This is a genomic window from Ruegeria sp. AO1 (genome assembly GCF_056535985.1).
Genome location: NZ_JBQFJC010000001.1, coordinates 1,243,807 through 1,300,286, shown reverse-complemented (window position 1 = coordinate 1,300,286; position 56,480 = coordinate 1,243,807). Strand labels below are relative to the sequence as shown.

Sequence of the window (56,480 nt, the reverse complement as noted above, 5' to 3'; positions counted from 1 at the left end):
CAGAAAAGGCCATCCCCCCGGCAGCGCGCGCACAGCCGCCGCAAAGGCATCAAGACGTTGAAAAATCTTACCATCTACGATCACAAGGTTGGTCTCATAATCCACAACGGGCAGATTCAGCGCCTTGTACATCCTTTGACCAAGCAGAGACTGCGCTGTTGCAAACTCAAACCGCCGGTCTTTGTCGCGTTTCAGCATGAACCGGAAAAAGCCTGAGCACAGCACGCATTCTCCGTCAAAGACGATCAGATTACGCCCTTTGAACAGATCGGTTGTGTAAGTTTCTGCCATGGCGCCTCTACCTACCCAAGCTTGCACAAACAGCGTGACATAGGGCCACTAGGCGGACAATGCGACAAGAAGGAAGGTGTGCCGGGGAACCCGGTGACCGGTTGGTAAGACCTGCGGTGGCTCTGACCTCATCCCCAACAAGGTACTGACCCGGCAACGAAAAGGATATAGGCAGGAAAGATTGACCAAGCTTGTTGCCAGCTGCCAAATCCATTCGAATTTCTGACAGAAAAGCAGTATGCTGGAACGGCCCCGGTCCGGAGAAAGGAAGGCTTCGCTGCGATGAATGTGGATATTGACCGCCTTCACTTTCTGCGCGAGGCGCTCGACGCGCGATTGGAAAAACGGAACACCTTGGCGGTGCTGGATCGCAGCGGACTTGGCCCGCGGGATCTGCCGGAGGATGCGACCTCTTTTTGCGCCCACAAAGAGGCGCTGTTTGTCCGCTATGCCTGCGATGCTCTGAACGATATCACTTTTGCGGCAAGTGTCGGGCTTGGCGTCACGTCCTCATCGACCTTGACGGCCTACATCAGCAAATACTCACGAGACCTGGAGCAGGTGATTGAAAACACGTCTCATTTCCACGACATGATCGACCCTGCTATCGCCTTCAGCCTGCGGGTTTCGGGGAATTTCGCCGCGTTAGAGGCCCGGTGGAAAGACGCCAGCTTTGCTCGCTATCACCGCCGGACCGAGTTCTTGATGTTTGCCGCCGTCGCCCGAATGCGCAACCTGACACAGACCGATTTCCACCCTATTGAAATACGGTTTCAGCATGAGGTTGGGGATCATATCCATGCCTTCCAGCAACTGGCAGGTTTTCCGGTTGTCTTCGGCTCTGAAAGCCTCGAAATCGTCTTGTCCCCGTCCTCGCTGAACCTGCCCGTCCCGACCTACGACCCCAGCCTGCGCGCCCATCTACTAGAATACGGGGAACGCGTTCTGGCAGAGCGTCGCGTGCCGAAGCAATTGACCCGCGCCAAGGTCGAAGGGTTGATCACCCGCTCACTACCGGGCAAAATCCTCAGCGCGGATGACGTCGCGGCAAAACTCGGCATGAGCGCCCGCACCTTTGCCCGCCGGTTACAAAGCGAAGGCACCAGCTACCGCGACATCACCGAGGATTTGCGCTGCGATCTGGCACAAACCTTTATCACCAATGGAATGAACCTGTCCGAGATCGCTTATTCTCTGGGATACGCCGATCAATCCGCGTTTTCGACGGCGTTCAAGCGTTGGACAGGTCAACCGCCGAGCGCCTTCAAAACGCGGGTCAAACATCCGCTGACGCTTGGAAACCGGGGGTCATCAGCATAGACACCTCGCCCCGGCCCGCCCCATGAGTGGACCAGACAGATATAGAAACTGACACGCCGCAACACATGTGAAGTCGCGCCAATGTGTTTGGCGACTTTGCCAATGTGAACCGTGAAACGAAAAAAGGCGCCTCCGTCCGGGGCGCCTTTGATCTTATTGATCCAGGAAGGACCGTAACTTCCGCGATCTGCTTGGGTGTTTCAGCTTCCGCAGGGCTTTCGCCTCGATCTGACGGATACGTTCGCGGGTCACGCTGAACTGCTGACCGACCTCTTCCAGAGTGTGGTCGGTGTTCATGCCAATGCCGAACCGCATCCGAAGAACCCGCTCCTCACGCGGGGTGAGTGAGGCCAGAACCCGTGTCGTGGTTTCCTTGAGGTTTTCCTGAATGGCGCTGTCCAGCGGCAGCACTGCATTCTTGTCCTCGATAAAATCACCCAGCTGGCTGTCTTCCTCGTCACCGATTGGCGTCTCAAGGCTGATCGGCTCCTTGGCGATTTTCATCACCTTACGCACTTTCTCAAGCGGCATTTGTAGCTTTTCGGCCAATTCTTCCGGCGTCGGCTCGCGGCCGATTTCGTGCAACATCTGACGACCGGTCCGAACCAGCTTGTTGATCGTCTCGATCATGTGGACCGGAATACGGATCGTCCGCGCCTGATCCGCGATCGAGCGTGTGATCGCCTGACGGATCCACCATGTCGCATAGGTCGAGAACTTATAGCCGCGGCGGTATTCAAACTTGTCCACCGCCTTCATCAGACCGATGTTACCTTCTTGAATAAGATCAAGGAATTGCAGGCCACGGTTCGTGTACTTTTTGGCGATCGAGATCACCAAACGCAGGTTGGCTTCGACCATTTCCTTCTTGGCCTGACGGGCTTCTTTCTCGCCCTTCTGAACCTGTTGCACGATGCGGCGGAATTCGCTGATATCCAGACCGACATATTGACCGACCTGAGCCATATCGCTGCGCAGTTCCTCAACCTTGTCGGTCGAGCGTTCGATGAACATCTGCCAGCCCCGGCCCGGCTTTTCAGCCATATCCGTCAGCCAGTTCGGGTCCAATTCGCGACCACGATAGGCCTCGATGAACTCCCGACGGTTGATGCGGGCCTGGTCGGCCAGTTTCACCATCGAGCTGTCCAGAGACATGACGCGGCGGTTGATGCCATAGAGCTGGTCGATCAGCGCCTCAATCCGGTTGTTGTGCAGGTGAAGACCGTTCACCAGTTCAACAATCTCAGCGCGCAGCTTCTGATAGGTCTCTTCGTCTTTTTCACTGAACGAGCCATCTTCGTTCAAAGTGGCCGAAATCCGGCTGTCCTGCATCTCGGACAGCATCGAGAAATCGGTCGAGATCCGTTCAAGCGTGGTTAGAACCTGATCCTTGAGGGCGGCTTCCATCGCGGCCAGCGACATGTTGGCCTGATCGTCCTCATCATCATCATCGTCATTGCTCAGCGGATTGCCATCGGCATCCAACTCGGGGCCGGTGTCTTTGGCGGGTTTGGCCGATTGCACGGCCGAGGTATCGACGACCGGCTCTTGCACGTCACCATCTTCGTCCATCTGGTTGCCAAAGGTGGTTTCCAGATCAATGACGTCGCGCAGAAGAATGTCTTCAGACAGAAGTTCGTCATGCCAGATGGTGATCGCCTGGAAGGTCAGAGGGCTTTCGCACAGACCCGCAATCATCGTGTTCCGGCCCGCTTCGATCCGCTTGGCGATGGCGATCTCGCCCTCGCGGCTCAGCAGTTCGACCGAACCCATCTCACGCAGATACATGCGTACGGGGTCGTCGGTACGGTCCAGCTTTTCGGTTGCGGCACCGGCCAGAGCCACCTCACGGTTGTTGTCCGTGGTGGTTAGTTCGGTGGAACCTTTGTTTTCTTCTTCCTCGGCCTCTTCATCTTCGATGATGTTGATGCCCATTTCGGACAGCATCGACATAACGTCTTCGATCTGTTCCGAGCTGACCTGATCAGGCGGCAGAACCTGATTGAGCTGGTCGTAAGTGATGTAACCTTTCTCGCGGGCCTCGGCGATCATCTTCTTGACCTGGGCCTGGCTCATGTCCAGCGAGATTTCCTGTTCCTGCTCGTCTGACTTGCGATCTTCTGACGTGTCTTTGGCGGCCATTCAATGCTCCTGCAGGGATGGGTGATTCGTTTGATCCGAATCATTAGCGCGTGAAACTGATTCGGCCACCCGTTTACCTGTTTTTCTTTTCCAGTGCTTTACGAAAACATCACTTCAGCGACGTTTCCGTTCGAAATTGATCCCGGACATGATTGCCTTGAACGCATCCTTTTCGTCGCGATTGATTCGCGCGCCATTGTCGGCAATGTCGAAAACGGCCCTGTCCTCATTCTGACTGCGGCTTGTGCGGTTACGCTCTTCGGCGGCTTGCGCCAGCCGATATGTCAACGCCTCATCGGCCAGATCAGACAGTTCCTCTGCGGCTTCGGCAATCTCAGCATCCAACCCCCGGAGCGCTTTGATTTTCGCGAGTTCCTCGGCCAGTGTCATCTCGGCCTTTTCAACGTCGCCTGGTTTGAACACACAGGGGATCACTGCGACATGGCGAAGGCTCAGCAGTTTTTCAAGGGGTTCGGCACCCAAAGTTTCAACGATATGGTCCCGCAGGTTTTCGGGATCATCAATCGCATGGCGCAGAATGGCATGACGCAGAGCAGCATGATCAGGATCGTGGCAATCCATTTCTTCCAGTTGCGCCTCAAACTGGACCACGACCTGTGGGTTCAGAATCGCAATGGCCAGAATCGCGGCTTCACGCAGATGGATGTCCGCATTGTCCGAAGACGCCAGGAACGAAGCCCGCGCACCCGCCGTCGCAGGCTGTTTCTGCGGCTGCCACTTCCCTTTTGGTTGCCAAGCACGGTTTTGTGACTGTCTCTGCGGCCGAAACAATTGCCAGCGCAGATCTTTGATCTCTTGCCCGTAATGGGACCGGATCGAGGGGTCACGGATCAGCTTGATCTTGTCGCGCAGCACCTTGTCGAGCGCGGCTTTGCGTTCAGGGCTGTCAAAAACCTTGCCCTCGGTCTCGCGCTGCCACAGCAGCTTCACCATCGGGATGGCCCCGTCCAGCAAGGCCTGAACAGCCCCTGCCCCGTCGGCCCGCAGCAAATCGTCCGGGTCTTTTCCTTCGGGCATCAGAGCAAACCTCAGGGACTTGCCAGCCTCAAGTAGCGGCAAGGCCAGATCGACCGCCCGCATCGCCGCGCGCAGGCCCGCGGTGTCGCCGTCCAACGCAATGATCGGCTCATTCGAAATCCGCCAGAGCAACTGCAACTGATGTTCGGTAATCGCCGTTCCAAGCGGAGCAACCGACGCGCCGAACCCAGCCTCGGCCAGCGCGATCACGTCCATGTAGCCCTCGGCCACGATCAGCGGCTGCCCCTTCCCGGCCGCCTGCCGCGCAGGCCCGTGGTTATAGAGGCTGCGGCCCTTATCGAACAACTCGGTTTCGGGTGAGTTCAGATACTTGGCATTGTCATTCGGGTCCATCGCCCGGCCGCCGAATGCGATACACTGACCGCGCGGATCACGGATCGGGAACATGATACGGTTGCGGAACGTGTCATATGGTTTTTTGCCCTTGTTCGACGGCTTGGCCAGACCCGCCCCGAGGATCAGATCTTCGGCTACGTTCTTTCCAGTCAGATGATCCCACAAGGCCTGCCAGCCGTCCGGGGCAAAGCCGATCTCCCATCGCTCCAACGCCTTGGCGTCCAAACCCCGACGGGCCAGATAGTCGCGCGCCGCACTGCCTGCCCCGGTCTTGAGTTGCAGGCGAAAGAACTGAACCGCCTGCTCCATCACCTCGGCCAGTTGCGTTCGACGGTCCTGTTTTTCCTGCGCTTTGGGGTCGCGCGCTGGCATGGGCATGCCAGCTTCGCGCGCCAGAATTTCAACGGCTTCGAGGAACGAGACGTTCTCGGTCTCTTTCACAAAGGTGATCGCGTCCCCTTTGGCATGACAGCCAAAGCAGTAGTAGAATCCCTTTTGGTCATCTACATGAAAAGACGCCGTTTTTTCGTGGTGAAACGGGCACGGCGCCCACATGTCCCCCTTGCCCTGATTGGATTTTCGCTGATCCCACATGACTTTACGCCCAACAACCTGAGACAGGCTCAGCCGGGTGCGCAGCTCATCGAGAAATCCGGGGGGCAATGACATGTCTCAAACCTGCCAGAAATGAAAACGCGCGCCAAGGGGATGACGCGCGGTTGTCCACAGGGAAATTGCTGAGCTGTGGACTATTGCTGCAAACACAGCTCGAGCCATGCCGCACCAAGATCCTTTTTGCGCACGTCGCGCATCTTTTGCTCATAGACCCAGGGCGTGATTAACGGAATCGCAGCGTTATAGTTCTCGGGCCAAGTGGGGCTGGTTTCAGCCACGGCCTCCACAACGTCGCGCTCTTTCACCTTGTCCAGACGCGCTTTCTGGATCGCGGCCACGACATCGGCCTGATACTGGCAGCTTTGTTCCTTGGTTTCGGCGGCGGCCAGAGGCGTTGCAAGCAAGGCTGCAGCGATGGCGATACGCAACATTGAGGTCTCCTGGATTCGTTTGTCTGCGCGCAGCTTACTCGCCAGTACCGTTTTCGCAATCGACGCGCTGCATTCAGTTTGCGCACGGGGCAGAAAAGCCACCCCGTGCGCCAGTTGTCACAGGCCTTTGGCCCGGTAGCTTTTGGCCACGCGATCAATTGCAACGATATAGGCCGCGGTGCGCAGATCCTCGACATCGTCGCGGCTGTGCCAGACCTCGCGCATGGACTGGTAAGCGATCCGCATCGTGTCATCGAGGCCCGAGCGCACCAGCTCCAGCTCATCCGCACCTTTGAGGTACTTGGCCTTGAAGTCCGGCGACATTGACCAGGCATCGCCCAGATAACGATCCAGCCGTTCAAGCTCGCTTACGATCAACTCATGCCGTGCCTCTTCTTGACGGCGCTGCATGCGACCAAATCGAATGTGGCTGAGGTTCTTCACCCATTCGAAATACGAGACCGTCACACCGCCCGCATTAGCATACATATCAGGAATGATGACGGTGCCCTTCTTACGCAGAATTTCATCTGCACCCGCGGTCACTGGTCCATTCGCGGCCTCGATGATCAGCGGCGCCTTGATCCTGTCGGCATTGTCCAGATTGATGACACCTTCAAGAGCCGCCGGGATCAGGATGTCGCAGTCTGCCTCAAGCACCGAAGCGCCATCAGTTGAGTGGGTCGCGTCCGGGAAATCCTTCACGCCACCATGTTTGACGATCCAGTTGCGCACCGCCTCAACGTCGATACCGTCCGGGTTATACAGCGCGCCGTCCCATTCGATGATCCCGATAATACGCGATCCGTCTTCTTCAGCGAGGAACTTGGCCGCGTGGTAGCCCACGTTACCCAACCCCTGTACGACGACACGCTTGCCGTCCAGTTTGCCGGACAAACCGGCCTTGGCGATGTCCTCGGGGTGACGGAAGAACTCGCGTAGTGCGTATTGGATGCCCCGCCCTGTCGCCTCGACGCGACCAGCGATGCCGCCTGCGTTCAACGGTTTGCCCGTCACACATGCGCGCGCGTTGATGTCGGTAGTGTTCATCCGCGCGTATTGGTCAGCCATCCAGGCCATCTCACGCTCACCCGTGCCCATGTCAGGGGCCGGAACGTTTTGCGATGGATTGATCAGATCGCGCTTCGCCAGCTCATAAGCAAAGCGTCGGGTGATCTGCTCCATCTCATGTTCTTCGTATTTGCGCGGATCAATACACAGCCCACCTTTCGAGCCGCCAAACGGCGTCTCAACCAGGGCGCATTTGTAGGTCATCAGCGCTGCAAGCGCCTCAACCTCGTCCTGGTTCACTGCCAGGGCATAACGGATTCCGCCTTTGACCGGCTCCATATGTTCGGAATGCACGGAACGGTAGCCGGTGAAGGTATGAATCTCCCCGCGCAGACGCACCCCGAAACGAACCGTGTAGGTGGCATTGCAAACCCGGATTTTCTGCTCAAGACCAGGCGGCAGATCCATCAGGGACGCCGCCCTGTTGAACATCAGATCCACACTTTCACGAAAGCTCGGTTCCTTGGTGCTGGTCATTAATCCCTCCGTACCGGTGAATGACGAACGTTATGGCGTTTTGTCGCACCACTGGCTCGAAGCTGCAATCTTTTATGATGAAAATTTCATCACTTTATAAACGGGTGACAAAACCCTCCTACTGAGTCGCCTTGGAAATTTTCGTGGCGACCATTGTCGACACAACAGAAACAAAGCACCCGCCATCCTGCCAAATGCAGCGGTTTGCCGTTCAATCCCAGCAGCATAGTGGCAAAGTCGCCCAAATCTCGCCACGTTCGCCGACTACATTCTTTAAGTTGATATGACCCGCCTTCCGTGCGCCGGATTACCTGCAGGGACTAGATATGAGAAAAGTGTTTAGGAATTCTGAATCCAGAAGACTCGAGCAATCCAGCCGCTCCGACAAAGGTGCTGCGTCGTTCCTGCGTTCGGAGCGCGGGACCATGACCATCCTGACGCTGAGTTTGATCCTCATCATCTTCACTGTGGGTGGATTTGCCGTCGACATGATGCGCTATGACCATGAAAGAGCGCGCCTTCAGTATTCGCTGGACCGCGCCGTTCTGGCTGCTGCAGACCTCCAACAGGATCTTTGCCCAAAAGATGTCGTGCAGGACTATCTGGTTAAAGAAAACCTAGACACATTTCTGGATGGAGAAGTCGTGGTCTCCCCGAGATCCTGTGATGATGACGGCAACAAGTTAATCGTCGGACAGCGTCGCGTTGAGGCAAGTGCCACGATGCCGGTCCGCATGCATTTCATGAAATGGTGGGACGTCGACTCGATTAATGTGAACGTTGTCAGCGTCGCTGAAGAGTCCATCGGCAACGTCGAAATCGCCATGGTTTTGGATGTTTCAGGTTCCATGAGAGGGTCGCGCCTGACCAACCTGCAAGGTGCAGCCAAAAGCTTTGTCACCAAGATGTATGAAAACACGAGTTCCGACAAACTCTCGATCTCGATCATTCCTTATGCAACGCAAGTGGGTGTTCCTTCTGCCGTCATGAACCAGCTTACGACTGCCGGCTCCAACAGATTTGCCAACTGTATCGACTTTGAAACCTCAGATCTGGCGGCAGGCGCATTCGATCTGACGCAAACCTACAACCAATCGCTATACTATTCACGCTATGGTGGCGATCAGCGTCCGTCCGGCGGGTTCAGCTCACCGCGCATTGACGAACGGTGCCGTTCTGAAGCCAGCCGTCAACTTGTTGTTCACCAGAACAACGAGACGAACCTGCACAATTACATCGACTCGTTTTACGCGCGCGACAACACGTCGATCAATGTCGGTATGAAATGGGCGCTGACGGTGCTGGATGAAAACTTCCGCCCCGTTGTTACCAACATGATTGCAAACGGCCAGGTACCGGCCGATTTTGCGGGCCGTCCTGCCGATAGCGTCGGTAGTGATACGATGAAAGTCATCGTTCTGATGACCGATGGTGAAAACACTTCTCGCACATGGGTCAAACCGCCATACAACGATGGGCAATCGGGCATCTGGTGGAACGGAGACGAAGATATCTATTCCGTCAACGTGAACCACTATGACGAAGACGAGGACAGCTTCAGATATGCGTGGTTGGGCGTAGACAGGGCATATTGGGACAGCAGTCGCGGTAAATACTGGGTGCGCGACGAGTATCAGGACCACGCATTTGGCAACAGCGATTTCGATGTCTACCTTTGCAGAGGAACCTACTACAGCAGCGGCTATTGCGACAACCTCGACAGGGACGAGGTTCGCCAGATCGATGAAAATGGGACCGCCTTTTCTCTGACATGGCCTGCCTTGTGGGAGCGCACCTCGCGATATGAAATCTATAAGTTGCTGTATGATTCCGTGGGTTCGACCTATGCATACAACTGGTACTATGCGGCAACTGAGACCGAAAACCGTTCCACAAAAGACGATCAGGTCGAAGCGATGTGCGACTATGCGAAATCGGGCGCAAGAAACATCTTGATCTTCTCGGTCGCTTACGAGGCCACCACCAACGGTCGAAACCTCCTATGGTACTGCAAGTCGGATGAAAACGCTTATTTCGCACCGACAGGATCCGAGATTGGCGAAGTCTTCGACGATATTGCTGCGAGCATCCAGAATCTGAGGCTGACCCAATGATCCGACATCTGAATAAAATGCTGCGAAGGTTTCGCCGCGAAGAAAAGGGAATGGCCACAATCGAATTTGTGATGTGGTTTCCGATTTTCATAATGACCACCTATTCCGGGGTCGAGATGGGGATCGTGGCATGGAACCATGCCAACCTGGAGCGCGCCTTAGACTCAACGATCCAAGATGTGCGCATGAACCGGATTGATCTCTATGAAGGCGAAACAGCTTGGACGCATGATCTGATCAAACAGATCATCTGCGATGAAGCAGGTGGCATTCCGGACTGCATGAATAGCCTTGCCGTTGAGATGACGAGGGTCAATCAATTCGACAGTAGTACGGTCCTTACTGGCGACTTTGATCGTCCGTTTTGCGTGGATACCCCTGAAGAAATTCGCGGCAAAGACGACCAGATATTTTCACCCGGAACGGCAAACGAACTGATGATCATTCGGGCGTGTGTCGAAATCTCTCCTTTGTTCTTCGGCACTACTCTTGGCCAGTTAGCTCGGCAAGATCCCGACGGACAGTATGAACTTCATGCAACAACGGTGTTTGTCCATGAACCTTAAGTCATTTATCAAACAGAAACTTGGCAATGCCGCAGCGCGTTTTCTTCAAAAAGAAGACGGCGTCGTCAGCATCGAAGCCATTATGGTGTTTCCCCTACTCTTCTGGTCCGTCTGGACAACATATACCTATTTCGACGGATATCGTCAGGGCGCCAGCAACCTGAAAGCAGCCTACGCCGTTGCCGATATCCTGTCCCGAGAAAAAAACACGGTGACAGATCAGTACATCACGTCAATGTACGATCTTCAGAAGTACATGATTGAGGAAGGCAACGGGTTGGCGCTGCGGATCTCTTTCGTGCGTTGGGACACTGGCGACGAAGGCACGGACAGTGATGATCGTCACTTCGTAGAGTGGTCCTGTACGCGCGGTGAAGGGCTAGTGCGGTGGTCGAACGAAACAGTTAATCAGGTTTCGGATCGCATTCCGATCATGGCAGACAATGCCACGATGATTTTGGTCGAGACAAGGCACCACTACGTGCGTCCGTTCAAACTCGGGTTCGGCAGCAACGACTTCTTCATTGACAAGTTCATCTTCACACAACCCCGCGGATACACCTTCATCGAAGGGCCGGACTCGTGCAAGGACGCCAACAACGTGGGTGACGGCGGGGGTGATAGCGGACATGACGACAGTACTCCCGAAGATAACACCACTGTGGAGCCGTCAACGCTGTAACACCATAGCCGAAAGTATCTCTGACATGAACTTGGCCTCGGCGGACGCTGTCATGCCGCCGACGCCAACTCGGCGGCCTAGCCGCCACCAAAGACCAGGCGCCCAGACATTACCGGCCTTTTTGCGAGTTCGCACCAGAAACCCATTGGACGGTTTGAACGCGAAAACACCTCGGTCCACTGCTTCAATCTCATCGACCCGCGCAATCACCTGCCCCGATCCGGTGCGCAGCTCTGATGCAGTCAGCTCGATCCTGTCCTGAGTGGCCATCCAAACGCGATAGGCCAACCACAAGGAAGACGCGCCAACCGCCAATAAAAACACCTGCCAGACGAGTTCGGGCGGAGAAGCCAGCGCCACGTAAATCACCAAAACACCTACGCTGCACAGCATAGCAACACCGGCCACCCGTCTTGGGGATGATGCCTCGATCGTTGCCAGCACTTCGCCCTGCATGACTGCCTCCTGTCTGTCTGCTGTCTCGTGTATCCGCTTTGCGTAGAAATAAACAGGCCCTCCCCTGCCCTACATTTGCGCACATTCATGGTGCCTCTGCGCAAATTGACCAGTCCACGGCTGGGCATACATCCTGCAAACAAATGAAGGAGGTTGTTATGTCCCTCAGACCCACATTGGAAACACGCAAGGCCGTACCGACAATGGAAGGTGCGGGCGTCAAGCTGCATCGCGCCTTCGGGTTTCAGGACCCGTCCGAATTGGACCCGTTTCTGTTGTTCGACGACTGTCGCAATGAACGCCCGCAAGACTATCAGGCCGGATTTCCCTGGCATCCTCATCGCGGGATCGAGACGATCACCTATGTGCTGTCCGGTACGGTCGAGCATTCGGATTCACTGGGCAACAGCGGGACGCTCGGCGCGGGTGATGTGCAATGGATGACGGCGGGGTCGGGCATATTGCATCAGGAAATGCCGCACGGCAATGCTTCGGGCCAGATGCACGGGTTTCAGCTCTGGGGCAACCTGCCCTCGGATCAGAAAATGACCACTCCCCGCTATCAGGACGTTCAGGCCAAAGAGATTCCCGAGGTCATCGACGATGACGGCACCACAGTGCGCGTTATCGTGGGTGAGTTCTGGGGCAAAACCGGCCCGGTGGACGGTATTGCTGCAGATCCCCAATATCTGGACGTGCAGATCCCGGCCGGTGTCAAAAAGACCTTCAAGATCGACACCTACCGCCGTGCCTTTGCCTATGTGTTCCAAGGTCAGGCGGCTTTTGCCGATGCGTCCCAGCCGACTGGGGTTCTGCTGGAAAAGGAAGTCGCAGGGCAAGAGGTCAACATTCGCGACATGTCCGGAGACCGCACTCTGGTACGGTTCGGCACCGGGGATGAGATCACGGTTCAGGCCGGGCCTGAAGGTGTTCGTTTTCTGCTGATCTCGGGTGCTCCGATTGATGAGCCTGTAGCTTGGCACGGACCCATCGTCATGAACACGCGTGCCGAATTGGAACAGGCGTTTCGTGAGCTGCGCAATGGAACCTTCATTCGCCCTGCCCACTAAGGCCAAGCCTGACCCGATTATGGGTCAGGCCATCACTGCGCGGCGAACCATGTCCCAATAGATCTGCTCGACCTCATCCAATGACAACCGCCCACCCGAGCGATACCAGGTCATCACACCATTCAGCATGGCAATCACCGCCAGCGTGGCGATCTTGGTGTCCGAGATCGCGAAGTGACCTGCTTTCTGGCCCTCACTCAAGATACGCTCCAGAGAATCCTCATAGGCGCGGCGCAGATCCTCAATCTCTGCGAAGTTGTCCGGCGTCAGATTGCGCAGCTCCATGTAGGCGATGAAAACCTCGTCGGGGCGTTCCAGATGAAACCGGATGTGAAACCCGACAAAGCGGCGCAACGCCTCTTGCGCGTCGCCGGTTTCACCAAGTGCATCATAGGCTTGCTGCAACTCCTGCATATGGTCGCGCATCAGGCGAAACAACAGGCTTTGCTTGTCGGGCGTGTAGTTATACAGAGCCCCGGCCTGAACGCCGACCTCTTTAGCGATCTGACGCATCGAAACGGCGGCATAGCCATGGCGCGCAAAAAGACCCAACGCTGCCTTGCGGATGCGCGGGCCGGTTATGTCCGAATGTGATCCCTGTGTACGAGCCATGGACCGACACTATCTGAACGCGTGTTCAGATAGAACCCTGCTTGCACAGATCGGGTAAAAGAGGCATCACAAGATCAGTCCCTTGTGAAAGCACCTGCTATGAAGCGCCTGCCCGTTCTGGTTCTGATCCTGACCCTTGCCGGATGCACCAACTTCCCCGAGTTGGAGGGTAGCGAATCCCGCGCGGTCAAGACGGCGCCTTTCCCCAAGCTTTTGCCTTTGCCGAACGTTCTGGGCGCGCCTGCCGATCCGGTCAGCGAAGCCTCAGCCGTTGAGCAGGACCTGACTGCCCGAAGCGAGGCTTTGGCGAAGAAAGCCGAAGCGCTGCAAAACGCGCAGATCAACTAAAGATCGGCTTTTCCCAGCCCCGGCTGACGCGTGACGGATTGCGCCCGTGCCCTGAACCAGCTAAGGCAGCGCTGAACGGGCAAAAGGCCCGAAATCAGACTGGTACGAGCGAAAGGAACCCACGGGATGACACAGGCGCTGCGGCTTGGAATTGCGGGCTTGGGAACTGTTGGCGTGGGTGTTGTCCGGATTGTCCGGCGTCATGCCGATCTGCTGCAGGCGCGCACCGGACGCCCGATCGAAATCGTCGCTGTCTCGGCCCGCGATTCAAGCAAGGACCGGGGCGTGAACCTGTCGGACTATGCGTGGGAAACAGATCCTGTCGCTCTGGCAAAACGCGATGACGTTGACGTGTTTGTCGAGTTGATGGGCGGTGAAAACGGCCCGGCCAAAGCCTCGGTCGAGGCAGCGCTGGCCAGCGGCAAGGATGTTGTCACGGCCAACAAAGCCCTGCTGGCCATCCATGGTCAGGAACTGGCCGAGAAGGCCGAAGCCGCAGGCCGCGTGATCCGGTTCGAGGCCGCCGTCGCCGGGGGCATCCCGGTGATCAAATCCCTCACCGAAGGTCTGGCCGGAAACGAGATCACCCGCCTGATGGGCGTGATGAACGGCACCTGTAACTACATCCTGACCCGCATGCAATCGCAGGAAAAAGGCTATAACGCGCTGTTCGATGAATGCGCTGATCTGGGTTACCTCGAAGCTGACCCGAATCTGGATGTAGGCGGCATTGACGCGGCGCACAAACTGGCCGTGCTGTCCTCGATCGCGTTTGGCACGAAGCCGAATTTCGACGGGATCGAGATTGAAGGCATCCAGCACATCAGCCTCGACGATATCCATCAGGCACATGACATGGGCTACCGGATCAAGCTGCTGGGTCTAGCCCAACGCACCGCACGCGGTCTGGAACAGCGTATGCAGCCCTGCCTCGTGCCCAGCGACTCGCCGCTTGGTCAACTCGAAGGCGGCACCAATATGGTGGTCATCGAAGGCGACGCAGTTGAACAAGTGGTGCTGCGCGGCCCCGGAGCGGGCGAAGGACCAACCGCAAGCGCAGTGATGGGCGATGTTTGCGATCTGGCACGGGGTCTGAAAATCTCGACCTTCGGGCGCCCTGCGTCCAGCCTTGAAGACGCCACCCCAGCCATCACAGGCCTGCCTGCGCCGTATTACCTACGTCTGGGCTTGCTGGACAAACCCGGAGCGCTGGCCAAGGTTGCGGCCATTCTGGGGGACGCGGGCGTGTCGATTGACCGGATGCGCCAGTACGGCCACAGCGACAGCACAGCCCCCGTTTTGATTGTCACGCACAAAACCACGCGGGCCACTCTGGATGTGGCGCTGGACGGGTTTCGCACGACCGATGTTGTCGCGGGTGAGCCTGTCGCGCTGCGCATCGAACAGGTCTGAACCCTTGCAGCCTGCGCCATCCGCAGGCTATGCCAGACGAAACGCCATTGCCTGCCAAAGGAATACAACGCATGAACGCTGCCAAAATCGATTTTAACGACCGCCTGCTGTCTTTGGGCCTTGCGCGGGTTGCGGAACAGGCCGCGCTTGCCTCGGCCTCGCTGGTGGGGCGTGGTGACGAGAAAGCCGCCGACCAGGCCGCCGTGAACGCGATGCGCGAGCAGTTGAACCTGCTGGATATCGCGGGAGTCGTGGTCATCGGCGAAGGCGAGCGCGACGAAGCGCCGATGCTCTATATCGGCGAAGAGGTTGGCACCGGCAACGGCCCCGGCGTGGACATCGCGCTGGACCCGCTGGAAGGCACCACGCTGACCGCGAAGGACATGCCAAACGCACTGACCGTGATTGCCATGGGCCCGCGCGGCTCGATGCTGCATGCGCCGGATGTGTATATGGACAAGCTGGCCGTTGGCCCCGGCTACCCCGAAGGCGTTGTCTCGCTCGACATGATTCCGCGCGAACGTGTTGAGGCATTGGCCAAGGCCAAGGGGTGCGAACCAGCCGATATTACCGTTTGCATTCTGGAACGTCCCCGCCACGAGGCCATGATCGCCGAGGTGCGCGAAACCGGCGCCTCGATCCGTCTGATCACCGATGGTGACGTGGCCGGTGTCATGCACTGCGCAGAAAGCGAAACCACTGGCATCGACATGTATATGGGCCAGGGTGGCGCGCCCGAAGGCGTCCTGGCTGCCGCTGCTCTGAAATGCATGGGTGGTCAGATTTTTGGCCGCTTGCTGTTCCGCAACGATGACGAACGTGGCCGCGCCGCCAAGGCGGGCATCACCGATCTTGACCGTGTCTATGCACGTGACGAGATGGTGACGGCGGATGTGATCTTTGCCGCAACCGGCGTAACCGGTGGCTCTCTGCTGCCGCGCATCAAGCGTGAGCCGGGCTGGGTTGAAACCACCACCCTTCTGATGCGCTCGAAGACCGGATCGGTTCGCCGCATGTCCTACCGCACGCCAATGTGGTCGCACGACGAAGCCTAAGCGGCTTGCGCCGATGCCTTCGGCGAGAGTATCTGTGAAAAGATGAAGAGGCCGGGTCCAAATTGGGTCCGGCCTTAGCATATGAGAGGTGCGATGAGTTTTCTTGGGGTTGAGCAATCTTTGACAGGCCGGCGCTGGGTGGGGCCCTCGCCTGAAGTTGAGCGCGCGACTGAAATGTTGGTGCAGCAGGCCGGTTTACCGCGTGCCGTTTGCCAAGTGCTGGCGCGGCGGGGTGTCCCTCCGATGGAGGCTGCCGGTTTTCTGGAACCAAAGCTGAAAGAGCTTTTGCCCGACCCACGCAGCATGAAGGATATGGAGACCGCTGCGACCCGGTTTCTGAAAGCGGTGCGCGAAAAGCAGCGGATCGCAGTCTTTGCGGATTATGATGTGGATGGAGGCAGTTCGGCGGCGTTGCTGCTGGTCTGGCTGCGTCAGATGGGGCAGCAGGCGACGCTCTATGTGCCGGACCGGATCGACGAAGGCTATGGGCCGAACGTGCCTGCGATGCAATCGCTGGCAGCGGCGCATGACCTGATCATCTGCGTGGATTGCGGCACACTGAGCCATGACCCGATCGCCGCTGCACAGGGCGCGGATGTGATCGTGCTGGATCACCATCTCGGCGGTGAAATCCTGCCGGATTGCGCGGCCGTGGTGAACCCGAACCGGCAGGATGAAAGCGGCGATCTGGGCTATCTCTGTGCGGCAGGCGTTGTCTTCCTGATGCTGGTCGAGGCTGGGCGGCAAATGCGGGAGGCTGGGGCCAAGGGACCGGATTTGGTGCCTCTGCTAGATCTGGTCGCGCTGGCGACTGTCGCCGATGTTGCCCCGTTGATCGAGGCGAACCGCGCTTTGGTCCGACAAGGTTTGAAGGTCATGGCAGGCCGTCATCGCCCCGGCCTTGTGGCCCTGTCGGATGTCGCTCGGATGGATGCGGCGCCCAATAGCTATCACTTGGGGTTTCTTCTGGGGCCGCGGGTGAACGCTGGGGGACGCATTGGACAGGCCGACCTTGGAGCGCGGCTGCTCAGCACCGACTCTTTGCACGAAGCGCAGGCTCTCGCCGAACGGCTAGACGCGCTGAACTCTGAACGGCGCGATATCGAAAATGCCGTACGCGCTGCGGCGCTTGAGCAGGCGGAGGAGCGTGGTTTGGACGCGCCCTTGGTTTGGGCCGCTGGCGAAGGTTGGCATCCGGGCGTTGTCGGTATCGTCGCCTCGCGCTTGAAAGAAAGCGCCAATCGCCCGGCGATTGTGATCGGCTTTGACGGGGATGAAGGTAAAGGATCAGGGCGGTCGGTGTCGGGCGTTGATCTGGGGGCCTCGATCCAGCGACTGGCGGCTGAGGGGTTGTTGGTCAAAGGCGGCGGTCACAAGATGGCGGCCGGGCTGACCGTCATGCGCGAAAAGTTGGAACCGGCCATGAAGCGCCTGTCAGAACTGCTGGAAAAACAAGGCGCAGGTCAAGACGGTCCCGCAGACATGAAGCTCGACGGGGCATTGATGCCCGGCGCCGCGACCGTTGATCTGATCGAACAGATTGAGAAAGCAGGGCCTTTTGGGGCCAGCGCCCCTGCCCCGCGCTACGCCCTTCCTGACCTGCAGGTGCGTTTTGCCAAACGGGTCGGTGAGTCGCATCTGAAACTCTCGCTTGCGGATGGTCTTGGCGGAGGGCTGGACGCGATCGCATTCGGAGCCTTCGACGGGCCGATGGGCGAAAAGCTCTCAAATCACGGCGGAGCGCGCTTTCATTTCGCCGGTCGGCTTGAGGTGAACACATGGGGCGGTCGCCAAAACGTACAGCTTCGTCTTGAGGACGCGGCCGAGGCAAAATGACTGGTTTCAAGGCAACGGTAGGACAGGTCAAAAAACTTTCGCATCCCTGCATTTTTCGGCTTGCGGGGGTCGGGGTGAAACCGTAAAAGGCCCTCCACAAGCTAGCGTGGCCCGTTCGTCTATCGGTTAGGACGCCAGGTTTTCAACCTGGAAAGAGGGGTTCGATTCCCCTACGGGCTGCCATTTTTGCTTGTGAGCCAAGGCTCAGTGGCCCGTTCGTCTATCGGTTAGGACGCCAGGTTTTCAACCTGGAAAGAGGGGTTCGATTCCCCTACGGGCTGCCACTTCACTAACATTCAATATCTAGAAGAAAACCAGAAGTCTGGCTTCAATCTTGGATTGTTTTCTGTTTATTGCCTCTTGCTGTGGCTTTTATTGATGCTTTTCCAGTTGTGGTTGCTCCAGTTCTATTCGTACAAAACACTCTGGCAACCTTTCGTTCCAGAACCCCAAACCTCCGCCAGATTATCTCGCTTTTCGACCATTTCGATCACAAGCAGATCGTTGAACCGAATGGCAAGCGCGGCGCTATGGTTCACAGGAACCGGCTTGGTGTTACCAGCCGCGACGGCCGAACAGAGAATGTAAGCGATTTTGACCGGCAAATGGGTCGATTGCTTGCGAGCGTTCCAACCCCGACACAACGCGACCGACCAGAATCCAACTGACCGCGGCGAAGATGATGCCGCCGAAAGCCTGCCCCAAAAGAACTCCGGACGCCCCGGCCAGTGCCGATCCAATTGAGGCGAAGACCCAAGTGCCCACAGTATGGCGGCCCCAATTGATCCATGTGGAATAGACCGGGTGGCCCAGGTTGTTGAAGCTGGCATTGGCGACGAAAATGACCCCGTTGAAGAAAGATGCCAGCGCCAGCGGTCCGCAGAACAGGTAGATCAACACGCGGGTCTCGCCTTCGGCTGCGAACAAATCTGCGATTGGAGCACGCAGCAGGAATAGGACAGCCGCCATTCCAAGAACGTAGATCGCCGTGAATTTGATACCTGCCAGAAACGCCTCGCGCACGCGGGTGAACTGCTCGGCCCCGAAGTTTTGCCCGATGATGGGACCGATTGCCCCAGACAGCGCAAAGATGACCGAGAACGCCACGGGCAAAAGCCGCCCGATCACGGCCATTCCGGCCACGGCATCCGTTCCGTACTCGGCAATCTCGCGAACCACGATGGCATTGCCGATCGGCGTTGCCACATTGGTCAGCACGGCCGGGATCGCGATGGCCCGGACCGGTTTCAGATCGGATGCGACTTGCCGCAGCGATGGGCGGGCAAAGCCTTGGTGGACGCGCAGAGCGGGCCAAAGCGCAGCGGTGAGCATGCAGATCCGCGCCAGCACCGATGCAATCGCTGCACCGTCTAGCCCGAGACCAACCCCGAAGATCAGGATCGGGTCGAGAACCGCATTCACCACGCCTCCATAGATGGTGGCCATCATGGATCTCCGCGCATCTCCATGCGCCCTCAGAACCGCCATTGCGACCATCGCAATCGCCATCACCCACATAGTCGGCAAAATGATTGACACATAGCGTGTGGCGAGCCTCAATACCTCGCCCTCAGCCCCCAATAACGACAACAACGCGCTTAGATTCCAAAGCACCAGAACCGGGGTTACCAGCCCGACGCACAGACCCAGCGTTGCCACGCTGGAGGCATATTTTCGCGCCTCCTCTGGTCGCCCTGCCCCCAAGGCCCGTGCCGTTAACGCTCCGGCCGAGATCGACAGGCCGATATTGATTGCATTGGTGAAAAACAGAAGCGTTCCGGCATATCCCACGGCGGCTGCCAACGCGTCATTTCCAAGCATCGAGATAAACACCATGTCGACGAAATCGACCGCAAAGATCGCCATCAGACCGATGCTTGTCGTCAAAGACATGCGCGTGACATGTCGCATCAGGCTGCCACTCAGGAAAACGGCTTCGCCTTGGGATTGATTGGCCATGTCCTACCTGCTCTGCGACGGCGTTTGGATCTTGTCACCTTCTCAGATGGCAGCGCAGCGTCAACTGTTTCGTTTCGCCCAAAAGGCAGGCCGTTTCCGCGCAATCACAACTGAGTCGGGTTTTGCAAGCCCTGAGCCGAAGCCGTGCTTGACAGAATCCAACCATCTCGTTCTGATACCAGCGTGAGCAAAAACACTGAATCAAACCAATGCATTGCCCGGATCGCGCGCTGCTGTCAGCAACGCTCTCGGCATGGTTGCGTTCGGTCTGATGACCCCAAACGCCTGAAAGTCTGCCTCTCGTGACGGGACCCATGATGACTTACGTGCGGTTCATCGACCGCGCCAACCGGATGCTGGGTCGCGTGATCATGTATGGCATCTTCGTGATGATGGCGATCCTGCTGTATTCCTCGGTTTCCAAGACATTCTTTGTGCCGTCCCTCTGGACGTTGGAGATGGCGCAGTTCGCGATGGTGGCCTATTACATGCTGGGCGGGCCTTACGCGATGCAGATGGGCGCGAATGTCCGGATGGATCTGCTCTATGGTGAATGGACGGACCGCAAGAAAAGCCAGATCGACGCGCTAACCGTGTTGTTTCTGATTACCTACCTCGCCTTCCTGCTCTGGGGTGGCTGGGACAGTCTGATGTATTCCTTCCAGTATGGCGGTGAGCGTTCGTCCTCCGCCTGGCGGCCCTATATCTGGCCGATCAAGACCATAATGGTTATCGGCATCTTTCTGATGCTGCTTCAGGCGATCTCGGAACTCTGCAAGGACATCCTGCGCCTCAAAGGCTTTGACATGGGCAAAAAGGATGATGAGCCCGTCCACATGGCCCCCGAAGACCTTGAAGGGGGGCATCGCGGGTGAGCTACGAACTGATTGCCGCGCTCATGTTCTCGACCATGATGCTGATGCTGCTGACCGGTCAGCGGGTCTTTGGCGCGATTGGCTTTGTCGCCGTGATCGCCGCCTTCTTCCTGTGGGGCGACCGCGGAGGCTATGACTTGGGCTTTGCCGCAGCGATAAAGGTGATGCGCTGGTATCCTCTTCTGACCCTGCCGATGTTCATCTTCATGGGCTACATCTTGTCCGAGTCGCGGATTGCCGATGACCTCTATCGGATGTTCCACGTCTGGATGGGTGGACTGTCCGGAGGGCTGGCCATTGGCACAATCGGCCTGATGGTTCTGATCTCGGCAATGAACGGGCTGTCTGTGGCTGGTATGGCGATCGGAGCCACCATCGCCCTGCCCGAGCTTCTACGCCGCAACTATGACAAGCTGATGGTCACCGGCGTGATACAGGCCGGATCGTCACTGGGCATTCTGGTCCCGCCGTCGGTTGTGCTCGTCCTCTATGCCATGATCGCACGTCAGCCCGTCGGGCAACTCTGGCTGGCCGGCGTGATCCCCGGCCTGATGATGGCCACAATGTTCATCATCTACATCGCCATCCGCTGCCGCATAAATCCGGCGCTTGGCCCCGTGATGAGCGCGGAGGAGCGCGCAGAGGTCACATGGGGGGAAAAGATGCGTCTGTTGGGCGCTGGCCTTCTGCCGCTGGGCATCTTCGCCGTGATGATGGTGCCCTTTGTCAACGGCTGGACGTCCCTGGTGGAAAGCTCCGCCCTAGGTGCCATCGCGGCCTTTCTGGCGGCCGTTCTCAAACGTCGCATGACATGGCAGGTCTTTGAAACCTCGATCAAGCAGACGCTGGGCATCACCTGCATGTTCATGTGGATCATCCTCGCCGCTCTCGCCTTTGGGGCCGTCTTCGATGGTCTGGGCGCGGTCAAAGCAATCGAGAATCTGTTTACCGTTCAACTCGGCCTGAACCCGTGGATCATCCTGATCCTGATGCAGTTGAGCTTTCTGCTCATGGGAACATTCCTTGATGACACGGCCATGCTGGTCATCGTGGCCCCACTTTACGTACCGCTGGTCGGTGCGCTTGGATTTGACCTGATCTGGTATGGCGTGCTCTACACGATCACCTGCCAGATAGCTTATATGACACCGCCTTTCGGGTATAACCTGTTCCTGATGCGGGCGATGGCCCCGCCTGAGGTAACGATCAAAGACATTTACCGCTCAATCATCCCGTTTGTCTGCGTGATGGCTGTGGCACTGGGATTGGTGATGGCCTTCCCCGAAATTGCATTGTGGCTTCCGGGCATCGTCTACGGAAACTGAGCATACAAGAGAAGAAGCCGGAAAAACCGGTTCGATTTCAACAAAAAGCACAGGAGAGGAAGACTATGACAACAACAAGACGCAGATTTTTGCGCACTGCTGCTTTGGCCGCGCCTGCGACACTGGCAGCGCCCGCAATCGTCAAAGCGCAGGCCCCGATCAAATGGCGCTTTCAGACCTACGCAGGGGGGGCGTTGGGTGAGCATGTGACCAAACCGGCCATCGATTACATCAACGCCAATGCCAATGGCGAGCTTGAGATCGAGCTGTTCTATGCCGACCAGATCGTCCCCACCGGAGAGCTGTTCCAGGCGCTTCAGCGCGGCACCATCGACGGCGTGCATTCGGACGATGACTCGATGGCCTCGCCCACGCCGCTGCGCGTGTTCGGAGGGTACTTCCCTTTCGCAACCAAGCACATCCTCGACGTTCCTGTCCTGTTCAACCAGTACGGTCTAGCCGATATCTGGCGGGACGAATACGCCAAGGTCGGTGTGCAATGGCTGTCCGCCGCAGGTCAGGACCCATGCAACTTTAACACCAAAAAGGAAATCACCTCGGTCGCTGACTTGGATGGTCTGAAGCTCTATACCTTCCCGACCGCTGGTCGCTTCCTTGCCAAGTTCGGCGTGGTTCCGGTGAACATCCCCTATGAAGACGCCGAAGTGGCCGTTCAGACGGGCGAGCTGGATGGCATGGCCTGGTCTGGCATTACCGAGGACTACACGGTCGGCTGGGCTGATGTGACCGACTACTTCCTGACCAACAACATCTCGGGCGCGTGGATCGGATCGTGGTTCGCCAACCAAGAGCGTTGGAACGAGTTGCCGGATCACCTGAAATCTGTCGTGATGGCCGGGATCGAAGCTGGGCACACCTATCGGAACCAGTGGTACTGGGGTGGCGAAGCGGCATTGCGAGCCAATGGTGACAAGCTGGAGTTGCGCTCGGTTCCACCCGGCGAGTGGGCCGAGGTGGAGAACGCGGCCAAGGAATTCTGGGACGAGATTGCCCAGGAAGGCGAAGTCCACCAGAAGATCATCGGCATCTTCCAAGAGTATAACAGCGTCATCAATCAGGCTGGCGTGCCCTACAACTTCGAATAAACAAACGGGCGACCCCGCGCAAAGGGGTCGCCTTGCCAATTTGCCATCCACAGAAACCAACCGACATGTTAGAGGTCCTGAGACACCGAAGGTTCAGGGCGAGGGCAGAGCATGAAACTGGAATTCCATCACATCAACTTCGTCGCCGATGATGTTGATCGCATGCACGATTTCTACACCAACGTGCTGGGGCTGGATGACATCCCGCAGGACAATTTCCCACGGACCGAGGCCGATGAGGACAGCGGTTATGACGGCAAGATCCGCTTTGCGACCGAGGGCCATATGCAGATGCATCTGGCCGAACGCGCCTTTGACGTCGCCTTCAAGAACGGGCAAGTGATCAACCCCGTGGAACGCGGCCATATCGCCTTTCGCACCGATGACCTTTCTGCGTTCCTGAAGCTGTTGAACGAGCGCGGCATCCCCTATTCCGACTACGGCACCACCTTCGCGAAAGAATGGCATCAGGTGTTCTTTCAAGACCCGGAGGGCAACGTGATCGAGGTTCATCAGCAGGTCGACCCGAGCGAATAACCACAAAAAGGCCCGCGCACTCAGGTCGTGCAGCGGGCCTTTGAAAGAGTTGTTGGGTGGGAAGTCCGCCCAAGCGTGCCGGTTCAGACGAACCGGTTGACGTAGTTCTCGAGGATTTCCTGCCGACCAGAGCGAGGCCGCGGGTTGATATCCTCGGCTAGGACGCGGGCCGTGATCTCATCCAGACCAGAGGACAGCATGGATTGCGCGGCTTCTGTCGACCAGCCCGCGTATCTCTCCTCCAGCGCGACCTCCAGCCCGCCATCTTCGATCATGGCGGCGGCCGCTTTCAACCCGCGCGCGCAGATATCCATACCACCCACATGTGCGGCGATCAGATCCTCGGCGTCTATCGACTGACGGCGGATCTTCGCGTCGAAATTTGTGCCGCCAGTGATGAAGCCGCCGGCCTTCAGGATATGATAGTAGGCCAACGCGACCTCGGGCGTGTTGTTGGGGAATTGGTCTGTATCCCAACCCGATTGATAGTCGTTGCGGTTCATATCAATAGAACCCAGCATGCCTTCAGCCGTCGCAGTTGCGATCTCATGCTCAAAGCTGTGACCGGCCAGAATGGCGTGCCCCTGTTCGAGGTTCAGCTTGACTTCGTCCTCAAGGCCGTACTTGCGAAGGAAACCGATGCAAGTTGCGGCGTCGTAGTCATACTGATGCTTGGACGGTTCCTGCGGCTTGGGTTCGACCAGAATAGCGCCCTTGAAGCCGATCTTGTGCTTGTACTCGACCACCATGTTCAGGAACCGGCCCATGTGATCCAGCTCAGCCCCCATGTCGGTGTTGAGCAGCGTCTCATAGCCTTCACGCCCGCCCCAGAGCACGTAGTTCTCCCCCCCCAGCTTGTGGGTCGCATCGATGCAGGATTTCACCGTTGCAGCCGCAAAGGCAAACACATCCGGATCAGGGTTCGTGCTGGCCCCACCCATCCAGCGGCGATGGCTGAACATATTGGCGGTTCCCCAAAGCAGCTTGGTGCCCGAGACCTGCATCTTCTCACCGATATAGTCGGTGATCTCTTCCAGAGTTCTCAGGTTATCCGCATAGTTGCCCTGTTCGGGTCGGATATCCGCGTCGTGCCAGCAGAAATAGGGCTGCCCGAGAATGTCGAACATCTCGAACGCGATGTCGGCTTTCATCTTGGCACGGCCCATATCGTCCTGCGGATACCAGGGACGCTCAAGCGTTGGGCCACCAAACGGATCGCCGCCTTCCCAGGCGAACGAGTGCCACCACGCGACGGCGAAACGCAGGTGATCCTCCATGCGTTTGCCCATGATGAATTCATCCGGATCGTAGTGACGGAAGGCGAGCGGGTTCTTGCTGTCTTCGCCTTCGTACCGGATCTTTTCGATCTCTTGAAAGAAACCACTCGCCATTGTCTTCCCTCACTCAGTCTTTTCGCCGGGCTTTTTGCCCAGAATAATCATCGACAGCAGATCATCATCGGTGACATCGGGGATGTCGACGGTTCCGACCAATTGACCGTTCTTCATGACCGAAGCTCGATCACAAAGCTCCATAACAGCATGCACATCATGGTCTATCAGGAAAATCCCAATCCCCTGCGCCTTGAGTTTCTGAATCAGTTCCGCAACCATCTGGGTCTCATGCGGTCCCAATGCAGCTGTGGGTTCATCCATGATCAGGATGCGCGCGTTGAAATACACCGCCCGGGCAATCGCAACCGACTGACGCTGACCGCCAGACAGGGCCGAGACCGGGTCATTGAACTTCTGGAAATTCGGGTTCAGCTGGCCCATGATCTTGCGGCACTCGGCCTCCATCGCGGCGTCGTTGACCAAGCCCATCGGTGTCACCATCTCGCGCCCGAGAAACAGGTTCGAGCTGGCGTCTAGGTTATCGGCCAAAGCGAGCGTCTGATAGATCGTCTCGATATTGTTGGCCCGCGCGTCCCGAGGGTTGTTGATCTCGACCTTTTCACCGTCGATCCGGATCTCGCCGCTGTCCATCTGGTAGGCGCCGGACAGGACCTTGATCAGCGTGGACTTCCCTGCCCCGTTATGGCCCAGCAAGCCCACAACTTCGCCGGGGTAGAGGTCGACCGACACGTGATCCACCGCCTTGATGCCCCCGAAGGAAATCGAGATATCGTTCATTTCGACCAGAGGTGGCTTGCCAGAGCCGCGACCCGAATTTGTGTTCTGCGTTTCTTCAGCTTGCATCATTTCGCTCCCAAACGTTTGCGATAGACGATGTCGATATAGACAGCCAGGACGAGCACAGCACCGACGACGATGTTCTGGAACGGAGCATCCACGCCGACCATAGCCATCCCCGATTGCAGCGCCTGCATGATCAAGGCACCCAGTATTGCGCCATAGATCGTCCCCAGACCACCGGACAGGGCTGTCCCACCAATTACGGCTGCAGCAATAACACGAAGCTCATCCAGCGTACCAATGTCGTTCGAGTGGTTGGCCAGACGGGCCGAAGCCACAACAGCGGACAGCGCACACAGGAAACCCATCAAGGCAAAGATCTTGACGGTCATCATGCGGGTGTTGATACCCGAAAGCTCTGCCGCGTCGGGGTTGCCGCCAGTTGCAAAGATATAGCGTCCGAACCGGGTCTTGCGGGCCACGACGGTCAGTGTGACAGCTACCAGGATCAGGATCAGAACCGAGATCGGGATGCCGTAGCCGACGACCAGACCCTCGGGCATGATCTCACCGCGCGCTTCGAACATGCGCTCGAGCCGACGTGTCGGGATGGCGTAGCTGTTGACGATGAAGACATAGCCCATGATCGCGATGCCGATGATCCCGGCCAGCGTTGTTTCAGCCCAGACGGGTTTGACGGGGAAACCATGTGCGGCCTTGGACCGGCGCGCACTCCAGAGCGCCCAGATCGCGGCGGCTGTGGCGGCAAGGCCGAACAGAAGACTGGCCGTGGTGCCGAGCGTTCCGTTTGTGCCACCGAACATCAGGAATGTGCTGTCCAGCGGGCCGATGGTCTGGCCATCGGTCATGTACCAGGCGACGTTGCGCCAGACCAGAAACCCTCCGAGGGTCACGATGAAGGCAGGAATTGTCAGGTACCCGATCATCCAGCCTTGGAAGGCCCCGATCAGGGTTCCAACCGCAAGCCCAACGACCAGAGTGATCGCCCATGTGGCCGGGTTATTCAGGCCCATGCCCAGCATGTTCGGCAAAAGCTCGGTCTGGGTCATGGCCATCACGGCGGATGTCGTCGCCAGCAAAGCGCCGACGGAAAGGTCGATGTGGCGCATCACGATGATGAACACCATGCCACAGGCCATGATCGCAACCGACACGGTCTGAATGGACAGGTTGAACAGGTTGCGAGGGGTCAGGAAACGCCCATCCGTGACGATATTGAACCCGATGCAAAGGATGATAAACGCGCCGATCATACCCAATAGCCGCATATCCAGCTCAAGCTGCTGGAACAAGTTTTGCTTGCTTTTCTGGGGTACCGGCTGAGACGAAGTTTCGGTCATATCCGATCTTTCATGTTCAGCGATTGGGATCCCGGCCCGCCTACGCAGGCCGGGAATTATGGTAGTTTAGTTACAGGGGGCTGGGCCGTTTTCCACGCCCTGGCAAAGGTCGTCCAGCGGAATCCAGCCTGCGTCCACAACAACCGAGAGGTTGTCTTTTGTGATCGGAACCGGTGCCAGGAAGACCGAAGTCATCTCGGTTCCACCGGGCGATGTCCAACTGACCGCGCCATCAACATCCGCAGCGGCGGTGCCTCCGCTCAGCGCGACTGCGATATCGCCTGCGGCTTTGCCCAGCTCACGCGCGTCTTTCCAGACGGACACGGTTTGGGTGCCCAGCGCGACGCGGTTCAGCGCGGCATGGTCACCGTCCTGACCCGAGACCGGGATACCTTCCATGCCCTGCGCCGTCAGCGCAGCAACCACACCACCGGCCGTACCGTCATTCGAGGCAACCACGGCGTCCACGTTGTTTTCGTTCGCCGTCAGGATCTGCTCCATGTTGCGCTGCGCGTTCGCGGGCAGCCAGCCATCGGTGTAGGCTTCGCCGACGATTACAACATCACCACTATCGACAGCGGCCTGAATGATCTCTTGCTGACCGCCACGCAGGAAGTCTGCGTTCGGGTCAGTCGGAGAGCCCTTGATCATGACGTAGTTGCCCTTGGGCATAGCTTCGAACACCGCGCGGGCCTGCATGCGGCCGACTTCGACGTTGTCGAAGGTCAGGTAGAATGCACGGTCATCTTCGATCAGGCGGTCATATGCGATAACCGGGATGCCCTCGTCCGCGGCGGCCTGAACAGCCGGGCCAATCGCCTGCGAGTCTTGCGCGAGGATGATCAGCGCGTCCACGCCCTGTGCGATCAGGCTTTCAATGTCCGCCAGCTGCTTGGCAGAAGACGACTGCGCGTCGGCAGAGATATACTCGGCCCCACCCGCTTCAAGCGCGGATTTGATCGCGGCTTCGTCAGTCTTCCAACGCTCTTCCTGAAAGTTCGACCAGCTGACGCCAACGACGGTTTCAGCAAAGGCAGCCGTGCTCATCAGAGCAGCCGCGACTGAAATGCTTAGGAATTTCTTCATGCTTTCCTCCCGGTTGTTCGAGTCCCTTCGAAGTGATTCGAGGACTTCACCTACTTGAGTAGCACATTTATTTCAGTCGGCAAAATATTTATGCTATCGCTAACATAAGAATCTGACTAAGGTGAATGCCAATATGAGATTCGCGAGGGCAAGATGCTGAAAAACAAAGCCTCTTCTATCTCTACCGAGCAGCGGAACGTAACGCGGCTGCGCGTGCTGGAGCATATCCGCCGCAAGGGGGCGATCTCGCGCATTGATATTGCGGGTGCTTTGCAGACCAGCCCCGCCACCGTCACCACCGCAACGGCAGACCTGTTGTCTGCGGGCCTGATCCACGAGGTTGAAGGCGACCCTCAGTCCGGGTCCCCACGACGCGGGCGGCCCCGTGTTTTGCTCAAGCTGAACGGGGGATCATTGCTGATCGCAGGGTTCAAGGTCACACGCCACTATGTCTCAGTTCTGATCGCAGATTTCGAAGGGCTCGAAATTGCATCGATCAAATACCCGCTGGTCGAGGCCTGCATGACCCCGCTCGACTTTGCCCGAACCATCCGAAAAGCGCTGGAAAGCTCCTGCGCGGCTGCGTCCGTTTCAATGTCGGATATCGCAGGGGTCTCGATCGGGATCGCGGGCCTGATTGATGCCGAGCATAACTTTGTCCATTGGTCCTCCTCGATCTCGGAACGGAATGTGCCCCTCGGCCCGCTTCTGCAGCAAGAGGTTGATTGCCCAGTCTTCATTGAAAACGACGCCAATCTTGTTGCAAAGGCGGAACAATTGTTCGGACTGGGCAAAGGTCTGCGGAACTTCCTTGTCATCACGATAGAACACGGCGTCGGTCTTGGGATCGTGCTGGGCGGCAAACTTTACAGGGGCGAGCGCGGATGCGGGGCTGAATTTGGCCATACCAAGGTGCAACTGGATGGCGCGCTCTGCCAATGCGGCCAGCACGGATGTCTTGAAGCTTATGTCGGGGAATACGCCTTGATCCGAGAGGCCTCGATTGACGGTCAGGATCGCGACCAGATCACCATTGCCGACCTGCATGACAACGCGCAGTCCGGTGATCAACATGCCTTGTCCGTGCTAGATCGGGCCGGTCAGATATTCGGCATGGGCGTTTCGAACCTGATCAACCTGTTCGATCCGGAATGTATCATCATCTCGGGCAGTCAGGTCAGCTTTCAGCACCTCTATTCCGACAGCGTGATGGAGCGGATACGTAAGGGGGTGGTCCACGTCGATGCCCCCCTGCCCGACATCAAGGTCAACCAGTGGGATGACACCATGTGGGCCAAAGGCGCCATTGCCTATGCCATCGAACAAGTCTCAACCTTGAAGATACGCGAGATGCCGACCCATGCATCGTGAGTGCGCCCTCCTACTGGCAAGCGCCACAGCTGTTGCGGCCGATCAGCCCGTACCAAGCTTTCAACAGATCGAGGTTGCCACACACGTCTATGACGGCGGCTGGGAACATTTCGTGGGCGGAGGCGTTGCGGTGTTCGACTGCAACGGAGACAGCCTGCCCGACCTCTTCGCCGCGGGTGGATCAAACCCGTCGCAGCTGTTCCGCAACACCTCGGGCCGCGATCTCTCTTTCCGCATCGACACACCAGAGGCGCTGTCACTGACCGGTGTGACCGGGGCCTATCCACTGGATATCGACGGCGACGGCTTTCAGGATCTGGCGGTTCTGAGAGTTGGTGAGGACCAATTGTTGCGCGGACAGCCTGACTGCCAGTTTGCCCCTTTTTCCGATCTAAACTTCCAGTCGGATGATCATTGGACCACCGGTTTCTCGGCGACGTGGGAAGACGGCGAGACGCTGCCAACACTGGCCTTCGGAACCTATGTCGACCGTTTTGACCCTGAGGGGCCGTTCGAGACCTGCGGTCCGACACTCCTCTATCGTCCCAAAGGATCAGGTTACGGCGCGCCGGTGCCACTCGAACCGGGCTATTGTTCATTGTCGATCCTGTTTTCCGACTGGGCGCGCACGGGTCGGGCGGACCTGCGGGTCAGCAATGATCGCCACTACTACGTGCGCGGCGGGCAGGAGCAGCTCTGGGCGATGGAGGCTGAACCGCGCCTCTACACCGAAGATGACGGATGGCTACCCTATTCGATCTGGGGAATGGGCATCGCCTCGCGCGATCTCACGGGGGACGGGTTTTCCGATGTCTACCTGACGTCGATGGGCGACCAGAAATTTCAGGTGTTTGACCCCTCAGATGACAGCCCCACTTGGCGCGATGCGACTTATGAGAAAGGCACCACCGCGCACAGACCGCATGTCGGCGGCGATGGGCGACCTTCGACCGGATGGCATGCGCAATTCGGAGACGCCAACAACGACGGGCTAGACGATATTTTCGTGACCAAAGGGAATGTCGAACAGATGCCTGTCGCGGCCTTGAACGACCCGAATAACCTGATGCTACAACAGCCTGACGGCTCCTTTGTCGAAGCGGCCGCCGAGGCGCGCGTGGCCTCGATGGCCAAGTCGCGCGGCGGCGCTTTGGTTGATCTGAACAATGATGGCCAACTGGATCTGGTGGTCGTCAACCGGGGCGCGCCGTTGGAGGTTCACCAGAACACAAGCAACGCCGGAAATTGGGTGTTGGTCGATGTCTCTCAGAACACCTCCAACCGTGCTGCGGTGGGCGGGTTTATCGAGATGCGAACGCCCTCCGGCTTGCAGACCCGCGAGATCACCATTGGCGGAGGCCATGCCGGAGGGACTTCAGGCCTGCATCATTTCGGTCTGGGATCGGCTGAGGCGGTCGAGCTGCGGATGATCTGGCCGGATGTCTCCACAAGCGACTGGCAGGCGTATGACGCCAACCAGATCATCCGCCTCCATCACTGATCCACAGGCAGCCCGCTGGGAACGGTTTCGGCAACACCAAGCCTTTGGGCCGGGTCTTCAAGAGTGTTCAGAAAGCTGAGAATCGCGTTTACCTCATCGTCGCTCAACGAAACCGGCTCCAGGCTATTGGCGGCAGCGATAGCCTCGGTCGTATCAATCAAGGCACGCTGATCATCTGCACCCGGAAACGCGGGCAGACGTGCTTGTTCCAGCGAATACCGCTGCAACGAGCCCACCGGATCAAGGTGGTGGCGCACCACATCCTCCAACTCGGCATAGGCGCCGCTGTGGCCATAAGGGGCGGTCAGGGTCACGTTGCGCAGTGACGGTGTACGGAAGGCAAAGGCATCGTCGGCCTCACCGGTCACCCGCATGCGACCATCGTCGCGCGCGTGACTTTCGAACCGCGCACCCTTGCCCGGCCCGATCTGAGGCATTGCGATGGCGTGGAACCCGTGATCCGTCTGGAGCCATCCGGAATGGCAGGAACTGCACCCCGCCTCACCGTAAAACAGATCCAACCCGGCTTGTGCCTCGGGCGACAGCTCTGCCTCTCCGCGCATCGCCTGATCAAACAGGCTGTTGTCCGCCCGCCATTCGAAGGCGATGAAATCGGCAAGCACGTTGGCGATTGTCGTGAAGGTTATTTCCTCCCCCGGAAGAGCGTCTTCGAACCGCGTCTGATATTCGGGAATGGCTGCGACACGCGCGGCGATCAGGTCCCAGGCCCCGCCCTCTTGCGTCAGCAAACCCAGACGCACCGCTTTACTGATTTCATTCTCGGAGTAATGCCCTGCCATTTCGTCCGGCGACAGCACCGGGAACATGGCCTGCGCCGCGAGGGCGGATTTGAACCCCGGCCGCATATGGGTTCCCAGCGGAGTACGGATGCCATTGGGGCGGCTCGGGTCCGCCTCGAGCCGCCCGTCATGGAAGAAGACCGTGAACTCGTCCGCGCCGAGGTTCCACAAGGCCGGAGAGTTGCGGGGAATGCGCTGTTCCGGGCGGTTTTCGGGGTCCAACGCACGTTTCACTCCCAGCCCGATGCCGCCCTCACCAACGCCCAGCGACAACCCGTCGGACGTGCCCAGACGCGGATGGTGACACGACCCGCAGCTGATGTTGCGATTTCCCGACAGGATCGGATCGTAAAACAGCAACTGCCCCAGCTCGACAACGGCCAGATCGGGTTCCGCGAATACGGGGGGCGGGCCAAGCTCTAGCGCCTGCGCGGCCGAGGCCAATCCCATCATTCCAATCGCCGAAACTACCCTCATGCCTAGGTCCCTGTGAGTTTGAGTGTAAGTGTCTGATGATAGGGCCGCTCAGGTGAAAAAACCAAACTGGGGAACGCGTTGATGTTGGGCGCGTTGGGATAGCCTGATGGCTCAATACACAGACCAGCGCCCGCGTGAAACGGTGCCCTGAGCGAACCAGCAGTATAGACCTGCGCCCCGGTCTGATTAGAGAATACACGCACTCCAAGCCCATTTGCGGCGTCAATCGTGACGATTGGCTGCTGCGCGTCGCGGTCGCTGTTTAGCACGTAGAAATGATCGACGTTTTTACCCGGGCGGCCCGGCGACCTGAAATCCAGAGCCGTGTTTTGTACGTCTTGCAGGTTGCCGGTCGGCACACCCTGCGCATCCGTCTCCAGCACATGCCCGGCATTCACCTTCAGGGTGAAATCTTCAACGCCCGCAGAACTGCCAAGCGTATAGTAGTTATGCTGCGCAATGCTGATCGGCGTTGGCCGGTCCGGCTGGGCTGTAATGGTATAGGTCAGATTGGGAAAACGGAGCGATACGTGCAGCTCGAACCTGACCTCGCCCGGAAAGCCGCCTTCGCCATCGGGGGAAAGATAACTCATCACCGCCTCACGATCCGAAAGCTGCTGCAGTGTCCAGATTTGGCGGGACAGGCCCTCGGCCCCGCCATGCAGTGTATTGGCGCCCTCGTTCGGGTCCAGCCGGTATCGCGTACCCGCGAGGTCAAAGCTCGCGCCCTTGATCCGGTTTGCCACGCGCCCAACAATCGCCCCCTGATAGAAGGGATCCCGCAGATAGGCCTGAGGATCGTCATATCCGAGGATCAACGGCGTGTCGTCTATCCACCACCCTTGGGTGATTGCGCCATAGTTCAGAAGGCTGACGGACATGTTTTTGTCTTGCAACCGCACCTGTTCGATCTGCAAATCCGCCCCCATTTTTCCATCGGACCGCTCAGTGCCGCGACACCTGTAGTCCTGTCCAAAGGCAGCCTGAAGACCAACCCGAGTTACTGCGCTCATAACACCGCCGAACAGGTCCCAACTCCACTAAAGGTGGCGGATGCCTTAGTGCCCAGCTCTGAATGGCGACCACGTGCGCCCCACAGTTAGCGCTATCATAAGCGTTGTCGAACGCCTAGACTAGATGAAATTTGTTTTTTCACCCGCACTACATGGCTCTTATTTTCCCTGACGCAGGACACCCCAAGCGGCGCGATCACGACCCCGCTGGTTGGCCAAGGATCACGTTTGCGCAGCCACGTTCCGGGCGACCAGTTCCTTGTAGAGCGCACGGATGCGCAATGTCATAGGGCCGGCCTTGCCTTCTCCGATCTTTTTGCCGTCGATCTCGGCCACCGGGGTCTGCGCGCCGAAGGTGCCCGTCAGAAACGCCTCATCCGCACCATAGGCTTCGTAGAGAGAGTAGTTCTTTTCAAAAACCGGAATGTCATTGGCGCGGCACAGGTCGATCACCTTCTGCCGGGTCACCCCGTTCATGCAGTAGTCACCGGTCGATGTCCAAACCTCGCCCTTGCGCACGATGAAGAAATTGCAGGCGTTGGTGGTGTTCACAAAGCCATGCGGATCCAGCATCAGCCCCTCATCCGCGCCTGCCTGTTCCGCCTGCAAACAGGCGATGACACAGTTCAGTTTGGAGTGGCTGTTGAACTTCGCATCCTGGCTAGTTGGCAACCCACGCACCTGGGGCACGGTCGCTAGACGGATCCCCCGCGCGGTCAGTGCCTCGGCGGGTTTGGAGTGTTCGACGATGGCTACAATCGTCGGCCCCCAGCGCGACAGCTTGGGATGCTGAAACGGCTTGGCCTTGCGACCGCGCGTGATCATCAGTCGCGCGTGAGCATCGGTTGTTGCGCCATTGGCGGCGGCGGTGGCGTCCAGAATCTCGTGAATTTCCTCACGCGTTTTGCCGATGTCCAGAGACACGGCCTTGCAGCTGTCAAACAGCCGATCCATGTGTTCGTCAAAGAAGGCCCAGCATCCATCATAGAGCCGCAGCCCTTCCCACATGCCATCCCCCAGCATGAACCCGGAATCATAGACCGAGACCTTAGCCTCATCCTTGTGAACCAGCGCGCCATCGACCCAGATTTTCAGGTCCTCGTTGCGGGCATCGTATTCCGCGTCATGAGTTGAGAGTTCGGTCGTCATGCATCACCTTCCAGAACAAGCGCATCCGCCTTGAGCCGCTCATAATACGGCATCGCCGTGTCGCAGACGGATTGAAGCGCAGGCGGTAAGGTCGGGAGCGCCCCCTCAGCGCCCGCAAACCCGGTTGAGGCATGCACGGCCCCGTACCAGTGGCTGGCCCACACACCGTCCGACGGATGGCCGCCCGCAGGCCAAGACAACATGGCCGGGTCAAAGGGCAAATCAATTGCCGCACATAGTTTCCGCAACATCCGTTCGGGCGCCTGACGAATGTCATAGCTGTCGACGATCACCCCTGCCCCGGTTCGCGCGCAGATCAGATCGTAAATCTCGGCCTGTTGCAAAAAACCAATATCCTCGAGCGTCGGGTTTTCGCGTTTTGCGGCATAGCTGGCCAGCACACGCGCTGGGTGGCGGATCAGAAAGACATGTTTCAGCCCATCCATCCAGAGCTGATCCAAGCCCCAAACCATATGCTGGGTCATGTGTTTCTGGTAGATATGCGCCTTGCCTTCGGGCGGCTGCGCTGCGCAACCCTGGCCGACCTGAAGGGGGTCCGTTTCGCCGGCAGCAACGATCTCCTCGCCCATCGGGTGATCCAGCCCAGTCTCGGCCAGATAGGCCGCGTAGAACGGCTCATCCCAGACGGCGCAATCCTCGCGCGCGCCGAAAGCATACATCATCGCAGTGGATAGATTTCTGGGGCCAGACCAGCAGGCTATGTTCATTTTTCAAGACCCCTCAATCGGGTTGACAGATGGTAACGCGGGCGTGCCTCAGCCCGAAGTTTTAGCATGCGCTGCGGTCACATAAGGACACAACTTCAAGTTCACGCATACCCCGTCTGCTTGTCGTAGCAACACCCCGATCTTGTCAACATCGAGTGCTCAGAGGATCACTTAAAACAGCCTTGGCAAGACGCCAGACTGACGTCGCGGTTTTTCCAGTTGAATTTCGTTGCAAATGTAACAATGTTGGAGCAACGACAGGATGATATCATGAAACTCTATTCCTACTGGCGCTCAACGACTTCATATCGGGTTCGCATAGCCTTGAACCTAAAGGGCCTCAGCTACGACTACAGCCCGGTCGATCTGGTCGCCGGAGAGCAAAGCGAACCCGGGTACACCGCGCTCAACCCTGGCAAGGGTGTTCCGACCCTGGTTCTGGAGGACGGCACAGCCCTGACCCAGTCGCTTGCAATCATCGACTATCTGGAGGCCATCGCGCCAGAACCTCGGCTGCTTCCATCCCACCCCCTGCCGCGCGCGCGTGTCCAGGCCGCCGCGCACGCCATCGCGATGGACATCCACCCGGTGAATAACCTGAGGGTCATGACCTACCTCAAATCTCAAATGGGAATGGACTCTGCCGGTCAGACCGATTGGTTCCACCATTGGATGACCGAAGGGTTTGTCGCCTACCAGGCGCTGTTGCCGCAAAACACCCGTTATAGTTTCGCAGATACCCCGACCCTCGCCGATATCTGCCTTGTCCCCCAGCTCTATAACGCGCATCGCTGGGGGGTGGACATGACACGCTTTACTCGACTGCTAGAGATCGAAAAACACGCGCTGTCCCTTGCCGCTTTTGATCAGGCGCGCCCAGAGAACCAACCCGACGCAAGTTAACAAGTTTAACTAACGGCAGGCGGATGGTCGTCGTCGGAAAGGAAGGTACGAATTCTCAACACGGTTGTGGAGCAAACTGCCCGTTTGTTGTTTTCCCTTGGCACCAAGTTCTTTGAGAGCAGCCCGATATGATACGAAAGGATCCGTGACCACATTCTCCGCAACACCGTAGCGGTTCATAAATTTCTCTATTAATTTCTATGCTTTCCGCCTGCTTCGGCGATAGGTGACGACAGCTTCGAGCACCTCTCCTTCGTGATCATCGGTGCGCCACAGGTGGTGCCACTTTCCATTGATCTCAACAAGCACTTCACCGATCTGCCATTTCAATTTTGGGTATGCCCGCAACTGCTGGATCCGTTTTATCCGAATTTCCGATGCGAAAATCGGGCTAAACCAGTTCCGCCACTACCGCACGGTCTTGTGGCTGACTTCGATGCCATGCTTACGCATCAGGTCTCCCACATTTTTAAGCGACAGAGGAAACCAAACACGTAGCATTACCGCCAAGAGAATGATTTCTGGGCTGGTTTTATAACACTTGAAGGGAACTCGTCTTTTCACGAGCAGGGGCTACAAAAGCCCCCTACCCGACTCAAGACAAGTTCCTCTGACAAGCCTTTATTTTGGTTCAGCAAGTAAGGGGCCATTACAAAAGAATCTCGTATCTCTAGCTTTGGATCACCGAATTACGTGAACCGAACACTTGGCATGATGCACGACTCTGTTCGCAGTGGAACCTAGAAATATGTCCTCGAATCCTGGCTTGTGCGACGCTAAGACGATGCAATCAACGTCGTTCTGATTTGCAAAGTCGACAATTGCCCTACCCGCGTGCCCAGAGATGAGCTGTACCTTCGCGTCAGGAATCTCAGAGGCAGTCTGATGCAGGTTCTCCAATATCTCATGCCGCGTATGTGCAAGCACCTCGCTTGGAATCTGAGACCCTACATACGCCGGAATAGGCTCTTGGACGTGCACAACGGTAAAAACAGCGTCGGCATCAGCCAATTGGCGCGCGGCCTCAAACGACGCTTGAGTGTCGTGTTCTTTGTCCAGAGCAACCGGGATCAGGATATTCTTGTACATTTGACCTCCTATCTACTGCTCAGATGATTTCGGTTTGGTAATTCGGCAGCAGGAACCCTACACAGGCTCAGACTTTGAAGATTTCCCCGCGCTCTTTGTAGCGGCGGCAACATCACCAACTGTTTTCTCAACAGCTTCAGCTTCGGTTTCTGCGACATAAGATGCACATCGGGACACAGTTTCGAACCATTCCTGCGCGTCAGCAACCAACCGCTCAGCCGAATGGCGCTGCCATTCTGCCATGCTCTGGAAGGCTTTCGATGGATCGGACGGGTTCGCTGAAGACACATTGCGTGCAGCTTGTAGAGCCGTCCGAACCGCCTCATGACGCCGTTGGAACCAATGCTGTGCAAAGGCCTCTGTTTCTTCGAGCAATTTTTCTTGCGCGTCCCAAAATTGTTCGATCTGGGCAGCGAAGGCCGGATTGCCAGATACGGGCGGCTGCATTTGCTTGAAAACATCCAACAGTGAAGTCGGGCTGTTTGTGTTGGATTTCTTTGTCGGCATCGAAAGTTCCTCCTCATTTTCTGAATGAGTCATTGTGCCACTTGCGGCACGCTTTCGCCTTAATACAGATCAATATCCCTTATTTTTCAGGTCTTCGGCCTAAGCTACGACGGGACCCCCGCATTCTCTCCGACATCGGTTCCTAGAAGGCAGTGTTGGAGTTAGAGTAGTTTAGACAAGAACTTAACGCTTGGGTTTCTATGCACATTGCCGGCTTTCTGATTACCCTTGGTGTCCTCTTTCTTGCCGGATTGGCGGCCGATCAACTGGGCCGGGCCACGCATCTTCCTCGTGTGACAACTCTGCTGTTCCTCGGTCTGATCGCCGGGAACGCCGGATTGGGGTTGATCCCACTCGACGTTGCAATGTGGTTCGACGAGATTTCCATTGTGGCCTTGACGATGGTCGCGTTCCTTCTTGGAGGATCTTTGACCCGCGAGAACCTGGTTCGGCACGGCCGAGCCATTCTGACGATTTCGATTTCAATCGTGATTGCAACTCTTGTTATCGTGTCTGCTGGATTGACCGCAATCGGCGTACCCTTCGGGCTGGCATTGGTGCTGGCGGCAATTGCCACGGCTACAGCTCCGGCCGCCATGACAGACGTGATCAAGCAATCTGGAGTGTCTAACAGCTTCACTGAGACACTAAAGGGCGTCGTCGCAATTGATGACGCTTGGGGTCTGATCGTTTTCAGCATCGCCCTGGTTCTGGCCGGTCATTCGGACGGTTGGACCACCGTCACGACCACAGCAATGTGGGATTTCGGAGGGGCGATTCTTTTGGGTGCCGCACTGGGCGTGCCATCCGCTTACCTGACCGGCCGCTTAAAACCGGGAGAGCCAATGCAGGCAGAAGCAGTGGGCATAGTCTTTCTGACAGCGGGCCTCGCGCTTTGGCTGGAGGTTTCATTTTTGGTAGCAGGCATGGTTGCGGGCGCAGTTATCGGGAATCTTGCCCGCCATCACGACCGTGCTTTTCATGAGATCGAGCACATTCAGTGGCCATTCATGATCCTGTTCTTCCTGTTGGCTGGCGCCACGTTGGATATCGAAGCCTTCGGCTTGATGGGCTGGGCTGGTGCTCTTTTCCTGATCTTACGCGCCGTGGCCCGTCTTGTGGGAGGGTATTGCGGAGCGAGACTGGGCGGCCTGCCTCGCCATCAGACCCGCTGGTACGGCCCCGCTTTGTTGCCACAGGCTGGTGTCGCGGTAGGAATGGCCCTCGTTGCCGGAGAGCAATTTCCGAACTGGGCATCGTCCATCATGGCCTTTACTCTTGCCAGCACTGTGGCCTTCGAAGTGTTGGGGCCGCCACTGACTCTCATGTCAATCAGACGCACGGCTGATACGGACTAGCAGATTGGTCCGTGACTAGTCGGCTTGGATCGAGTCCAAAAAGGCGAGCAAATTCGCCAACGGCAGGCCAACCATCATTCGTTGCCCGTTGGGCAAAGCCACCGCGATTTGTTGGTCTGTTTCAAACACCGCGCCAAAGATCGGCATTTCGCCCCCATGCGCGAGCAATTGGGATCGACCATCAATCTGTTCAGCTATGCGATCTGTCGGAAAAACACTGTCGTTTTGGCCCGCTAATTTGGTAAGGTCGGGCGTTCGAATAGCCATCATTTCCGCCATCGGCCCGTCTCCGGTCGCTTCGAAACCGTGACATTGCCAGCAATACGTCCGGTACAAATCACGCCCTTCGTCGACGCTGACGTCCTGCGCCAGTACAGGTCCCGTGACGAACAGTGCCAGTAAAACCCCGCGAACAATCTTCATATGCTCCTCCAATTTGCTGCCCCGGATGCAGATCTTATTAAACCGCATCCTTAAGAAACTTCTTTGACCTTGCTCATGTTGCACGCTTAAGCACGAAGATTGCCGTTTCAGCCGAAGAACGTTCGAGCTAGTGCCGAGTCTAATCCAGGCTAGCCTCCAACTACGCCAGTTCGTCATTGACCTCACCACCCCTGCGCCCAGACGGCGCTCCTTCCAATGCGTTCAAATGCCAACGAATGCGCCAGAGGTGATAAGACACGCGATGTAACCATCTGAGGGCATCCAGCCGAGCCCAAACCACGTCGTCCGGCAGATTGTCAGTTGCCGCGTCGGAAATGAGCAAGTCTCTGCGAAGTTTCCTCTGTCGCCGCAGAAAACGGCGAAGACGGTTCAGCGTGTTTTCACACTGCACCGGATTGTCGATCTCTAAATGGCCGTCAGTTGCTGCAATCAACACCGAAGCAAGCCGCTTCAAACGCCGGTCTTTCGGTAACTCGCTTATCCGATCATCTTGGCTACACCGGTAAAGCAGCCGGTCAAGATGGTCGAGGACATGGTACATACCCTTGATGCTGGATATCTCTGCCTCGGACCTGCTAGGCAGTTCAATCTTGTCTAGGTACGAGCGCGCCTCAGAAACAGCCATCTCAATGCTATCCCGCCCATAGCCGGGTCCGCTTGGCAGAGATGCCCCCATACATGACCGAAGGTGCCCCACTTCGGCCCTTACAATTTGTTCGACTGAAGCTTTTGCTGCATCCACCGCTATTTCGGGTACCCCAAGAACCAGCGGATCCAGAGACCTCGTCAACTCAGCACCTCTGTCGGGTACGAGCGCCTCGATAAATCTGGCGAAGGGTTTCGCGAACGGCAAGATCAGCGCTACGCCAATGGCGTTGAAGAAACTATGGAACGCGACAAGCGCAGTCAGTGAGTTTCCGGCCCCCGTCCCACTTACAAAGACCGAAGTAAACGGCCCCAGCAGAAAAAATGCCATTGCTCCTGTCATCACGTTGTAGATCACATGCGCAAAACCGGTTCGACGCGCCATAGTGCCCCCACCCAAGGTGGCCAGAACAGCGGTGAAAGTTGTCCCCACGTCCATTCCAATGACGAGAGCCGCGGCTTGAGGGAAGTTCACAGCACCGGCGCTCAACGCAGCCAATGCCGTTGCAACACCAGCACTCGAAGACTGCGTCACCATCGTGATAAGGACGCCGATCAATACAAGCTTCAGCCTGCCCAGTAATGTATCTGGCGGAAAATCGGCAGGGGTAACTACGCCGCGAAAGGCGTCCAGCCCGGACTTGAGCTGCTCGATCCCAATGAAAATCAAGCTGAAGCCGGCCAACGCCAGCCCAATGCCGGCAACCGCTTTTGTTCCTGAAAGCGCCAGCAAAGCCCCAACAAAAACAACGGGCAACATCACTTGCCCAAGGTCCAGCTTGAACCCCAAGAGCGCGACGAGCCAACCTGTCATGGTCGTTCCGATATTGGCCCCAAAGATGATCCCAAGCGCTTGGGGAAAGGTGAGAAGACCAGACGCGACAAATCCGACGGCCGCGACAGTCGTCGCACTGGAAGACTGGATCGCAGCTGTCGTGACCGCGCCAGTTACCGCCCCGGTAAACGGTGTCGACGTGAACCGGCCCAAAATATCTCGCAGTCGCGCCGCTGCCAAAGCCTTCAAACCGTCCGTCATCAACAGCATGCCGATAAGGAACAAGCCGATGCCGCCCAGGGCTGGTAACAGGTTCCAGAGCATCACGAACTGCCTTCCACCCTAAATCTCAAACCGCCTGCCATGTTTGCTTTGCCTTTGAGTCCGACGGCAAACGACAGTTGGTTTGGATTCAGCCTCGCAGACCGGCGACCGCGAGTTGATTGACATAGATCAAAGCACCAACAAGAATCACATAGTGAAATACGAATGTTTCAGCGTGTTCTACGTTCACCCGTCTGTCCCCAAGCAAACACAAAGGTGAACGGAATTCTGAAGGAGTGGAAGTTCCACCCACTGGGGGCTCGGCAGAAGTGGTGGCGAGCCCCCAGTTAGTTTTTTGGCGCACGATGCGCCCAGACGTTGAGACACAAGGCATTCGATGAAGCTTTGACCATCGGATCGCGCCGCTCCGCCAATCGCGGACAAAACTGGGAAGGACGCCACTGACGACGTTCTGAATGGGCAGTTGGTGGAAATCGCTTATGAACTCTGTTGATCCAAACGAACAGAAACTCAGACGAGCCCTTACTACCCCGTTGCTCACGCTCTATGGCCTCGGGGTAACGGTCGGAGCGGGCATTTATGTTTTGGTCGGCGCGACAGCAGACATTGCCGGACCGTTTGCAGCGTTTTCGTTCGTCGTAGCCGCACTCGTCGTATCACTCACCGCGCTTTCTTATGCAGAACTCGCAACGCGATTTCCCGTCAGCGCAGGTGAAGCAGCCTATGTTGAGGCGGGATTCCAGAAAAGATGGATGGCGGTTTTCGTCGGCCTCGCGGTCGCAGCTTCAGGGATTATCTCTGCCTCTGCAGTTGCAATTGGCGCAGCTTCATACCTGCACGCTTTAACCGGTTTTGCGATCCCTATTTTGACCATCAGCGTCGTTTTGATCATGGGTCTAATCGCGCTTTGGGGGATCACCGAGTCGGTTTTTGTCGCGGCTGTCATTACGATCATCGAGATCGCAGGCCTTCTCTTTTTGATTGGCTGGGGCATGTCAATTCAGGATCCGCAGGGATACGGGATCAGTTCGATGCTTCCCCCGCTTGAACTCGACGCGTGGAGAGGAATTTTCGCGGCATCACTCCTCGCCTTCTTTGCATTTGTTGGCTTCGAGGACATGGCCAATGTCGCAGAAGAGGTCAAAGACCCGGTCCGCACCATCCCAAAAGCGATTTTACTAACGCTCGTTCTGGCGACGGTACTGTATCTAGGAACCTCAATAACGGTTCTACTTGTTGTTCCGATCGATGTTCTGTCGACATCTGCAGCCCCCCTCGCGCTTGTGTTTTCAAACGCACCCGAGGTGATCAAACAAGGCTTTTCCGCAGTCGCGATTGTGGCGACAGTCAATGGAGTACTGATCCAGATGATCATGGCCTCACGGGTGATCTACGGCCTAGCTGACCGTGACCATTTGCCGAAGGTTCTGGCGATTGTCCCGAAAGCAACTCAGACACCTGTTGTCGCTACTTTGTTGGTCGTCGCAATCATCGTTCTCCTGACCCAAACTATACCGATTGGTACTCTGGCAGAGCGCACGTCTCAGATCGTTCTAGGTGTCTTTGTACTGGTCAATGTCTCGCTGTTCCTGCTGAAGATGAAGCCGGACGAGGCCGCCAAACACTTCCGTGTTCCTCTTGTGGTACCGATCCTTGGGGTGATCACCAGCGCATTGCTTTTTGGATCTGGATTTCTCTAACTAGATACAATGAACCATAGGCCTCAGCGAGCTGCCACAGCATATGACGACTGACCAAGCTTCCATAGGATCAAAACTTTCGGCCTGGTGGCATAGAACGTTTGTGGATCTGGTTCAGCAGCTGCAATGGTCCTATTTGCCGCCACTGATGGTCTATTTCGCGGCCGGTGTGTCCGGTCTGACCTCAGTCGTCGGAGCTTTTTTCCTAAAAGACTATCTCGATTTATCCGCCTCTTTCGTTGCAGGACTTGCATTTTGGGCCGGTCTCCCTTGGATCCTCAAAATGCCACTTGGCCATGTCGTGGACTTGTTCTGGCGTTGGAAGTCCTTGCTGATCTTGTTCGGCGCATCCTTGATCACATTGTCTTTGCTCACAATGTACGGTCTCGTGACCGCGCCTGCACAGATGTCCAAGTTCATGCCGTTGGAAGACTGGTATGTTGTTGCCCTCCTCTTGGCGCCTTCCGGCTATGCCATTCAGGATGTTGTCGCTGACGCCATGACTGTTGAGGCGGTCCCAAAGGTTGACCAGCGCGGCCTACCGTTTACGCCAGAAGAAACCCGTGCTCAGCACACGACGATGCAAACCTTGGGCAGAGTTTCGATCATTTCCGGGTTCGCGGCGGTTGCGGCTGTAAACATCTGGATATTCTCTGGGACCGAAGAACTGCAAAAATCCGAACGCCTTGCGCTTTATGGCCAAGTATACCTGATAGCTCTGGCCATACCGGTGTTGTCCGTCAGTGGAGTGGTTCTTCACAGCTTTATCCAGCGTCAGCTTGTCAAGCGCGGCCACCCGCCCCATACGCCGGATGAAGCCACCGAAGTCAGATGGTCCATATTGCTCGGCGGTCTTGCATTCGTTTTGCTTAGCATCGTGCTGGGAACCGCGGATTTCGAATTTGCGCAAGAGACCGTTTTTGCGGTTTCCCTGACGGTGATCCTCTACCTCATGTCGCGTCTGCTGAAAGAGTTGGAACCGGCCCAAGCCAAAGCCCTAATCGGGACAGCGACAATCATTTTTGTATTCCGCGCTGTGCCGCTACCGGGACCAGGCCTGACATGGTTTGAAATCGATGAACTGGGGTTCGATGAACAGTTCCTGGCAATCCTGGCTTTGTTGACTTCGATGCTGGCCCTGCTCGGGTTAATCGTCCTTCGACCATTTATGGCCAATCGCTCCATTGCGCATGTGGTGGTGTTGCTGACGATTGCGGCGGGCGTACTCGCCCTGCCCAATCTTGCCCTCTACTACGGCGTGCATGAATGGACGGCGGCGCGTACCGGCGGAGTTGTCGACGCAAGGTTCATTGCCATTCTTGACACAGCCGTTGAGTCGCCGCTTGGACAGATCGCAATGGTCCCGATGTTGGCTTGGATCGCACGCAATGCCCCTGTTCAGTTGAAAGCGACCTTTTTTGCGGTGATGGCATCGTTTACCAACATGGCTTTGTCGGCCAGCAGCCTCAGCACCAAATACCTCAACCAAACATTCGTCGTCACACGCGCTGTCACAAATCCAGAAACCGGTACGGTCACGTCCACCGCGGACTACAGTGAACTTGGGTACTTGCTGATCTCCGTAGCCGTGATCTCGGTGATCGTTCCACTGGTCACAGTGTTTTTTGTTCAAAACTCGCGCTTCCGAACGAGCGAATGATCACTGGCTTTCAACCTCTCCCAGCAGAGCTCTGAGATGTGAGACCGGGACGCCGATGTTTGAGCCACCAAACTCGGGCAGGATCGCAGCATTGATGGCAACGACCTCACCCCGCCGATTCAATGCTGGCCCCCCGCTCCCACCGGTTGTGGTCTCGGCGTCATAAACGATGGCGCTCCCACTTGTCCGCGCAACAATCCCTCGGCTTGCCAGCGGGTGTATCTTGCTTTGTGTAGAAAGCCGGGACGCGATCGACCAAAAGTTTAACGTTCCTTCTGCTTCTAGTTCCCCTAAAAAGCCCGGACCGGCCTGCGCGATCAAAGCCTTCAAACCCGTTGGATATCCCAACAGATACAGCTCTTCACCTACGCGCGACGTGGCATCCGCCAAAGGAATTCCGAGGTCCTGAACGCGGCTTGGCTCAACTGCCAAAATCGCCAAGTCTGCCGCGTCGCTGAATCGGACCAGACGCGCCTTTATTGGTTCCGTTTGATCAGGCAAATAGGCCAGCAGCCTCAACATCTCTGGCTCAAGACCCGCGTCTATCAGCGCTTGTTCTCGGTTCCCCGAAGTCCAAGGCAAAGCGACATGGCGATTGGTGGCCATCAACGGTACCCCAGCAATCAAAAAGCCCGTTCCGGTGAATTGAAATTCTGCGGGTTCGCCGGCCCCGTCCGGTTCGATCCAAGGCTGGCCAAATGGGGTTTTCAGGTTTTCTCCGTTCGGTCCCAACACATGCCGCAAAATCTTGCCGCTTTCCACGTGGCGCAGCCCATAAGCTCCCTGGAGGAAAGCGACGGATCGAATTGACGCAGCGATCACGCGCGTGGGTGCTCCCGCCCGCTGCTCCAAGGTTCCAAGACGCTCCTCGGTCGATAAGACCTGGTTCTCAAATGCGTCGCGCAACGAAGCCAAGTCATCAGGCGTAAGTGCGTCTTCTCGCGTCTGTGCGAGCATAACTGCGACCGCTTCAATCTTGCGGGACTCCTGTTCGATACTATCCGCCAAGCGCCGGTCGTTTTGATACAGCAGGTACCCAAACCCCGCGATCACAAGAAGCGTTGCAAGAACTGTGATCCTGAACAGTATCGTGGTTTGAGAGGCAAGCCGCCGCCCACTATCGCGCAAGGCACCAGACATCTTTTTGGCGAAAGGTCGACGGCTCGTTCGGGTGTAAGCATATGCATCACTTAGGATATCCTCGACTGTATGGTGCGCGGGAAATGAATGATCGCACAACCTGTATCGAGACATGGGGCCCTTTTCGCCAAACTCGATCATGTCGCCATGGTCAAGAGGCGCCGATGAGGCTTTTTGCCCGTTCACCCATACATTGCGCCCTAACGACACGGTTATCTTATAGCCGTCGTCAGCCCACTGTAGGGTCGCAATATCGTTGTCATGCGGAGGCAGGTCGTCTTTAGGTCGAAGGCTTAGCACCCTGCCCTCGTCAACTGAAACAGTTAGGGCTTTATCGACCAGCCAGTTCACCTGGCCGCGCGATGGTCCGGTCAGGCTCTCCAGAAAGGCCCGCACCTCTCCTTCACCAGCATGTCCTGAGGGTGTCATGCCACTCTCTTCTGGTTTTCGCATTATGGCCCCCTACCCAAACGCGTTATGGCATTCTACCACGCTTCAACGCCAAACCCATGGACTGGTACGAACGTGCAAAAAACACGTTTGTACAGACACTTGCGATGTCTGCCCGGTCTCAACCAAAAACACTTATCAGGCCGCAACTCTAGGAGGGCCGATCCATGATCGACCCTCTGCCTTGGCATTTTTATGCGCGGTATCGAGCCACCAGACTGTCTATTTAGACGATACCTTGATCTTACGGCTTGGATCCTGAGGTTCAGTCTTCGGCATTTCTATATGCAGAACGCCCTTGTCGAATGTGGCTGAAATCCTGTCGATTTCTACAGTGTCCGGCAGCGACATGGCTCTGGAAAAGCTGCCATAGCTTCTTTCGCTTACACGCAAATCGCCCGCTTCATCATGCGCAATCTTCTTCTGACCGCTCAAGATTAGCCTGCGGTCCTTGATTTCAATTTCCACATCATCCTCTTCGAGCCCCGGCAATTCAGCCGTCAGGACAATCGCAGAATCCGTTTCTTGGACATCGATTGCCGGCGAAATCGCGCCCGTCATATCAAGAGACGGAAAACCCGTGCGTTGCGCAGCCGTTTCCATCGGCAGGAAGGGTGATCCTCCCCCCAAAAAACGCGACATCAAGGTTTCCATTTCACGCCGAAAGTTGTCAGAGAGCGGATGCATTCCAGTGAAAAGTTGCGGTGACTTTTTGTCTTCCAACATTTTGAGCCTCCTCCTTTGGTCGGATTTCGCGCGCGCAAAATTATGACAGGAAAAGCGGTCAAGGACCTTGATCTTGCGCAAGCATGCAACCTCAGCATCAGCCAGACTGAACGCAGCGGCTGAACGAACTGAAACGGGAAACGTCGCCCACTAAACTTGCCTCGTCGCGCCAGAGTTAACACCAATCGCAGTAGTCTTGATCGGAATCCCAGGTCAGCTTAGCGTCTATTTTGAATGAGCCCGAGCTGCCCAGCTTTAGCACAATGGAGCAAAACTGTATGAAATGGCCTTATCTGGCGCTGATTTACGTTTTGCTGATCTTGGCTCCCTTTGGTTTTTCTTGGTCTCTGGGATGGCCACCACGATCATTTCATCAAGAGCTCGCGTCCGGGCTTGGGATGCTTGCTTTTTCAATAATCTTAGTCGAGTTCCTGCTGTCTGGGCGGTTCAGGTTCATCTCTTCCGGCCTAGGTATGGATGTAACCATGCGGGTACATCAGTTGATGGCGCGTACAGCACTCGGCTTTGCGCTGATACACCCGCTGCTGTATCAGGGTACGCCTTCTGGCGGGCGCCGCCCGTGGGATGAAACAAACCAACTTACGATTTCGACCGACTTTTCTGTGCTGGTATCGGGCATCGGCGCATATTTTTTGCTGTTCATTCTGGTCGCCTCGGCAATTGCCCGCAAATCCCTTGATTACAAATACGAAACATGGCGCCTCTTACACGGGCTGGGAGCCTTGGTGATTGCATGCCTGCTGTTGCATCACACGGTCTATGCTGGGCGCTACGGTGGGCATCCGCTGTTGATGTATCTCTGGCTTGCCCTGACCAGTATTGCGGTTGGAACTTTGCTGTATGTCTATCTCGTTCGCCCTTTACGTCAGAGGAAAAGGTCGTGGCACGTCTCATCTGTGTCTCGACTATCACAGAAGCAATGGGAGTTGCACCTCATGCCCCATGGTCACAACGGACTAAACTTCGAAGCAGGGCAGTTTGCCTGGCTAAACGTCGGCCACAGTGCCTTTTCTCTGCATGAGAACCCATTCTCGATTAGTTCGGCACCAGCAGAAGGCCCTGAGGTTTCATTCGTGATAAAGGAGCTTGGGGATTTCACATGCGGCCTCGGACAGATCGCTCCGCGAACCACGGCCTATCTGGATGCCCCGCACGGGAATCTGTCGATCAGCCACCGCACTGAGACAGGTATTGTTCTGATCGCAGGTGGTGTAGGGATCGCGCCCATGTTGAGCATTATGCGTCAAGTTCGACTGAGTGGAACACGGCACGATCTCAAGCTTATCTATGGCAACCGGGTGGAGGAGCAGATTGTTTTTCGTCAGGAGTTGTCCAAAGAAGACACAGTATTTGTTCTATCTGAACCGCCAAAGGACTGGTCCGGAGAGACAGGCTTGATCGACGGTCCCCTCTTGGACCGCAATTTGTCTTCTGAACAATTTGAAAGCTGGCTTTTTGTTCTTTGCGGCCCCCCTGCCATGATGGACACCGTCGAAGATCATCTAATTGAGCGGGGCACCGCGTCACACCGGATTTTGTCTGAAAGGTTTGACTATGATTAGACCGCTCAGAAACCTGCCCGCGCGCCAACAAGTGAAACTCGCAGTTTGGTTCATCAGTTTTATAATCTTCGTCGCTGTCTTGGCCTTTTGCTTAAGGTAGCAAGCTAGACCACAAGGGATTGGCTAGCTTCAAAGCTGCCGGCCGAAAGGGCAGGTTTTCTTGGAGATGGATGTCATCGCGAACTTCCTTAAAACATGCCCTGCGTAAACAGCCAAAGCGCACGACAACGATCTCAATGTGGTCTCAAGAAACGCCTTTGATAGAGATCAAGGGCAATGCACGACACTTATTCATAATAAGCAATCTATTCAGACCGATTTATGGGAGGATCGGAATGACCGTACTCATCGCTTTCGCCACGGTCGAAGGCCAGACAGCGAAGATTGCACGCTTCATCAGCGATCTTGCGAAGAATGCCGGTTTCGACGCAAAGCTGATCAATACCGATGAAATACCCAGCCACGTTTCGCTTGACGATGTGGTCAAGGTTATTCTCCTAGCCCCTGTCCACGAGCGTAGGCACCCCAATTCATTCGAGGCATTTATCGCTTCAAATAGAGATGCCTTAATGAAGCGAAAGTCTCTCGTGCTTTCCGTCGGTTTAAAAGCTGCTTTTGCGTCAGGTCGAGAAGAAGCCCGTGACTATCTTGACGAAATGCTTCTGCGAACAGGTTTTAAACCAAATACGACGGCTTTGATCGCAGGCGCGGTGAGGCCCGAAAACTACGGGTATTTTGAGAGGGAGATCCTTAAGCACGTCGTCTTGCTCGGTCGAAAAATCGATCCACGAGAAGGAGCACGAGAGTTTACGGACTGGGATGAGCTAACGTCAATTGTGATAGAGTTCCTTGGCGATAACGGTCGGGCAAACACGCTTCAACCTCAAGCAAACTCTTAAAAAATAGTTTCTCAAGTTTTTACCGATGAGTTTTAGTAGCTATGGCTCTCAGAAAGCTACAGTCGCCGGCTCAATTCATCAGTGTCCGAAAAGCACCGGTAAACTTGTCTGCTCCAACATTGCTTGCGTCGCGCCCCCAAAAACTGACTCGCGCAAATGGGAATGCCCATAAGCGCCCATAACAACGAGATCGGCCCGCGCTTCGCTTGCTCGTTCTTGAATGCAGTCTGCAATTGAATTCCCCCCGCACTGGAACTGCGACACGGTCACGTTGCAACCGTGATGGCTGAGCCATTCAGCTAGGTCAGTTCCGGGCACGCTACCTTCTACGTCCTCAGGCGACGGCAAATCAAAACACCCAATCACAACTTCTTTGGCCGCCACGAGAATGGGTAAAGCTAAATGCGTCGCCCTGGACGCAGGCAAGCTGTCATTCCATGCCAAAAAAACGCGCTCGCGTTGGGCAAACGGGTCTCCATTGATCATCAGAGCGACAGGTGAATGAAACAACACTCCGCACGCGATCTTGTGAAATAAATCGTGGTCTCTTCGCAATCCAGCGTCTAGATAAGCGATATCAGAGCATTTGGCTTGTTCTACTACAAGTTGCTGTAACTCTGCTCCAAGTCCCATGAAGCCAGTTACATTTGCAGATACGCCCTGCCCAGCAAGAAGCGCTTCAACTTCAGTGGCGCGAGACTTCAAGGCGGCATTTTTCGCGTGAAGAACGTCCAACCAGTTTGAGGGAAGACCTGCTTCAACGAACCTGTTTGATCCATACTTCAAGTAAGGCAGGTTAGGTAAGGCCGCGATCAATACGCAATTCAAGTGGTGGTTCTGGATACGGGCAGTTTCAGCGCATTCCAAAATCGACGCGCTGTCAGCATCAACTCCTACAAAATATGCCAATGTTCTGTGTTGCATTCCCGACCTCCGTCCGGAATTTAACTTTGCCCGAAAGCCGTGCGCACTGATTAAGCCAACAAATAGTCGATGTTGTTGGTCACTCTTCTCACTTCGGCAGCATGAAGAACTCTTCCAGCACAATCTTGCCTTCCGCCACCGAATACACTGCGATCTCGCGCAGGGTCATACGCTCACCCGTCGCCTTCTGAACCACTTCGGCTCTGAAGCGGACTCCAAAGCGGTTGGGTGGGTGGACATAAGGGCCATCCACTTCTAGTTCTTGGATTTCATGCGATGCCAACCAGTCCTCTCTTTTTCCCTTGATAGCTTCGCGACCCTTTGAAACGCGAAATTGTCGAACCGGAGGCACAACGGCTTCAATCGACTGCGCGTTTTCGGCATACATTTCATCAACACTGCCAAGGCCTCTGCGTTCACGCATGGCCTGGACGAAGGATCTACCGATTTCAATCAACTCTTCCATGAATCCCCTCCCCTAGATTGCCATTGAGTGTACCACTTCTTACCCGCTCAATTCTTGACAAGGATCAATAAGCACATTGGTGGAAAGTTTCGGGAGTCACGTCGATGCCACGCTTGTGCAGCAGATCTTCAAGATTCCGATGCGAGAGCGGGAAGCGGATGATCTCGCGACTAGATTCGAAGTTTTTGAAAAAGTCAGGTCTGGTTATGGCAAATGCTACGCAACCACCTTGCCGCGCTCGACCAAAGTTCTTCTGACAAGACCTCTCGAAGAGAGCTGGAATAGCCTTTTGCTACACTGTGTCTTTCGTAGTTTGCCTCAATACCAAGCGCGTTGAAGTCCGCGTGTGTTGCGCAGGCGCGGCACCATCCTGCAACCACAGTAAAACAGTGTCCGCAACTTGTTCTCCAAACTCAGAGACGCCGCAATGTACTGTAGACAAAGCTGGCCAGCACTCTGATGCTTCCTTGATGTCGTCGAAACCGACAATCTGAAACTCCGTTCCAATTTTAACCTGAGTTTCATGGCAGGCATTGATCATCCCAAAAGCAACAAGATCATTGAAACAAACTGCGGCATCGCACGCAGGATGCTCCTTGAATAGGTGGGCCGTCGCTTCATGTCCAAATGATCGGCTGGATTCCCCTGTTTTCACAATAGGCTGCAAGTGGTTGTCTTTCATGGCACTGATATAGCCGGACAGCCTTTCCTGAGTGACTTCGGCACCATCCAGACCACCGATAAAGGCGATGTTTCGCGCGCCTGTTTCGATCAGGTACTGCGTTGCCGTGCGTCCACCCTCTGCGTAATCAGGGGCGATAAAGGGAAACCTGCCCGTTTCGCTTTCAACTTGTCGCAAGACTTGCATCAATGGAATGCCAGCTCGCTCTACCGCGGAGAGGGTGTTTGTGACATCGCCATAAGCTGGCGAAAGGATCAAGGCAGAAACACCGTGCTCGAGCATTGCGCCCACCACCTGATCCTGAAGTTCGGGGTCTTCGTTCGTGTTGGCCAACACAACCGCATAGCCTCGGGACCCCAGCGCCATTTGCAACGAAGTCGCAAACTCGGTGAAAAACGGGTTGGTTAGGTCGTTGATCACCAAACCTATTAGCGCCGTTCCCGTGGCTCGCAGATTTGCCGCCGATCGGTTGTAGACATACCCGATCTCTTTCATCGCGGTATGGACGAGCTTGCGTGTGTCCGGCTTCACCTGTGGGCTGCCCTGCAACACAAGGCTTACCGTCGACTTGGAAACGCCCGCAGAGTTGGCGACATCTATGATCGTGGGTCTTCGCATTCAGGCTATTGTTCAACTCCATGCAAGCTGAGAAGCGTGGTCATCCGTGCTTTAGCCAGTTCAGGATCCGAGAGTAAACCGGCCTGATCCGCCAATCTGAACACTTGCGCGTAGTGGCAGATGTCTCGGCTGGATTGGAACCCACCCGGCATGATGAAATGAGACTGGGCTCCGTTCAGCCATGCCAGATAGGCAATCCCGGCTTTGTAGAACCGCGTCGGAGCCTTAAATATCTCTCGGCTGAGGGGAATAGTCGGTGCGAACAGCGCGTTGTAGCGATCCATGTCGCCCATTGCCAACGCCTCAAGCGCCTGGCTGGCGGCGGGGGCGATAGCAGCGAAAATGCCAAGCAGAGCGTGCGAAAAATGCGTTCCATCCCCGGCAATAAGATCGGCGTAGTTGAAATCGTCACCTGTGTAGAGGCGCACGTCGTCCGGCAGCCGCGCGCGGAAGGCTTCTTCATGTGCCTGATCAAGCAAGGATATTTTTATCCCGTCAACCTTGGCGGGATTTTCGTTGATCAGGGACAACACAAAGTCGCTGGCCGCGTCGATATCCGTGATACCCCAATAGCCCGTCAATGCAGGATCGAACATATCGCCAAGCCAGTGCAGGATTACTGGGTTCGCCGCCCCATCGATAAGCGCGCGATAGACGTCGTGATATGTGTCCGGACCCGCGTTGATCGCTGGAAAGGCACGTGACGCCATGAGGATCAATTGCCCTCCGGCGGCCTCGATAGCCTCGGCCTGGTGCTCGTAGGCTGACAGAATTTCACCTGCTGTGTTCAACGCGCTTAGAGGCAGATGATCGGTCCCAGCGCCACAAGCCACCCGGGGCGACAACGGATGCGCTTGCGCCGCCTTCATTGTGCGCTGGATCAGCTCCAACGCGGTCTCCCAATCGACACCCATACCCCGTTGTGCGGTATCCATAGCTTCGGCCAGACCCAGCCCCTGATCCCAGAGCCCCTGACGAAATCGCAGTGTCGCTTCCCAATCAACCGTGGGGCGTCCATCCCAGGGGTTACGTTCTGCCAAAGGGTCTGAAACCACATGAGCCGCGGCAAAAGCCGTACGTGTCAGAGGCACTTGCGGCGCGCGCGGCACTAGCGGCGTTCCAGTCAGCGCATAGGGTTCCAATTGCCCATCTAGATTTGGCAAAATCAATTTCATTGTCTCAAACCTCCAAATCCAGAACCAGAATGCCGTCGATACCACCCACGGCGTTCTCAACCAGCTGCGCGCCCAGCGCCTTGTGCGTTTCGTTGTTCTGATAGGCCTCCAGAGCGGCCCAATCGTCGAAATCGATCACGAACCCATGCATGTATCCGCGTTCGATCTGCTCGGGGCTTTCACTGCGCCCCCCGGTGAACCCGCTGGCTCCGGGAAGGGCCTTGGACACGTCCTCGAGGCCTTTGTAGATGGCTCCGATTATGTCTTCGGTCACGTCGGCGCGGAATTTGGTCAATACGATGTGGCGGATCATTTTTAGAAACCCTGATCTTGTTTGATCATGTCGGCCGCTTTTTCCCCGATCATGATTGTAGGTGCATTGGTGTTGGATGAATTGACCGTCGGCATAATCGACGCATCCGCGACGCGGAGCCCTTCGATCCCATTGAACCGCAGGCGCGGGTCCAGCACGGCTTCGGCGTCGCTGCCCATACGGCAGGTGCCAGCGCAGTGGTGCGATGTTTTGGAGTGTACACAGATAAAATCGAAATACTCCTGCTCGGTCCGCACGTCCGGGCCCGGCAAACGTTCGGCCAGGATGTACGGCTTCAGCGCATCCTGTGCGAGGATGTTCTGCACCAGTTTCAGCCCCCGAATGGACATCTCGCGATCGTAAGGATCCGCCAGATAGTTGGGATCAATAAGCGGCATCACCGCGGGGTCTGAACTTTGCAACCGGACGGTTCCGCGTGACCTGGGGCGCAGGAAACAGGCGTTCAGCGTAACCCCGCCGTTGGGCATCGCCTCGACCCCAGCCTCAATGCCGGTACCAAGCCCCAGATGCATTTGAAGATCCGGCGAACGCGCATCCGGGTCTGCGTACCAGAACCCACCCGTTTCGAACAGGCTGGACGCGACCGGTCCCTTGCGCGTGAAAAGGTATTGCAGACCTGCGAAGGCTGAAAGGTGAAGTTTGGCGAAACGGTCATAGGTGTGCGGGCCGGTCACTTCGCAGATCGAGTACAAATCCAAATGGTCTTGCAGGTTCGCGCCGACCTGAGGCTGATGATAGACCGCGTCGATACCAAGACCGTCCAAATGATCCGCTGGGCCAATACCCGACAGTTGCAACAAGCGGGGTGAACCGATGGCACCTGAGGACAGAATGACCTCTTTCGCGGCCAGGATCTTGTCCCCGTTCAACATCTCGACACCAGTCGCCCTGCCCTTGTCCACGATGACACGGCGGACCTGTGCGTTGGTGCGCACCGTCAGGTTCGGGCGGCTGCGGTTCGGCGCGATAAACGCCATCGCAGCAGATGAGCGTCGCGCATTGCGCTGGGTCAGCTGATAGTACCCCGCGCCATCCTGTTTTGCCCCATTCACATCGCGCGTTTCGGGAATCCCCACTTCCCCTGCGGCCTTGATGTAGGCATCGCAGATTGGCAAAGGGGCTGCGGGCATGGACACGCCAAGCGGTCCGCCTTTGCCGTGAAACTCGTCATCATAGGTGTCGTTGTCTTCGGATTTTTTGAAATAGGGCAGCACGTCGGCATAGCTCCAACCCTCGCACCCCATCTGTCTCCAGTCATCGTAGTCTTGAGCTGCACCCCGCGTGTAGATTTGCGCGTTGATCGCAGACCCTCCGCCGATCACCTTGGCCTGGGTGTAGTTGAAGACTTTGTTCTGCATGTGCTTTTGCGGAACCGTGGACCAGCCCCAGCTGCCGATACCCTTGGTCATCTTCGCGAACCCGGCTGGTAGGTGAAAGAACGGGTGACGGTCGATGGAGCCGGCCTCCAGCAACAGCACACGCGCCGAGGGTTCTTCGGAAAGACGCGCAGCGATCACCGAGCCTGCCGAGCCGCCCCCAATGACAATGAAATCATATCCTTCAGACATTCTTATGCGCCCTGGCTTACAGACGTGAAATCGACAAGCCGCCATCCACCGGGATGGCGGCGCCGTTCGCAAAGTGCATCTGCCCCTGAACAAGTGGGACGACGACGGACCCAATGTCCTCGGGCGCACCCCAGCGTGCCGCGGGAACAAGACCGCCTTCGATACGGTCGGTGTATTTGTCGCGCACGCCAGCCGTCATCTCAGTCGCGATGATGCCCGGTCGCAGCTCAAAGACACCGATGCCTTCGGGGGCCATACGTACTGCGAACAACTGAGCCATCATCGCTGCGGCCGCCTTGGACACGCAGTACTCGGCGCGTTCGATCGATACCATTGTCGCGCTGACAGAGGTGACAAAGGTGATTGATCGATAGGTATCGTGCGGCTGCTCCAACATGCGCCGAGCCACCTCTTGCGCCAGAAAAAACGCGCCACGCAGGTTGATATTCTGCACGAAATCCCAGTTCTCGGGCTTCAGATCCAGCATGTCACCACGCACCGGTGCCCCTACGCCTGCGTTGTTTATCAACGCGGTGATCGGGCCCAAATCGGCTTCGATCTGATCCAGTATCGTCGGAACGTGATCAATGTCGGACACATCGTGCTGCACATAGATTGCGCTTGGGCCAAGCTCTTCCAAAGCCGCCCTCACGACCGGATTGTCGGGTGCAGAGCGAGAGGCTATTGCGACCTTATACCCCGCCGCGATCAAGGCGCGCGCCACCCCTAGTCCAATGCCCTGTTGTCCTCCGGTCACCAATGCTGTTCCGGTCATGCGGCGAACTCCGTTTCAATGATATGACGCCCCGCACGGAGTGCGAGTGCGGCTATCGTGAGGGCCGGATTCACCGCCGCTGATGTCGGCAGAACTGACGCGTCAACGATGAAAAGGTTTTTGTGGTCGTGGCTGCGGCAGAACGTGTCGACGACACTGCTTGCCGGGTCATTGCCCATCCGCGCCGTGCCGCATTGATGCGACGGAGTGCGCCGATCAAATGGTCGCGACAGTACCACGGGAAACCCGGCCTGCTTCAGATGCGCCTTTACCCGCGCAACCAGGGCCTCGTGCGCAGCCCAATTCGAGCGTTTCCAATCCAGCCTGATCTGGTCACCTTCGACCGTCACCCGGCTGTCTGGGTTCGGCAGATCTTCGGACATGGCATAGAAATCAAAACTGCGATTGGCGATCAGTGCTGCAAGTGGACCCGGAAGATGGGTTTGCGACGCAAGGA

At 56.8% G+C, this 56,480-nt stretch carries 51 protein-coding genes, 2 tRNA genes and 1 pseudogene (2 of these 54 only partly in view); 23 read left to right on the top strand and 31 right to left on the bottom strand.

Translation table 11 applies throughout. From position 1 onward, the window contains the following. Window positions 1-291: the start of a thiol-disulfide oxidoreductase DCC family protein gene (locus ACR3FB_RS06380; RefSeq protein WP_480565165.1), read on the bottom strand. Its footprint begins 342 nt before the window's first position; only the first 291 of its 633 coding nucleotides appear in the window; it begins with the start codon at window positions 289-291; its stop codon lies beyond the left edge, outside the window. 282 nt (window positions 292-573) lie between these two features. Between ACR3FB_RS06380 and ACR3FB_RS06375 the strand changes: the two genes are divergently transcribed. Then, window positions 574-1,611: a helix-turn-helix domain-containing protein gene (locus ACR3FB_RS06375; protein WP_480565162.1), complete on the top strand. Its 1,038-nt coding sequence runs from the start codon at window positions 574-576 to the stop codon at window positions 1,609-1,611. Between the two features lie 153 nt (window positions 1,612-1,764). Here the strand turns inward: ACR3FB_RS06375 and rpoD are convergent, their stop codons facing one another. From rpoD to ACR3FB_RS06355, 4 genes are all read right to left on the bottom strand, one after another. Then, window positions 1,765-3,753 carry an RNA polymerase sigma factor RpoD gene (gene rpoD / locus ACR3FB_RS06370; protein WP_170702237.1) on the bottom strand — a complete coding sequence of 663 codons (1,989 nt, stop codon included), beginning with the start codon at window positions 3,751-3,753 and terminating at the stop codon, window positions 1,765-1,767. Between the two features lie 114 nt (window positions 3,754-3,867). Continuing rightward, the gene (gene dnaG, locus ACR3FB_RS06365; protein WP_480565159.1) at window positions 3,868-5,817 is read right to left on the bottom strand and encodes a DNA primase; all 1,950 of its coding nucleotides are present in this window, start codon (window positions 5,815-5,817) and stop codon (window positions 3,868-3,870) included. Window positions 5,818-5,897: 80 nt separating this feature from the next. After that, window positions 5,898-6,194, bottom strand: coding sequence for a hypothetical protein (locus ACR3FB_RS06360; protein WP_170376237.1), 297 nt, complete (start codon window positions 6,192-6,194; stop codon window positions 5,898-5,900). 117 nt (window positions 6,195-6,311) lie between these two features. Further along, the gene (locus ACR3FB_RS06355) at window positions 6,312-7,742 is read right to left on the bottom strand and encodes a Glu/Leu/Phe/Val family dehydrogenase (RefSeq protein ID WP_170376235.1); all 1,431 of its coding nucleotides are present in this window, start codon (window positions 7,740-7,742) and stop codon (window positions 6,312-6,314) included. A 425-nt stretch (window positions 7,743-8,167) separates the two neighbouring features. On the opposite strand from ACR3FB_RS06355, the gene ACR3FB_RS06350 reads away from it, so the two are divergent. The 3 genes from ACR3FB_RS06350 to ACR3FB_RS06340 are packed head-to-tail and all read left to right on the top strand — an operon-like array spanning window position 8,168 to window position 11,104. Further along, a complete protein-coding gene (locus ACR3FB_RS06350; protein ID WP_170376233.1) occupies window positions 8,168-9,856 on the top strand; it encodes a Tad domain-containing protein in 1,689 nt (562 codons plus the stop codon). Continuing rightward, a complete protein-coding gene (locus ACR3FB_RS06345; protein ID WP_170376231.1) occupies window positions 9,853-10,422 on the top strand; it encodes a TadE family protein in 570 nt (189 codons plus the stop codon). Before ACR3FB_RS06350 ends, ACR3FB_RS06345 begins: the two co-directional genes overlap by 4 nt. Continuing rightward, window positions 10,412-11,104, top strand: coding sequence for a TadE/TadG family type IV pilus assembly protein (locus ACR3FB_RS06340; RefSeq protein WP_425083381.1), 693 nt, complete (start codon window positions 10,412-10,414; stop codon window positions 11,102-11,104). Before ACR3FB_RS06345 ends, ACR3FB_RS06340 begins: the two co-directional genes overlap by 11 nt. Here the strand turns inward: ACR3FB_RS06340 and ACR3FB_RS06335 are convergent. Beyond that, entirely contained in the window at window positions 11,093-11,560 is a 468-nt protein-coding gene (locus tag ACR3FB_RS06335) for a hypothetical protein (RefSeq protein WP_480565156.1), read from the bottom strand. The two genes, ACR3FB_RS06340 and ACR3FB_RS06335, sit on opposite strands and share 12 nt — an antisense overlap. Before the next feature lie 158 nt (window positions 11,561-11,718). Between ACR3FB_RS06335 and ACR3FB_RS06330 the strand changes: the two genes are divergently transcribed. Further along, complete coding sequence (locus ACR3FB_RS06330; RefSeq protein WP_480565153.1) at window positions 11,719-12,630, top strand: pirin family protein; 912 nt, start codon at window positions 11,719-11,721, stop codon at window positions 12,628-12,630. 24 nt (window positions 12,631-12,654) lie between these two features. Here ACR3FB_RS06330 and ACR3FB_RS06325 read toward each other — a convergent pair whose 3' ends face one another. Next, complete coding sequence (locus tag ACR3FB_RS06325) at window positions 12,655-13,242, bottom strand: TetR/AcrR family transcriptional regulator (RefSeq protein ID WP_170487785.1); 588 nt, start codon at window positions 13,240-13,242, stop codon at window positions 12,655-12,657. A gap of 84 nt (window positions 13,243-13,326) precedes the next feature. Between ACR3FB_RS06325 and ACR3FB_RS06320 the strand changes: the two genes are divergently transcribed. The 6 genes from ACR3FB_RS06320 (at window position 13,327) to ACR3FB_RS06295 (ending at window position 18,178) form a co-directional block, all read left to right on the top strand. After that, a complete protein-coding gene (locus ACR3FB_RS06320; protein WP_480565150.1) occupies window positions 13,327-13,590 on the top strand; it encodes a hypothetical protein in 264 nt (87 codons plus the stop codon). A gap of 126 nt (window positions 13,591-13,716) precedes the next feature. Continuing rightward, entirely contained in the window at window positions 13,717-15,003 is a 1,287-nt protein-coding gene (locus ACR3FB_RS06315) for a homoserine dehydrogenase (RefSeq protein ID WP_480565148.1), read from the top strand. A 71-nt stretch (window positions 15,004-15,074) separates the two neighbouring features. Continuing rightward, on the top strand, window positions 15,075-16,058 hold the full coding sequence (glpX, locus tag ACR3FB_RS06310) for a class II fructose-bisphosphatase (RefSeq protein ID WP_480565145.1): 984 nt from the start codon (window positions 15,075-15,077) through the stop codon (window positions 16,056-16,058). Window positions 16,059-16,151: 93 nt separating this feature from the next. Beyond that, the gene (gene recJ, locus ACR3FB_RS06305; protein WP_480565142.1) at window positions 16,152-17,894 is read left to right on the top strand and encodes a single-stranded-DNA-specific exonuclease RecJ; all 1,743 of its coding nucleotides are present in this window, start codon (window positions 16,152-16,154) and stop codon (window positions 17,892-17,894) included. A gap of 108 nt (window positions 17,895-18,002) precedes the next feature. Continuing rightward, window positions 18,003-18,077 (top strand) — tRNA-Glu (locus ACR3FB_RS06300). Window positions 18,078-18,103: 26 nt separating this feature from the next. Next, window positions 18,104-18,178: transfer RNA gene (locus tag ACR3FB_RS06295), tRNA-Glu, on the top strand. A 271-nt stretch (window positions 18,179-18,449) separates the two neighbouring features. Here the strand turns inward: ACR3FB_RS06295 and ACR3FB_RS06290 are convergent. Continuing rightward, window positions 18,450-19,853: an MATE family efflux transporter gene (locus ACR3FB_RS06290; RefSeq protein WP_480565139.1), complete on the bottom strand. Its 1,404-nt coding sequence runs from the start codon at window positions 19,851-19,853 to the stop codon at window positions 18,450-18,452. Window positions 19,854-20,167: 314 nt separating this feature from the next. On the opposite strand from ACR3FB_RS06290, the gene ACR3FB_RS06285 reads away from it, so the two are divergent. From ACR3FB_RS06285 to ACR3FB_RS06270, 4 genes are all read left to right on the top strand, one after another. After that, the gene (locus ACR3FB_RS06285) at window positions 20,168-20,728 is read left to right on the top strand and encodes a TRAP transporter small permease subunit (protein WP_170718254.1); all 561 of its coding nucleotides are present in this window, start codon (window positions 20,168-20,170) and stop codon (window positions 20,726-20,728) included. Next, entirely contained in the window at window positions 20,725-22,053 is a 1,329-nt protein-coding gene (locus ACR3FB_RS06280; protein ID WP_480565136.1) for a TRAP transporter large permease, read from the top strand. Before ACR3FB_RS06285 ends, ACR3FB_RS06280 begins: the two co-directional genes overlap by 4 nt. A gap of 65 nt (window positions 22,054-22,118) precedes the next feature. Beyond that, window positions 22,119-23,159 (top strand): TRAP transporter substrate-binding protein, encoded by a 1,041-nt coding sequence (locus ACR3FB_RS06275; protein ID WP_170376212.1) that lies wholly within the window; start codon window positions 22,119-22,121, stop codon window positions 23,157-23,159. A gap of 111 nt (window positions 23,160-23,270) precedes the next feature. After that, entirely contained in the window at window positions 23,271-23,696 is a 426-nt protein-coding gene (locus tag ACR3FB_RS06270; RefSeq protein WP_480565133.1) for a VOC family protein, read from the top strand. A gap of 83 nt (window positions 23,697-23,779) precedes the next feature. On the opposite strand, the gene xylA is transcribed toward ACR3FB_RS06270, so the two are convergent. From xylA to xylF, 4 genes are all read right to left on the bottom strand, one after another. Beyond that, on the bottom strand, window positions 23,780-25,087 hold the full coding sequence (gene xylA / locus ACR3FB_RS06265; protein ID WP_480565130.1) for a xylose isomerase: 1,308 nt from the start codon (window positions 25,085-25,087) through the stop codon (window positions 23,780-23,782). Between the two features lie 9 nt (window positions 25,088-25,096). Continuing rightward, entirely contained in the window at window positions 25,097-25,894 is a 798-nt protein-coding gene (locus ACR3FB_RS06260) for an ATP-binding cassette domain-containing protein (protein WP_170470561.1), read from the bottom strand. Next, a complete protein-coding gene (locus ACR3FB_RS06255; RefSeq protein ID WP_170376204.1) occupies window positions 25,894-27,192 on the bottom strand; it encodes a sugar ABC transporter permease in 1,299 nt (432 codons plus the stop codon). The genes ACR3FB_RS06260 and ACR3FB_RS06255 overlap by 1 nt, the downstream gene beginning before the upstream one ends. Before the next feature lie 66 nt (window positions 27,193-27,258). Next, the gene (xylF, locus tag ACR3FB_RS06250; protein WP_480565127.1) at window positions 27,259-28,278 is read right to left on the bottom strand and encodes a D-xylose ABC transporter substrate-binding protein; all 1,020 of its coding nucleotides are present in this window, start codon (window positions 28,276-28,278) and stop codon (window positions 27,259-27,261) included. Window positions 28,279-28,431: 153 nt separating this feature from the next. On the opposite strand from xylF, the gene ACR3FB_RS06245 reads away from it, so the two are divergent. Together ACR3FB_RS06245 and ACR3FB_RS06240 are read left to right on the top strand one after the other, a co-directional pair. Next, entirely contained in the window at window positions 28,432-29,649 is a 1,218-nt protein-coding gene (locus ACR3FB_RS06245; RefSeq protein ID WP_480565124.1) for an ROK family protein, read from the top strand. Then, window positions 29,639-31,150 carry a CRTAC1 family protein gene (locus ACR3FB_RS06240; RefSeq protein ID WP_480565121.1) on the top strand — a complete coding sequence of 504 codons (1,512 nt, stop codon included), beginning with the start codon at window positions 29,639-29,641 and terminating at the stop codon, window positions 31,148-31,150. The genes ACR3FB_RS06245 and ACR3FB_RS06240 overlap by 11 nt, the downstream gene beginning before the upstream one ends. On the opposite strand, the gene ACR3FB_RS06235 is transcribed toward ACR3FB_RS06240, so the two are convergent. The 4 genes from ACR3FB_RS06235 to ACR3FB_RS06220 all read right to left on the bottom strand — a co-directional run bounded on the left by ACR3FB_RS06235 (window position 31,144) and on the right by ACR3FB_RS06220 (window position 35,317). Next, window positions 31,144-32,427 carry a cytochrome-c peroxidase gene (locus ACR3FB_RS06235; protein ID WP_480565118.1) on the bottom strand — a complete coding sequence of 428 codons (1,284 nt, stop codon included), beginning with the start codon at window positions 32,425-32,427 and terminating at the stop codon, window positions 31,144-31,146. The two genes, ACR3FB_RS06240 and ACR3FB_RS06235, sit on opposite strands and share 7 nt — an antisense overlap. A 2-nt stretch (window positions 32,428-32,429) precedes the next feature. After that, window positions 32,430-33,440, bottom strand: a complete 1,011-nt coding sequence (locus ACR3FB_RS06230) for an aldose epimerase family protein (protein WP_480565116.1) — start codon at window positions 33,438-33,440, stop codon at window positions 32,430-32,432. Window positions 33,441-33,662: 222 nt separating this feature from the next. Next, on the bottom strand, window positions 33,663-34,589 hold the full coding sequence (locus tag ACR3FB_RS06225; RefSeq protein ID WP_480565113.1) for an aminotransferase class IV: 927 nt from the start codon (window positions 34,587-34,589) through the stop codon (window positions 33,663-33,665). Beyond that, window positions 34,586-35,317, bottom strand: coding sequence for a sulfotransferase-like domain-containing protein (locus ACR3FB_RS06220; protein ID WP_480565110.1), 732 nt, complete (start codon window positions 35,315-35,317; stop codon window positions 34,586-34,588). Before ACR3FB_RS06220 ends, ACR3FB_RS06225 begins: the two co-directional genes overlap by 4 nt. 270 nt (window positions 35,318-35,587) lie before the next feature. Here ACR3FB_RS06220 and maiA point away from each other — a divergent pair, with 270 nt between their 5' ends. After that, window positions 35,588-36,220, top strand: a complete 633-nt coding sequence (maiA, locus tag ACR3FB_RS06215) for a maleylacetoacetate isomerase (RefSeq protein WP_425083397.1) — start codon at window positions 35,588-35,590, stop codon at window positions 36,218-36,220. 18 nt (window positions 36,221-36,238) lie between these two features. Here the strand turns inward: maiA and ACR3FB_RS06210 are convergent. The 3 genes and pseudogenes from ACR3FB_RS06210 to ACR3FB_RS06200 form a co-directional block, all read right to left on the bottom strand. Next, window positions 36,239-36,790: pseudogene (locus ACR3FB_RS06210) on the bottom strand (IS6 family transposase); the annotation flags it as partial. Window positions 36,791-36,901: 111 nt separating this feature from the next. Further along, entirely contained in the window at window positions 36,902-37,309 is a 408-nt protein-coding gene (locus ACR3FB_RS06205; protein ID WP_170376184.1) for a universal stress protein, read from the bottom strand. Window positions 37,310-37,366: 57 nt separating this feature from the next. After that, window positions 37,367-37,849, bottom strand: coding sequence for a phasin family protein (locus tag ACR3FB_RS06200; RefSeq protein WP_480565107.1), 483 nt, complete (start codon window positions 37,847-37,849; stop codon window positions 37,367-37,369). A gap of 167 nt (window positions 37,850-38,016) precedes the next feature. On the opposite strand from ACR3FB_RS06200, the gene ACR3FB_RS06195 reads away from it, so the two are divergent. After that, complete coding sequence (locus tag ACR3FB_RS06195) at window positions 38,017-39,174, top strand: cation:proton antiporter (protein WP_480565104.1); 1,158 nt, start codon at window positions 38,017-38,019, stop codon at window positions 39,172-39,174. A gap of 15 nt (window positions 39,175-39,189) precedes the next feature. On the opposite strand, the gene ACR3FB_RS06190 is transcribed toward ACR3FB_RS06195, so the two are convergent. Both ACR3FB_RS06190 and ACR3FB_RS06185 read right to left on the bottom strand, forming a co-directional pair. Continuing rightward, window positions 39,190-39,597, bottom strand: a complete 408-nt coding sequence (locus ACR3FB_RS06190; RefSeq protein WP_480539420.1) for a c-type cytochrome — start codon at window positions 39,595-39,597, stop codon at window positions 39,190-39,192. Between the two features lie 160 nt (window positions 39,598-39,757). Beyond that, a complete protein-coding gene (locus ACR3FB_RS06185; protein WP_480565101.1) occupies window positions 39,758-41,362 on the bottom strand; it encodes a Na/Pi cotransporter family protein in 1,605 nt (534 codons plus the stop codon). Between the two features lie 440 nt (window positions 41,363-41,802). On the opposite strand from ACR3FB_RS06185, the gene ACR3FB_RS06180 reads away from it, so the two are divergent. Both ACR3FB_RS06180 and ACR3FB_RS06175 read left to right on the top strand, forming a co-directional pair. After that, entirely contained in the window at window positions 41,803-43,023 is a 1,221-nt protein-coding gene (locus ACR3FB_RS06180; protein ID WP_480565099.1) for an APC family permease, read from the top strand. 43 nt (window positions 43,024-43,066) lie between these two features. Beyond that, window positions 43,067-44,683 carry an MFS transporter gene (locus tag ACR3FB_RS06175; RefSeq protein WP_480565096.1) on the top strand — a complete coding sequence of 539 codons (1,617 nt, stop codon included), beginning with the start codon at window positions 43,067-43,069 and terminating at the stop codon, window positions 44,681-44,683. On the opposite strand, the gene ACR3FB_RS06170 is transcribed toward ACR3FB_RS06175, so the two are convergent. Beyond that, window positions 44,684-46,252, bottom strand: a complete 1,569-nt coding sequence (locus ACR3FB_RS06170; protein WP_480565093.1) for a trypsin-like peptidase domain-containing protein — start codon at window positions 46,250-46,252, stop codon at window positions 44,684-44,686. Between the two features lie 243 nt (window positions 46,253-46,495). Next, on the bottom strand, window positions 46,496-46,999 hold the full coding sequence (locus tag ACR3FB_RS06165; RefSeq protein WP_170665417.1) for an Hsp20/alpha crystallin family protein: 504 nt from the start codon (window positions 46,997-46,999) through the stop codon (window positions 46,496-46,498). A 278-nt stretch (window positions 47,000-47,277) separates the two neighbouring features. On the opposite strand from ACR3FB_RS06165, the gene ACR3FB_RS06160 reads away from it, so the two are divergent. Together ACR3FB_RS06160 and ACR3FB_RS06155 are read left to right on the top strand one after the other, a co-directional pair. Beyond that, complete coding sequence (locus tag ACR3FB_RS06160) at window positions 47,278-48,582, top strand: ferredoxin reductase family protein (RefSeq protein WP_480565090.1); 1,305 nt, start codon at window positions 47,278-47,280, stop codon at window positions 48,580-48,582. Between the two features lie 335 nt (window positions 48,583-48,917). After that, the gene (locus ACR3FB_RS06155) at window positions 48,918-49,481 is read left to right on the top strand and encodes a flavodoxin domain-containing protein (RefSeq protein ID WP_480565087.1); all 564 of its coding nucleotides are present in this window, start codon (window positions 48,918-48,920) and stop codon (window positions 49,479-49,481) included. 78 nt (window positions 49,482-49,559) lie between these two features. Here ACR3FB_RS06155 and ACR3FB_RS06150 read toward each other — a convergent pair whose 3' ends face one another. The 8 genes from ACR3FB_RS06150 to ACR3FB_RS06115 all read right to left on the bottom strand — a co-directional run. Next, on the bottom strand, window positions 49,560-50,405 hold the full coding sequence (locus ACR3FB_RS06150) for a universal stress protein (protein ID WP_480565085.1): 846 nt from the start codon (window positions 50,403-50,405) through the stop codon (window positions 49,560-49,562). An 88-nt stretch (window positions 50,406-50,493) separates the two neighbouring features. Next, window positions 50,494-50,871: a SnoaL-like domain-containing protein gene (locus ACR3FB_RS06145; protein ID WP_170376164.1), complete on the bottom strand. Its 378-nt coding sequence runs from the start codon at window positions 50,869-50,871 to the stop codon at window positions 50,494-50,496. A 292-nt stretch (window positions 50,872-51,163) separates the two neighbouring features. Further along, window positions 51,164-52,171, bottom strand: a complete 1,008-nt coding sequence (locus tag ACR3FB_RS06140) for a LacI family DNA-binding transcriptional regulator (protein WP_480565082.1) — start codon at window positions 52,169-52,171, stop codon at window positions 51,164-51,166. Between the two features lie 5 nt (window positions 52,172-52,176). After that, window positions 52,177-53,346: a dihydrodipicolinate synthase family protein gene (locus tag ACR3FB_RS06135; protein WP_480565079.1), complete on the bottom strand. Its 1,170-nt coding sequence runs from the start codon at window positions 53,344-53,346 to the stop codon at window positions 52,177-52,179. A gap of 4 nt (window positions 53,347-53,350) precedes the next feature. Then, complete coding sequence (locus ACR3FB_RS06130; protein WP_480565076.1) at window positions 53,351-53,659, bottom strand: Dabb family protein; 309 nt, start codon at window positions 53,657-53,659, stop codon at window positions 53,351-53,353. 2 nt (window positions 53,660-53,661) lie between these two features. Then, window positions 53,662-55,248, bottom strand: a complete 1,587-nt coding sequence (locus tag ACR3FB_RS06125; protein WP_480565073.1) for a GMC family oxidoreductase — start codon at window positions 55,246-55,248, stop codon at window positions 53,662-53,664. 16 nt (window positions 55,249-55,264) lie between these two features. After that, complete coding sequence (locus ACR3FB_RS06120; protein WP_480565070.1) at window positions 55,265-56,023, bottom strand: 3-ketoacyl-ACP reductase; 759 nt, start codon at window positions 56,021-56,023, stop codon at window positions 55,265-55,267. Further along, window positions 56,020-56,480 carry the final stretch of a GMC oxidoreductase gene (locus ACR3FB_RS06115; RefSeq protein WP_480565067.1) on the bottom strand. It continues 1,030 nt past the right edge of the window, so only the last 461 of its 1,491 coding nucleotides appear in the window; its start codon lies off the right edge, out of view; it ends in the stop codon at window positions 56,020-56,022. Before ACR3FB_RS06115 ends, ACR3FB_RS06120 begins: the two co-directional genes overlap by 4 nt.

What these genes read in the sequence shown, in the direction of transcription:
- recJ (WP_480565142.1), top strand. Translation starts at nt 16,152, where the DNA reads ATGAGTTTTCTTGGGGTTGAGCAATCTTTGACAGGCCGGCGCTGGGTG.
- ACR3FB_RS06175 (WP_480565096.1), top strand. Translation starts at nt 43,067, where the DNA reads ATGACGACTGACCAAGCTTCCATAGGATCAAAACTTTCGGCCTGGTGG.
- ACR3FB_RS06315 (WP_480565148.1), top strand. Translation starts at nt 13,717, where the DNA reads ATGACACAGGCGCTGCGGCTTGGAATTGCGGGCTTGGGAACTGTTGGC.
- ACR3FB_RS06180 (WP_480565099.1), top strand. Translation starts at nt 41,803, where the DNA reads ATGAACTCTGTTGATCCAAACGAACAGAAACTCAGACGAGCCCTTACT.
- ACR3FB_RS06145 (WP_170376164.1), bottom strand. Translation starts at nt 50,871, where the DNA reads ATGGAAGAGTTGATTGAAATCGGTAGATCCTTCGTCCAGGCCATGCGT.
- ACR3FB_RS06355 (WP_170376235.1), bottom strand. Translation starts at nt 7,742, where the DNA reads ATGACCAGCACCAAGGAACCGAGCTTTCGTGAAAGTGTGGATCTGATG.
- ACR3FB_RS06290 (WP_480565139.1), bottom strand. Translation starts at nt 19,853, where the DNA reads ATGGCCAATCAATCCCAAGGCGAAGCCGTTTTCCTGAGTGGCAGCCTG.
- ACR3FB_RS06240 (WP_480565121.1), top strand. Translation starts at nt 29,639, where the DNA reads ATGCATCGTGAGTGCGCCCTCCTACTGGCAAGCGCCACAGCTGTTGCG.
- ACR3FB_RS06335 (WP_480565156.1), bottom strand. Translation starts at nt 11,560, where the DNA reads ATGCAGGGCGAAGTGCTGGCAACGATCGAGGCATCATCCCCAAGACGG.
- ACR3FB_RS06140 (WP_480565082.1), bottom strand. Translation starts at nt 52,171, where the DNA reads ATGCGAAGACCCACGATCATAGATGTCGCCAACTCTGCGGGCGTTTCC.
- ACR3FB_RS06195 (WP_480565104.1), top strand. Translation starts at nt 38,017, where the DNA reads ATGCACATTGCCGGCTTTCTGATTACCCTTGGTGTCCTCTTTCTTGCC.
- ACR3FB_RS06170 (WP_480565093.1), bottom strand. Translation starts at nt 46,252, where the DNA reads ATGACACCCTCAGGACATGCTGGTGAAGGAGAGGTGCGGGCCTTTCTG.
- ACR3FB_RS06325 (WP_170487785.1), bottom strand. Translation starts at nt 13,242, where the DNA reads ATGGCTCGTACACAGGGATCACATTCGGACATAACCGGCCCGCGCATC.
- ACR3FB_RS06375 (WP_480565162.1), top strand. Translation starts at nt 574, where the DNA reads ATGAATGTGGATATTGACCGCCTTCACTTTCTGCGCGAGGCGCTCGAC.
- ACR3FB_RS06260 (WP_170470561.1), bottom strand. Translation starts at nt 25,894, where the DNA reads ATGCAAGCTGAAGAAACGCAGAACACAAATTCGGGTCGCGGCTCTGGC.
- ACR3FB_RS06285 (WP_170718254.1), top strand. Translation starts at nt 20,168, where the DNA reads ATGATGACTTACGTGCGGTTCATCGACCGCGCCAACCGGATGCTGGGT.
- ACR3FB_RS06230 (WP_480565116.1), bottom strand. Translation starts at nt 33,440, where the DNA reads ATGAGCGCAGTAACTCGGGTTGGTCTTCAGGCTGCCTTTGGACAGGAC.
- glpX (WP_480565145.1), top strand. Translation starts at nt 15,075, where the DNA reads ATGAACGCTGCCAAAATCGATTTTAACGACCGCCTGCTGTCTTTGGGC.
- dnaG (WP_480565159.1), bottom strand. Translation starts at nt 5,817, where the DNA reads ATGTCATTGCCCCCCGGATTTCTCGATGAGCTGCGCACCCGGCTGAGC.
- ACR3FB_RS06220 (WP_480565110.1), bottom strand. Translation starts at nt 35,317, where the DNA reads ATGAACATAGCCTGCTGGTCTGGCCCCAGAAATCTATCCACTGCGATG.
- ACR3FB_RS06270 (WP_480565133.1), top strand. Translation starts at nt 23,271, where the DNA reads ATGAAACTGGAATTCCATCACATCAACTTCGTCGCCGATGATGTTGAT.
- ACR3FB_RS06200 (WP_480565107.1), bottom strand. Translation starts at nt 37,849, where the DNA reads ATGACTCATTCAGAAAATGAGGAGGAACTTTCGATGCCGACAAAGAAA.
- ACR3FB_RS06165 (WP_170665417.1), bottom strand. Translation starts at nt 46,999, where the DNA reads ATGTTGGAAGACAAAAAGTCACCGCAACTTTTCACTGGAATGCATCCG.
- xylA (WP_480565130.1), bottom strand. Translation starts at nt 25,087, where the DNA reads ATGGCGAGTGGTTTCTTTCAAGAGATCGAAAAGATCCGGTACGAAGGC.
- ACR3FB_RS06225 (WP_480565113.1), bottom strand. Translation starts at nt 34,589, where the DNA reads ATGACGACCGAACTCTCAACTCATGACGCGGAATACGATGCCCGCAAC.
- ACR3FB_RS06360 (WP_170376237.1), bottom strand. Translation starts at nt 6,194, where the DNA reads ATGTTGCGTATCGCCATCGCTGCAGCCTTGCTTGCAACGCCTCTGGCC.
- rpoD (WP_170702237.1), bottom strand. Translation starts at nt 3,753, where the DNA reads ATGGCCGCCAAAGACACGTCAGAAGATCGCAAGTCAGACGAGCAGGAA.
- ACR3FB_RS06150 (WP_480565085.1), bottom strand. Translation starts at nt 50,405, where the DNA reads ATGCAACACAGAACATTGGCATATTTTGTAGGAGTTGATGCTGACAGC.
- ACR3FB_RS06345 (WP_170376231.1), top strand. Translation starts at nt 9,853, where the DNA reads ATGATCCGACATCTGAATAAAATGCTGCGAAGGTTTCGCCGCGAAGAA.
- ACR3FB_RS06185 (WP_480565101.1), bottom strand. Translation starts at nt 41,362, where the DNA reads ATGCTCTGGAACCTGTTACCAGCCCTGGGCGGCATCGGCTTGTTCCTT.
- ACR3FB_RS06125 (WP_480565073.1), bottom strand. Translation starts at nt 55,248, where the DNA reads ATGTCTGAAGGATATGATTTCATTGTCATTGGGGGCGGCTCGGCAGGC.
- ACR3FB_RS06340 (WP_425083381.1), top strand. Translation starts at nt 10,412, where the DNA reads ATGAACCTTAAGTCATTTATCAAACAGAAACTTGGCAATGCCGCAGCG.
- ACR3FB_RS06275 (WP_170376212.1), top strand. Translation starts at nt 22,119, where the DNA reads ATGACAACAACAAGACGCAGATTTTTGCGCACTGCTGCTTTGGCCGCG.
- ACR3FB_RS06130 (WP_480565076.1), bottom strand. Translation starts at nt 53,659, where the DNA reads ATGATCCGCCACATCGTATTGACCAAATTCCGCGCCGACGTGACCGAA.
- ACR3FB_RS06330 (WP_480565153.1), top strand. Translation starts at nt 11,719, where the DNA reads ATGTCCCTCAGACCCACATTGGAAACACGCAAGGCCGTACCGACAATG.
- ACR3FB_RS06205 (WP_170376184.1), bottom strand. Translation starts at nt 37,309, where the DNA reads ATGTACAAGAATATCCTGATCCCGGTTGCTCTGGACAAAGAACACGAC.
- ACR3FB_RS06350 (WP_170376233.1), top strand. Translation starts at nt 8,168, where the DNA reads ATGACCATCCTGACGCTGAGTTTGATCCTCATCATCTTCACTGTGGGT.
- ACR3FB_RS06160 (WP_480565090.1), top strand. Translation starts at nt 47,278, where the DNA reads ATGAAATGGCCTTATCTGGCGCTGATTTACGTTTTGCTGATCTTGGCT.
- xylF (WP_480565127.1), bottom strand. Translation starts at nt 28,278, where the DNA reads ATGAAGAAATTCCTAAGCATTTCAGTCGCGGCTGCTCTGATGAGCACG.
- ACR3FB_RS06245 (WP_480565124.1), top strand. Translation starts at nt 28,432, where the DNA reads ATGCTGAAAAACAAAGCCTCTTCTATCTCTACCGAGCAGCGGAACGTA.
- ACR3FB_RS06255 (WP_170376204.1), bottom strand. Translation starts at nt 27,192, where the DNA reads ATGACCGAAACTTCGTCTCAGCCGGTACCCCAGAAAAGCAAGCAAAAC.
- maiA (WP_425083397.1), top strand. Translation starts at nt 35,588, where the DNA reads ATGAAACTCTATTCCTACTGGCGCTCAACGACTTCATATCGGGTTCGC.
- ACR3FB_RS06135 (WP_480565079.1), bottom strand. Translation starts at nt 53,346, where the DNA reads ATGAAATTGATTTTGCCAAATCTAGATGGGCAATTGGAACCCTATGCG.
- ACR3FB_RS06190 (WP_480539420.1), bottom strand. Translation starts at nt 39,597, where the DNA reads ATGAAGATTGTTCGCGGGGTTTTACTGGCACTGTTCGTCACGGGACCT.
- ACR3FB_RS06235 (WP_480565118.1), bottom strand. Translation starts at nt 32,427, where the DNA reads ATGAGGGTAGTTTCGGCGATTGGAATGATGGGATTGGCCTCGGCCGCG.
- ACR3FB_RS06155 (WP_480565087.1), top strand. Translation starts at nt 48,918, where the DNA reads ATGACCGTACTCATCGCTTTCGCCACGGTCGAAGGCCAGACAGCGAAG.
- ACR3FB_RS06120 (WP_480565070.1), bottom strand. Translation starts at nt 56,023, where the DNA reads ATGACCGGAACAGCATTGGTGACCGGAGGACAACAGGGCATTGGACTA.